Genomic DNA, 43,382 nt, shown 5'->3' on the forward strand with positions numbered 1-43,382 from the left:
TATCAGGTCAGCGATTTCGCGGGCCAGGGTTTCGGTCTCGCGGGAAGCGGTGCCGTTGCCGATGGCCATGAGCTCCACGCGGTGCGTGGCGCAGAGAGTGGCCAGTTGCTCCTTGGCGCCGGACCAGTCATTGCGCGGCTGGTGCGGGTAGACGATGGCAGTGTCGAGCACCTTGCCAGTGGAGTCGACAACGGCGCACTTAACACCATTGCGGTATCCCGGGTCCAGGCCGAGAGTGGCGCGCTGGCCAGCCGGTGCGGCCAGCAGCAGGTCACGCAGGTTACGGGCGAAGACATCCACGGCTTCGGCCTCGGCGCGCTCCTTCAGTCGAGTGCGGGCATCGAGGGCAGCGGACACCTCCAACTTGGTGCGCCAACCGAAACGAACGGCCTGGTCAATCCACTTGGAGGTACCGCCGTCGGGAAGCTCAAAGGCCTCACGGATCATGTGCTCGTAGGTCTCATCCTCACCCGCATCGATGTTGAGCGTCAGGATGCCCTCGGCCTCACCGCGCAGCACGGCCAACACGCGGTGGCTAGGCATGGTGTCCAGAGGTTCGTTGTGCTCGAAGTAGTCACGGTACTTCGCACCCGCAGTCTCCTTGCCCTCCACCACGGCAGCGGCGGCGGAACCGGAGGACCACACCTGCTCACGGACAGAGCCAACCAAATCAGCATCGGTAGCGAAGCGATCGACCAAGATGGCACGGGCACCGGTCAGAGCGTCCTTCGCATCCTTACCAGCTGCCTCGCCGTACTTAGTGGCCAGAGTCTCGGGGTCCGCGGCTGGGTCGGCCAGCAGCTCCTCCACCAGCGGTTCGTACCCGGCCTCACGTGCAATATCGGCCTTGGTCTTGCGCTTCTTCTTGTACGGCAGGTAGAGATCCTCCAACCGCGCCTTAGTGTCGCAGGCGAGGATGGCGGCCTTGAGATCGTCGTTAAGCTTTCCCTGCTCTTCAATGGCGGCGAGAATCGTTTGCTTGCGCTCTTCTAGTTCGCGCAGGTAAACGACGCGTTCCTCGATGAAACGCAGCTGTGTGTCATCGAGCCCGCCGGTTACTTCCTTGCGATAGCGGGCGATGAAAGGCACGGTGTTGCCTTCGTCGAGAAGCTTGATAGCGGCGGCGACGGCACTTTCGGCAACGTCCGCACCAGTGGCGGCGAGTTCTCGGGCAATTACTGATGAAATCACCCGGGCAACTTTACTATCGTGGAAGTACCAATTGGCGAACGCCCCACAGAAGGCTCGCAGTAAACACCGGAAAAGGAGCCCCATGAAGCAGAAACTCTGTGCCGAATACCTGCGCATTTCCGATGAGGAGGCAGCGCGGTTAGTTGAGGTCGCAGCACCTGCGGCGACCAGCGACGGCGGCACGGCGGGGCTTGTTACCGACGGCGCGGAGAAGATTATCCTGCAGCACTTCGTCGACGTTCCGGACGAAGATGCCCTGGACATCGACACGGACTGGGAGTCCCTGCTGCGCACGTTGACCGGCAATCCCATCGACGGCCAGGCACTCGGCGACCCGCTGGCGGAGGCCATCCTCGGCGCCGACCGCGTCTGCCGCAAGCCGCTGTCTGCAGTCATCCGCGCCGATCGCGTCGGCGACGTGCACCAGACGCTGGCAAGCATCGATCTTGCCGCCCGCATCACGGACAATGGTTCGCTTATCGACGAAGCCACTGCGACACAGCGGTACCGCGAACTCGTGGCCTTCTACGAGGAGACTAAGGCAGCGCGTAGCGCCGTGCTCGTGGCCATCTCCTAAGAACTAGCAGCGCAACTGCTAAGCCGATAACTCCGGCGATGAGGCCGCCGATAACATCGGTGAGCCAGTGTGCCCCGACCCACACGCGCGACAGTGCCACAGCGCCGATAAGCGCGATGATGGCCAAGTCGAGCAACTTGCGGGCTGTACGGCGCAATACGGGGATGGCAAGCTGCATCGCGGCCATACCGCTGGAAGTAACCGCTGCCACATGTGCAGAAGGAAACGCCGCATCGTGCAGGTTGACCAGTGAGAACTCCTCACCCGGTCGGTCGCGGCCCAAAAACCACTTCATGGCATAAGTCACCGCAATCGACGAACCGAATGACGCCGGCAGTAGCAACGCCCACGCACGGAAGCGGAACCACAGGAGTGCCGCAGCAACAAGCGTGACCGGCGCGATGTAAATCGGCCGGATAATCTCGCTCAAAGCCAGCATCACACTATCGACGCGGCCATCCCGCGCCCCATGCAGGTCACTGACCCAGCCCGCAAACGACTGATCCACGCTCCCCGCCAGCTGCGTCTGAGTGAACCACGCCAGTGCCCCTAGGACAGCTAACCAACCAATGACGTGCCGAGGTCGCGCAATTCGAACACGTGCCACTAGCAGTTCTCCTCGGTTACTTCCCCAATGACTCCTTGGATTATTTCCCGGTCACGGGCGCTGAGGTCGACGTCGGCAAGCAAATCCGGACGACGTTCGGCCGTGCGAATGAGTGACTGATCGCGCCGCCAACTGTCCACCAGCGCGTGATTGCCGCTGAGGAGAACGTCCGGCACTGCCAGTCCACGCCACTCGCGCGGCTTGGTGTAGGACGGCCCTTCGAGCAGACCGTCAGAGAACGAGTCCTCCTCGTGGCTCTTGCGATTGCCCAACACACCCGGAATCAACCGCACGACGGACTCCGCAATCACGAGCACCGCCACTTCCCCGCCGATCAGCACATAGTCCCCAATAGAGACCTCACGCACGCGGTAACGATTAGCAGCGTCATCAATAACGCGCTGGTCAATGCCCTCGTAGCGCCCGCACGCGAACACAATGTGCTCCTCGTGTGAGAACTCCTGCGCCATCTGCTGCGTAAACGGCTCGCCCGCCGGGGTCGGGACGATCAGCAGGGGCTTCGCTGAATCTTCTTCGCTTAACGACGGCACTTCCGCTGCAGCATAGGAAGATTCCTCGGCCAAACCCAGTTTCTGATCATGGCGGACATTGTCCAAATGTGGCACCGCGGACGTGAGCGACTGCTCCGCTTTCAGCGTCGCTACCTCGTCGAGGGCGGGGCCCCAGACATCCGGCTTCATAACCATGCCGGGGCCACCGCCGTAGGGCGAGTCATCCACGGCTTGATGTACACCTGGCGCCCAGTCGCGCAGGTTGTGTACGCCGACACTCAAAATGCCCTGCTCAATTGCCTTGCCCAGCAGCGCATGACGCAGTGGCTCGAGGTACTCCGGGAAGATTGTGACTACATCGAGACGTAAGCTCACAGCTCCAACAGTCCTTCCGGCGGCGTGATGGTGACGGTAGTATTCTCAAGGTCAACTTCCGGAACGATGTCCTCTACCAGAGGGATGAGTACCTCCCGGGCCCCGTCGTCAAGCGTGACTTCAAGGAGACGATGAGCGGGCGCGCGGACGATAGAAGTGACCTCGCCTATATCCGTGCCGTTATGGACTACGCGCAGGCCTTCAAGTTCAAAGTCATAAAAGTCCTCGTCTTCGAAGACGGGCTCGGCATAAAACTTCATACCCCGATGACGCTCGGCCTCATTGCGGCCCGGAATCTCCTCGAAGCGAATCAGCAAACGCCCCTGGTGCGGGCGTGCCGTTTTCACAGTCAGCTGTTCCTCACGGCCGGCCTGTACACCCAACAGCGTGGCCCCGACTGCGAAACGCCCTTCCGGGTCATCCGTTGTCGCATCGACGACGACTTCCCCGCGCACACCGTGGGGCTTGATCACTCGGCCAATAAGCACCATGTCAGCTACCGACACGCGCACACTCCCTCTCTTATAAAGGCTCTGTAAAACACCCCGCGTAAAGCAAAAAGGCGCCACCCAACACTTCGTCTTGAAGTATAAGGTAGCGCCCGGATTAGCTAAGCGGCGTACTCAGCGTCCTTATTACTCGGCGTCCTCGGAAGCCTCGGACTCAGCAGCCTCAGCCTCGGCAGCCTTTGCGGCCTCCTCAGCTTCCTTAGCAGCCTTAGCTGCTTCCTTGGCCTCGCGGCGCTTAGCGGTGATGGCCTCAGCGGACGGGCCATTGTTGGCCTCTTCCAGAGCCTTGTTGAACAGCTCGAGCTTGGTCGGCTTCGGCTCAGCAACCTTCAGAGTGCCCTCTGCACCCTCGAGACCCTTGAACTTCTGCCAGTCGCCGGTGACCTTCAGCAGAGCCAGAACCGGCTCGGTCGGCTGTGCACCGACGCCCAGCCAGTACTGAACGCGCTCGGAGTCAATCTTGATGATCGACGGCTCTTCCTTCGGCTGGTAGATGCCCAGGTTCTCAATGACCGCACCGTTGCGACGGGTACGAGCATCAGCAACGACGACGCGGTACTGAGCAGTACGAATCTTACCCAGGCGCTGCAGCTTAATCTTGACTGCCATGAGGAGTTCCTCTTTCTTCTATGTCACTGGACAATACTTATGCATCCGAGCTCACGAGTAATTACTAACGAAGTACCTCGGACCGGTTTTGCCCTTGGGATATTTACACTGCGCGTGACCACCGGGCGGCCGTGGCCGGATCCGATGAATTCGCAGTCGTGCCTCAGTTGAGGATTCTCATTGAGACAACTCGAGGTATGTTACCAGCAGTTTTTGGAAATTAACAAAACTGCGCACTCGAAACGCTGCATACCCACTAAAGCTGAACGTCGTTGACAGTGCGGTAACGTAACATTCTATGAAAACCACCGGCACCCAATATAGGTATGACTTGGACGGACTACGGGGCATTTCGATTGCCCTCGTAGTCCTTTTCCATGTTTACGTCGGCCGCGTTTCCGGTGGTGTGGACGTATTCCTCTTGCTCTCCGGGTTTTTCTTCTTCGGCGCGCAGTACCGCAATGCCATCAATCCCCGGCAGTCCATCAATCCATGGTGGAGCATCTGGCGCACGCTGCGTCGCCTAATCCCGACACTAGTGCTGGTCCTCTTTGCGACAACCCTGTTTGTCATTTACTTCATTCCATCGCTTCGCACGATCGACATTGCCCAGCAACTCCGCGCCAGCCTGCTCTACTACCAAAATTATGAACTGGCACTCCAGGGCTCGGACTACGCAGCCGCAGAGAGCGAAACCTCCCCACTGCAGCACCTGTGGTCAATGTCGGTACAGGGCCAGTTTTATCTCGGCTCCATTTTGCTCATCTCCCTACTCGCCTGGATGACGCGCTCACCCCAGATTGTCGGCGCGGTTACCTCACCGGTGGAGGCGAAGCGCACCGACGCTACCGGCGGTAAACTCCGCCGAATCCTCACTCCGTTGCTGGCAGTTATCACTCTCGGCTCGATTGCCTATGCCTTCTATATGCACTCCGAGAACCAGGGGTGGAACTACTACTCCACTGTCAGCCGCCTCTGGGAACTCTGCCTCGGCGCACTACTCGGACTGATTCTTGTCCGGGGATCCATCCCCATGCCCAAGCCACTTCGAGTGCTGTTAGCCAGCATCGGCCTCGCACTGGTAGTCTCCACCGGTTTCATCTTCGACGGCGCCGCACAGTTCCCAGGCCCTTGGACCCTATGGCCCCTCGGTGGTGCTGCGCTGATTATTATCGCCGGCCCTGAGGCGGGCTGGATCTCCAAGTTCCTGGCCAGCCGCCCAATGCGCGAAGTAGGCCAGAGCGCCTACGCGCTCTACCTGTGGCACTGGCCTCTTCTCATCCTGGCCATAAACTACCTCAACCGCGATACTCCGGGGCTGAAGCTTGGCACCGCAGTGATCGTCGTTTCCTTTATTTTGGCCAAACTCACCAACAAGTATGTCGAGCTGCCGCTGGCTCAATCGACTCGCCGACCGACCCGGACTCAGCCCGTCGTCGGCGATGCAATCCACGCAATGAAGCATCGTCGCCCGGCTCGTCGTCTAGCGGCAGTCGGCACTGTTGTCGTCATTGCGTTGGTCGGCATGTCCAGCCTTGTCAACGTGCAACAGGTGCGCGTCGATCGCGCCTCCGCCACCAGCCTAGATCCAGAGGTCTATCCAGGTGCACTCGCGCTTACCGACGGGTACGAGGTCCCCAAGGCAGCCACAAAGCCGAATACCGATTTCATCACGGACCTTTGGCCGGAACCTGCCCTCGATGGCTGCCTTGCGACAGGCGGTGAGGACGTCGGATACTTCCCGCCGAATCGCCGTTGGCGCGATGAGACCCAGCCGTGTGTCTACGGTGATCCAGATGCTAGTGACTCGATTGTCATCGTCGGCGGCTCGCACATGGAACATTGGTTTGCCCCGATTGATGCCTACGGCAAAAACAACGGGTACCGAGTGGTGGTTCTTCTCCGACAAGGCTGTCCAGCGACCTTAGAACCGATCCACGGAGTCGGCGATATCTGCGTGGCCTGGACTTTCGAGGCTCTGCAGAAAATTGACGAGATTCAGCCAGAGATGGTTTTCACCACTTCAACCAGACCCCTGTTCCAGGCGGACCCACCGCAGCCCGGCGACTACACACCGGATGGTTACGTTTCGTTTTTCGCTGCTCTACAAGAACGCGGAATTGATTTCTTCGCCATCCGCGATAACCCATGGGCGCTACGGGAGGACTTGGACCAATTCTCCCCCAGCGTATGCGAAGAAGCGGAAGAAGACTGCACTATCCACCGCAAAACTGCCCTAAATGCAGAAAATCCCGCTGAGGAGATTCTTGCGAACTTCCCCAACGGGCACAGTCTAGATTTCTCCGACATCTTCTGCGGTCCGACCACCTGCCGTAAAGTTATTGGCAATATCTACGTCTACCGCGACAGCAATCACATCACCGATGAACTAGCGGCCACTTTCAGTCCTGAAATGGACCGCCAGATTCAGAAGGCTCTGCGGGACTAGCTACTTCTAGTCCCCGCTACTTCTTGCCCTGTCCGAAGTCGAGATTGTTGAGGTCAAAGTCCTCCATACCTTCTGGCAGCTGATTACCCATCTGCTTCTGCAGCTTCTGCAGTTCAGCCATGCTAGGCATACCCGGTATGCCCTGCATACCTGGCATTCCAGGCATACCGGGCATTCCGCCACCGCGCATTGCCTTCGGCGGCGTTGGACCACGGTTAGCGCCCTTGCGCTTATTCTTGCCCTTGCCCTTTCGACCACGCTTGGCCTTGCGGTTCGATGGGCGACCACCGCCCATACCAAATCGGCCGGCCATCTGCGCCATCATCTTCCGCGCCTCATTGAAACGCTCGATGAGCTGGTTAACCTCTGAAACGGACACACCGGAACCGTTGGCGATACGACGACGTCGTGAAGCATTCAGAATCTTCGGATTCTCGCGCTCTTCCGGAGTCATACCGCGGATAATCGCCTCGATGCGGTCAAGCTGCTTTTCGTCGACCATCTCGGCGGCCTTGGACATTTCCGCGCCGCCGGGGAGCATCTTGAGGATGTTGCCGATTGGGCCCATCTTGCGGACCATCATCATCTGCTCGAGGAAGTCCTCAAGAGTCAGTTCGCCGGAACCAATCTTCTGGGCGGACTTGGCAGCCTGCTCATGATCGATTTCCTTGGAAGCGACCTCAACCAACGTCTTTAGGTCACCCATCCCCAGGATGCGGCTGGCCATACGGTCTGGGTGGAAGACGTCAAAGTCCTCCAACTTCTCGCCCGTGGAGGCGAACAGAATCGGCTTACCGGTGACCTCACGGATAGACAGTGCAGCGCCACCGCGCGCGTCGCCATCGAGCTTGGTCAGTACAACGCCGGTGAAGTCAACGCCGTCTCGGAAGGCCTTGGCGGTCTCTACCGCGTCCTGACCAATCATGGAGTCGATGACAAACAGAACTTCATGCGGGTTGATGGCATCGCGAATGTCGCGGGCCTGCTTCATCAGAACCTCATCGATACCCAGGCGACCTGCGGTATCGATAATCACCACATCGTGGCGATGCTGGCGAGCATAAGCGAGGCCACGGAACGCGGCGTCAACTGGATTGTCCTCGCTGGTGCCCATTTCATGGGTGGAATCGAGGCTGGTGCCCGGGAACGGTGCGAAGCACGGCACGCCTGCACGCTCAGCGACAATTTCCAGCTGCTGCACCGCGCCCGGACGCTGCAGGTCACAGGCGACGAGGACCGGGGTGTGCCCCTGATCCGTGAGGTACCTGGCCAATTTACCGGCCAAGGTGGTCTTACCAGCGCCCTGCAGACCGGCCAGCATGATAACCGTTGGTGGCTGCTTCGACATATTCAGCCGTCGAGTCTCGCCACCGAGGATGTTAATCAGTTCCTCATTGACGACCTCAATAATCTGGTTTGCCGGGTTGACAGTCTGGCTGCCAATAATTTCGTTAGCGCGTTCCTTGATGCGCTTGATGAAGGTACGGACAACCTCGAGGGAGACATCGGCTTCCAGAAGAGCCAGCCGAATCTCGCGGGCGGTGGCGTTAATATCCGCCTCAGTCAGGCGGCCCTTCCCGCCCAGCCCCCGCAGGGCACCCGTCAAACGATCGGAAAGAGACTCAAACAAGTTTCCAGCTCCCCTTTTGCCTTGTTTTTTCTTAACTGTTCTACCGTACCCGCTGGATACTCCATTTGGCACATATCTACAGCTTCGCCTATCGACAACGATTGCAGCCCACCCACCCTAAATGCCCCGATTCGGGTGTAACCAATAGGAAGTAAGAAATAGCAATAGGATGAAGCTCTTTTGTACTCAAGGACGTTAGATTACTGTTCGTTATTTTAACGTGACAATTAAACGAGCCTCCAGATATGAATGCCCTACTGCATAAAGAACGTTTATCCAACCCAGTTACCACCAGCTAGGTAACAGAAAGATAACGCCAGTGGCTAGCTTTTGCTAAGGCCACCCTTAGTAAGAACCTCCCCCGGAATGGTGTAAGCCAAATAGCAAACCGGCGGCATTGCAGCAGGTCAAAGCACGCCACTGCGCACCTGATGTTATTCCTATAACTACCTCCAATACCGTTCATATATCAACCAGTTTATGGTTAATCATGAACCTAGTTAACCGCAGTTGGCCTGGTTTTATTTTCCGCCGTGCACGATGAGGGATGAACGGCGAAATCATATTCATTGGTCTCTGACCGTTTGACTCCTTGAGAGGTTTTCATGAAGAAGTTCACCACGGCTATCGCCGCCGCTGCCTTCTCCGCCAGCATGATTGCAAGCGCAGGCACCGCTACTGCACAGATTCCGGACTCAATGCCGACCGAGTGCCCCGCCGGCCAGCACTTTGAGAACGTCGGAGGCACTTTCCAGTGCGTCGCAGACCAGCCTGAGCAGGATTCCACTGACGGAATTCCGGCCCCAATGCCGGACAAGTGCCCAGACGGCCAGCACTTTGAGAACGTCGGCGGAACCTTCCAGTGCGTCGCGGACCAGGAAGCTCCTAAGCCCGAAACACCGGGCGACAATGAGTCCCAGCCGGGCGACCCCGGAAACCCAGGCATTTCTGATAAGCAGTGCCCGGAGGGCGAGCACTTCGACATGAGCAAGCCAGTTCCAGGCAACCCGAATGTCTTCGGTGTCTGCGTCAAGGACGAGGCGAAGCCGGACACTGACAAGCCAGGCACGGACAAGCCGGACACCGAGAAGCCAGGCAAGGACGGCAAGGACGGTAAGCCGGGCAAGGACGGCAAGGACGGTAAGGACGGTAAGCCAGGCAAGGACGGTAAGCCGGGCAAGGATAGCAAGGACGGTAAGCCAGGCAAGGACGGCAAGGATGTCAAGGTAAACGTTGACATCAAGATCTCTGCTGAGTGCAAGAACGAAAACAAGTGCACGAAGGAAGAGAAGAAGGCCAAGGAAAAGGCCGAGAAGAAGGCTTCCGAGTCCAAGAAGACGACCTCTTCCGAGAATGTAAAGAAGGTTTCGGACTCCAAGAAGTCTGAGCAGAATACCTCGGAGTCCAAGAAGGCTTCTTCGACTCAGAGCACTGGCCTGGCAGCCACCGGCGTTGACGCCACCACCCTGGGCGGAGCCGCTCTGGTTCTCCTTGTCGGCGGTGTCGCCGCTACCCGCATCACCCGCAAGAACCGCTAAGAAGCTTGGGGTTCTACCCCGGTAACGAAACATAAAATGCTCCTGATGCCTATTTAGCATCGGGAGCATTTTTGTGCGCCATACCTCCGAAAAGTCATAGCTCCTATAGCCCGAAGCATAAAACCTCACAGGCACCGATTTTTTACCGAACCTCTACGCCCCATCCACCTTTCACCACCCGACACAATCAGGTACCACGCTTCGCTAGCGAAGACAGAAAAGCCCCCTACCGAGTCGACAGTGACTGGTTCTATAAACGCCCTACCCACAACGGGTGTACACACTCAGCGTTGTAAATATAAGTTCCCACTTCCCCTTACTGGGGTTTGGACAAGTCAACAATTTCTCTTTACCCCCCCCTTCCCAAACCCATACCACCAAAGACTGTAATTAGTTATTAGAATCAAAAGTGTGAACAGTGTTCCCCCTTAAGTCCTTTGATTGCAGGGCTTTCCTATAGACATTGTGAGGTTTCCAAATGAAGAAGCTCTCTTCGACCATGGTGGCCGCTGCCGCTTCAGCCGGCATGCTCATCGGCGTTGGCGCCGCCACCGCACAGATTCCTGACCCCGCCCCGTCGGAATGCCCCGCCGGTCAACATTTTGAAAATGTTGGCGGTACTTTCCAGTGTGTAGATGACGCTGCAAATCCGGATCCAGGAGGTTCATCGAACGATGGCATTCCACCGGGCGTTGAGGACACCCAGACCTGTCCCGACGGTTCCCCGCGTGACATGAGTAAGATTGACCCGGCAACCGGGGCTTACGGTGCTTGTGGCACTTCAGATGATTCCGGCCCAACTCCGGAGCCTGATGAAGATGCCCCAGAAAATGACGGAATTCCGCCGGGAGTTGATGACACCGCAACGTGCCCCGACGGTTCCCCGCGTGATATGAGCAAGATCGACCCGGCAACCGGAGTCTACGGCTACTGTCCGACCTCCGATGACGAAACTCCGGGCGACGATGAGAACCCAGGCGATGACGCTCCGGGCGACGATGAAAACCCAGGTGACGAACAGCCCGGGGAGGACGAGAATCCTGGGGAGGAAAATCCAGGCGACAAGCCCGACACCCCTAAGAATGACGGTAAGCAAACCGGGACCAAGAACACTGGGCTAGCAGTCACTGGTGTTCAGGCGACTGCCCTCGGCGGTGCCGCTCTTGCACTCTTGGTCGGTGGCGTGGCAGCTACCCGCCTCGCACGCAAGAATTCTAAGGATTCCTAGCACAACTCTCCGCTAGATTCCTAGCACCTCAACATTAAAGGCCCCGGAGCCCCGCGTATCCTCTACAGAAATCTACGCGGTGGCTCCGAGGCCTTTATTTTTGCCGGGGGCAACGGGCGACGCTGTACTCACCAATCGATGGAAAATTCACTCATCGATGTTAGTTACTATTTGCGGCCGCCGAGCAGTGCGTCTACGAAGCTCTCCGGCTCAAACGGCGCCAGGTGGTCAGCACCTTCACCAAGGCCAACCAACTTCACCGGCACACCGAGCTCGTTTTGCACCTGGAATACAATGCCGCCCTTCGCGGTACCGTCCAGCTTGGTCAGGGCAACGCCGGTGATGTCTACTACATCCCGGAACGTACGAGCTTGCAGTAGACCATTTTGGCCAACCGTCGCGTCCAAAACCAGGATGACTTCGTCAACCTGAGCCTTCTTCTCCACCACGCGCTTAATCTTGTCCAGTTGGTCCATCAGACCGACCTTGGTGTGCAGGCGGCCGGCGGTGTCGATGAGCACCACATCAGCGCCGGACTCGATACCGTGAGCAACTGCCTCAAATGCAATAGAAGCAGGATCGGCGCCTTCAGCGCCGCGAACGGTCTCCGCGCCAACGCGTCGCCCCCAGGTCTCCAGCTGGTCGGCTGCAGCAGCACGGAAGGTATCCGCTGCGCCGAGAACAACACGGTGGCCACCGGCGACCAGTACACGAGCCAGCTTGCCCGTCGTCGTGGTCTTACCTGTGCCGTTGACACCGACTACCAGAATCACTGCGGGCTTGCCCTCGTGCGGAAGTGCGCGGATGGAGCGGTCCATCTCAGGCTTGCACTCCTCAATCAACACCTCACGCAGCAGGGCGCGCACTTGCTCTTCCGTGCTCACCTTCTGGCTGGCAATACGCTCGCGCAGCTTATCGACGACACGCTGCGTCGCAGCCGCACCGAGGTCAGCCATAACCAGGATGTCTTCAACCTCTTCCCACGCGTCCTCATCAAGGTCACCCGCGCCCAAGATGCCGAGCACAGACTGGCCAATTGCATTCTGCGACCGTGACAGACGACCGCGCAGGCGGCCCAGACGTCCCTCAGCCGGGTCGATGGAGTCAATCTGCTGTTCTGCTTCTGGCTCTGGCGTCGGCTCCGGCGCAGCTTCCGGCTCCGGCTCTGGCGTCGGTTCTGGTTCGGGAGTCGGCTCCGGCTCCAGCTCCGGTTCAGGAGCAGGAACTACCTCTACCTCAGGCTCTGCTTCGGGCTCTGGTTGTGGTTCCGGCTCGGGCTCTGATTCCTCTTCCCCGGCCGTTGGCAAATCGATTGGGATTTCCCGCATTACGCGGTCATAATCCCCCTCCATTTCGGTGGGGTTATCCGGAATAACCAGTCGACCTTCTGGTTTCAGCAGTGAACCGTCCGGCTGATCGGCAGGTATATCAGCCTGCTTTTCCTCTGGCTCCGGGGCCTGCTTTTCAATCGGCTTTTCCGCCGGTTTCGGCATCGGTTTTTCAACCGGCTGCTTCTCGCGGGTATCAGTCCCACCACCGGCCGGAGCGAAGTTAAAACCACTAGTGGCCTGGTAATTTCCAGACTTCTCCTGCTGGGTGAGTTCCTTAGTATCTTCCTTCGCAAAGGAAATGCGCTGGTTCTTCCTGCGGACATAGCCCACAACAAAGAGCAGCGCGATAATAACGACAATCGCGACGACAAGGAGTATCCACTGAGTTGGAGTCATAACTCTCATTATGCAGTATCAACGACTCTTCCTCACTTACTCCGCGCTTACTCCGCTCCTGTCGACGGAGTTGCGGATGCCGGTGACATTCGCTGCGAGATTACTCGAGTCACACCATCGCCCCGCATGGTCACGCCGTAGAGCACATTCGCAACGTCCATTGTTGGCTTCTGGTGCGTAATGACAATCAGCTGACTGGTCGCGCGGAGTTCCTCGAGCAGCGCAATAAGGCGACGCAGGTTAACGTCGTCAAGCGCGGCTTCCACCTCGTCGAGTACGTAAAAGGGACTCGGGCGCGCGCGGAAAATAGCGACGAGCATTGCCAGCGCCGTCAGCGACTTCTCGCCGCCGGAGAGCAACGACAGCCGCTTAACCTTTTTGCCCGGCGGGCGGGCTTCAACCTCGATACCTGTCGTGAGCAGGTTGTCCGGCTCGGTGAGAACCAGTCGTCCGTCGCCGCCCGGGAAAAGCGTTTGAAAGACTGCGGGGAATTCTGCCTCGACATCGTTCCACGCGTCTGTGAAGAGCTGCAGGATCGTGGCATCGACTTCCTCGACAACATCGGTGAGGTCCTGGCGGGCCTTGAGGACATCATCGAGCTGCGTGGATAGGAAAGAGTAGCGCTCCTCCATCGCCTTATACTCCTCCAGCGCCAACGGGTTGACGCGGCCGAGCACACGCAGATCCTTCTCCGCCTGTTTGAGCTGCTTCGTCACGGCTGCGCGGTCGAAGTTCTCATCAGGAGCAAAGTCCGCGAGCAGGTCATCGACAGACAGCCCCAACTGGTCGACGATGCGCTCTGCAGCCTCGGTCACGCGGACCTGCGCCTGCGCACGGGCGATGTCGCCCTGGTGCGCGGAATCCGTTAGCTGTGCCAGCTCACGTTGCGCCGCATTTGCCTCCGTCCGGGCCGCTGATAGTGCCTGCGACACTGTCTTCTTCTGCGCCTCGGCATCGTCGCGATCGGCCTCTGCCCGCGCCAACGACACGTTGACCTTCGCATGCAAATCCTCAGCCAGCTCCGCGACAACTTCTGCCAATTCGCGCTGGGCAACCTTCGCCATCTGCGCCTGCTCATGGCGGGCCTTCGCTACGCGCTCCGATGCAGCCTGGCGACGGAGCCGCTCGGCCTTGCCTCGTACACTCGACAGTCGCTCCTCTGCCGTACGCAGCGACAGACGCGCCTCTGTTTCCATGGCGCGCACAGCCGTCAGCGCCTCCGAGGCACGGTCACGTTCGCTTGTCGACGGTTCCCCCTCCTCGGGGTCACGGTCAACGCGAGCTAAGCGGTCTGCGACCACCGCCAACTCCTTCTGGAGCTTCGTTACTCGGTCCGCGGCTTCGGCTCCGCGCTGCTCAGCGCGTTCGGCATCATGCACCACGCCGGACAGCTGCGCTGTGGCCCGAGTTCGGGCATCCGTGAGGACCTTCATACGACTCTGGTGTTCACGCAGCGCAGCACGGGCGGCCGCCGCGTCCGTGCGGCGGTCCTCTTCTTCGGCCTGTGCACCGGAGAGCACACCACCGAGGTCACTCAAACGCACCTGTGCTTCTGCTAGTTCTTCGCGAGTCTTAGCAATGTCGGCGGCGATTTCCACACCTGATGCAGTGCCACCAGCACCGCCAGCTACCCAACCAGAGCCACGCAGCACACCATCGCGGTCAACAACGCGCAGTCGAGTATCCTGGGTCACCAGCTCACGGGCGACGTGCTCGTCGTCGCAGGCCACGACGTCAACGAGCAGAGAGGTCAACGAACCCGAAAGCTCCGCGGGCACTGTCACATGATCGAGCAGCCAGGATGCCTGTGCGGGCAGAGTGATGTCCAAGCGCCAAGAGTCGGATGCATCCGCAGAATTGATAACAACGGCACTGCCCTTGCCCGTGGCCACAAGCTCGTCGATAAGCGAATCTCCACTGCCCTCGCTGACCAGTGCTTCGGCGGCCGCGCCGAGGGCGGCAGTGAGCGCTTTTTCCCAGCCAGCGTCGACATCGATGACTTCAGAGAGAACGCCGAGTTCGTGTTTTTCACGTAGCCACGCGGTGCCGTCGTTGGCAGCGGCGGTGCGGGCGGTCTCCAGAGCTTCGATGCGGGCGGACAGACCTGAGACGCTGCGTTCAAGGTCGCGCTCGTCAGCGCGGAGTTCTTTCAACCGTGTAGAGGCCAGCTCTGCTTCTCGGTTGGCCTGTTCATAAGCACTCTGCAGCTCGGGACCTTCGAATTCTGCCTCGGCTAGCTCCTGCGCGGCGTTTTCCACAGCTTCGGTGGCATCGGCACGGCGTTCGTCGGCCTCATTGGTTTGCTCGGCAAGGCGTGCAGCTTCAGCTTCGGCGGCTTCCAATCGGGTGCGCAGAGATTCTTCTGCGGAAATGAGGCGAACCACGCCTTCGCGACGGTCGGCGATTGCGCGAACGGCAGCGAGGTGCTCCGCTTCGGCTTCGCGGAAAGTCTCCTCGGCGTCGAAGAGCGTTTCGCGGATTTCCTCCAGTTTTTCGCGGGCCTCTGCCTCAGCCTCAGCGAGCGTGGCTTCTTCGGTGGCGGCATCGTCGGCACGCTGCTCCAGGAAGTCCGGGTCTGGGCCTACCCACGGAGCGACAGAGTGGTCGGCTGCGCGATCGGCGGCGATGCGGGCCGTCGCTTGGATACGCTCACCGAGTGCGGAGAGACGGAACCAAAGGTCACGGGCAGCATCGGCAGCTGGAGTGATGTCCTCCAGTTCGGCTTCGAGTTCTGCAGTGCGCTCAGCGGCAATCTCGGCTCGCTCCGTGGCGGCCTCCACCTTTTCCTCAATGAGCTTGGCTTGACCAGCAATGTCATTGAGGCTGTCCTGCAAATCCACGAAGTCCGCGGCAGCCAAACGCAACTTGGCATCGCGCAGGTCTGCCTGCACAGTCTGGGCGCGAGAGGCGGCCTCAGCCTGACGCTTCAGCGGTTTGAGCTGACGGGAAAGCTCACCTGTCAGATCCTGCAGACGGTCGAGGTTAGCCTGCATCGACTGGAGTTTGCGCTGCGCTTTCTCCTTGCGGCGGCGGTGCTTGAGCACGCCTGCGGCTTCTTCGATAAACGCACGACGCTCCTCTGGCCGGGACTCCAGAATCTGCGAAAGCCGGCCCTGTCCGACGATGATGTGCATCTCGCGGCCAATGCCGGTGTCGCTGAGGAGCTCTTGGACATCCATGAGGCGGACGCGAGAACCGTTGATTTCGTACTCACTTGCGCCGTCGCGGTACATGCGACGCGTGACAGAGACTTCCTTATATTGAATGGGAAGTGCCCCATCGGAATTGTCGATGGTAAGAGTAACCTCCGCGCGCCCCAAGGGCTTTCGCCCGGAAGTTCCCGCGAAGATGACATCTTCCATTTTGCCGCCACGGAGGGTCTTGGCGGAATGCTCACCCATAACCCACGCGAGGGCATCGACGACATTCGACTTACCAGATCCATTCGGGCCGACAACTGCGCAGATGCCGGGCTCGAATTTCATCGTCGTCGCCGAAGCGAAGGATTTAAAGCCCTTCAGAGTCAGCGATTTCAAATACATGGGGCAATATCTTACCCGTAGTTACGGTTTGGAGCTGAATTACCCCAAGCACGCACCCTGTTACACAAGATTGTTTACACAGCCTTGTTTACACCACTGCCTGCTTAGTTGACGCGTAGGCCGACTCACCGTGCTGAGCGACGTCGATACCAGAATGCTCCTGCTCGCCGTGGATACGCCAACCGACGGTTGCCTTCAGGACTCGGGCAATGATGTACGTCAGCACGCTTGAGAACACCGCTGCGACGACAGCAATAATGACCTGGATGGCAAACAACTTCAGGCCGTCGATGCCACCGCCGGTAAGCAGTCCGCGATCATTAGCCAGCAGGCCAACACCAATCGTTCCCCACATAGCTGCAACCAGATGCAGACCAACCACATCCAGGGTGTCATCGAAGTTGAATTTGTACTTTAAGCCCACTCCCCAGCAACCCAGCGCACCGCCGATATAGCCCAGAATGATTGAGGTCACTGGGTTCATATCTCCTGCGGCCGGAGTAATAGTCACAAGCCCTGCGATGACACCCGAAGCGGCGCCCAGCGAGGTGGGATGTCCATCACGAATACGCTCGAGTGAAATCCAGCCGAGCATCCCCACGCACGCTGCCACCGTCGTATTCAGCCATGCCAGACCAGCGACACCGTCGGCCGCAAATGCCGAACCGCCGTTGAAGCCGAACCAGCCGAACCACAGCAGTGCAGCACCCAGCATGACGAGTGGCAGATTGTGCGGGCGATGCTGGCTGCCATCGATGGACTTGCGCTTACCGACGATAATCGCCAGCACCAAAGCGGCAGTACCAGCAGCAATGTGCACAACCGTACCGCCAGCGAAGTCAATTGGAGCGATCAATGCTTCACCGTCAGCGGTACCGAACAGCTTTGCCGACAGCCCCTCTGCCGAGTGGCTCAGCAGGCCACCGCCCCAGACCATGAAGGCCATTGGGAAGTACACCAGCGTCGTCCAGAAGCCGACGAAAATCAACCAGGTGGAGAACTTCACGCGTTCGGCCAGCGCCCCAGAGATCAGCGCTACAGAAATCGAGCAGAACGTGAGCTGGAACCCAATGTCGATGATGTTTGGGTAACCGTTCGCACTCGCAATGTAGTTGCCGTCGCCATCCGTGATTGAGTTACGCAGACCGAAGAACTCGAATGGGTTGGCAAAAACACCACCGATCGACTGCGATCCGTAGGACATCGACCAGCCCCACAGCACGTAAATGGCACCGACAACGCCGACAGCACCAAAGCTCATCATCATCATCATGTTGAGCACCGACTTCTGTCGCGACATGCCGCCATAGAACAGCGCGAGCGCCGGTGTCATCAGCAAAACCAACGAAGCCGAAATCAGCATCCACGCTGAGTTTCCAGACTGTGCAATTACTTCTTCAGGCGTCATATGTGCCTCCCCTGCCTGTCAGTAGGTAGTTATTAACTTAATCCACTCGCCTTTCGTATTTACGTATTCTTTTTCCCGGTTGCGTAGGTTTTTAGCGCTCTGAGACCTCTACAACGCACCAATCGACTACCTCAAGACACGAAAAATCCCCCGCCAACTGCGCAAAAACAATGACATAGAGCGAGGGATAGAACGTATTCGAATTTTTCGGATTCCTACACCGACATGGGGGGGAGGAAGGCAGTTGGCACCCGCTTAACGACGGTCAAACGTGCTCAATGCACCCTTCGGTTCCTGCCATAACGGCACCACTGCCGTCACATCGCCCGGAGTATTCGGCCCCTCAAGCCAAGCGAGCAAACTCTCACAGTCTGCCCGTGGCCCTTCAGCAACAACTAACACCCGACCATCCGGGTAGTTCTGGGCGTAACCAACCAACCCCAACTCCAGAGCCGTCGCGCGGGTGTACCAGCGAAAACCAACACCTTGAACACGACCGTGTACCCACGCGGTGAGGCGGACGTCGTTAAGCAACATCGGACTCACGCACTGTCATCGGGTCGGAACCGTCCCAGCACTCAATCTTGTCGTGGCCGCGGACGTTAGGCAGATCATCGCGGTGGAATACCGGATTAAGCCCCTTGGACTTCTGCTCGGAGTAATTCTTTAGTAGGGCGACAGCTACGCCGCCCAGCGGCAGAATGGCGATGATATTGATGGTGGCCATGAGTGCGGAGAAAGTATCTGCAAGCGACCAGACGAGTGGCACGGAACCGACAGCTCCGCCAATCACGCACAGGATGACCAGGACACGCACGGTGTTCAGGACAGCCTTGCTCTTTGACAGGAACGGGATATTCGCCTCGGCGTAGTAGTAGTTACCCACCAGCGAGGAGAACGCGAGGAAGAAGATGATAACCGTGACCGCGTGGATGGCCCACGTACCCACCTGCGCCGACAGCGCAGCCTGAGTTAACGCGGTGCCCTCCGCATCGCCGCCGAAGGTCGGATCGGACAACAGGATGATAACTGCGGTGATAGTACAGACGACCCAGGTGTCGAAGTAGACGCCCATCGTCTGGATGAGGCCCTGTTTGACCGGGTGCGACACCGACGCCGTAGCCGCCGCATTTGGTGTGGAACCCATACCGGCCTCGTTGGAGAACAGACCACGGCGAATACCCTGCATCATGGCGGTACCGACAGCGGCACCAGCGATCTCACGGATACCGAAGGCGTGCTCGAAGATGAGCTTGATCATGCCCGGCACTTCAGTGATATTGAGAGCCAGCACAATCAGACCGAGGATGATGTAGGCCACGGCCATGATCGGTACGACAATTTGCGTCACCGCCGAAATGCGCTGCACACCACCGAAGATGATGACGCCGGCCAAGATTGCCAGCACAATGCCGACGCAGAATTTAAAGATCGGCGTTCCCTGACCAGTCGACTCAGCCACAGCCGCCGTGATTGAGTTGGACTGCACCGCATTGAACACAAAACCGTAGGTCACCGTGATAGCGATGACGAAGAGCGACGCCATCCAGCGCCAGTTCTCTCCCAGCCCCTTGGTGATGTAGTACGCGGGCCCTCCTCGGTAAGAGTCCTTATCCCGCACCTTGTACAGCTGCGCCAGCGTCGACTCCACGAAGCTGGTAGCACCGCCAATCGCAGCGAGCAGCCACATCCAAAACACGGCACCTGGCCCACCCGTAGTGATTGCCACCGCCACACCTGCGACGTTACCGGTACCGACACGCGAGGCAGCAGAGATTGTGAAGGCCTTAAAGGCCGAGATGCCCTTGACCCCCTCGGAGATGTCAGACGGCTTTTCGGTAATTGCCTTGAACATCTCCGGGATGTACCGGAGCTGCACCACAATGGTCCGCCAGCAGAAGTACAGGCCTGCACCGCTGAGTAGCAGAATCATGAACAGCCAGTACTTGTCATTCCAGGCGTTGACCCAATCGGTCGCTTGTTCCATGAAGCTCATAAGGAAATTCTAGCGCTGACAGGTGGGACACAGATAACTCGATCTATTCCCAAATGGCAGACGGACAATTGCGCGCCCACACCTCGAGCACGGCTCCCCCGCTTGGCCATAGGCGTTCAAGCTCCGCTCGAAATAGCCACTTTCGCCGTTGACATGCACATATAACGCATCGAAGCTCGTGCCACCCGCCGCTAGCGCCCGCTGAAGTACCGCTTGCCCCTCGCGCAAAAGTTTCGCTAAACGACGGACCGAAAGGTCACACGCCGGCACGCGCCCATCGACCTTCGCTGCCCAAAGCATTTCGTCGGCATAGATGTTACCGATACCCGACACAATGTTCTGGTTGAGCAATACGGCCTTAATCGGCGAACGCGACTTCATCATGCGGTGTGCAAGTGCAACCACATCGACAGTTGGCTCCAATAGATCGGGCGCGATCTTGGCTGCGGGTTCCGGAACAAAGCGACCGTGGGATTCGACCATTTCACAGGCCCAGACCCAACCAAAGGTGCGCTGATCGTTGAAGTTGATAAGGTGCCGAGCGCCGTCCGGCAGGGCTATGTCAAATGCGGCCCTGGTGTGGCGTCCGGGCAGCGTATCGGGCGTGTACGGAGCTTCCACACGCAATTGGCCGCTCATACCCAGGTGGATGGCAATTGCGGAGTCGTCGTCAAGCGTGAGCCACATGAACTTGCCGCGGCGATCCGTAGCGATAACCGTGCGCCCGCGCGTGCGACCGATAAACTCTGCGGCACCACCGGGTTGGCGCCGCACGGCACGAGCGTTGTAGACGAAAGTGTCCTCGATGCGGCCACCGACGACGTAAGCGTCGAGACCGCGGCGTACGGACTCGACTTCAGGAAGCTCGGGCATTATGCCAGTGCAGTATGCGCCTGATGCGCGGCGTGCATCTCGGCTTCCTTCTTCGTGGCGCCGGTACCGCTGCCCTTAACCACGCCGTCAACCAGCACGTCAACGTAGAAAGTTAGGTCATGGTCGGGGCCGGTGGTGCGCACGGTGTACTCAGCAGCCGGTAGTTGCTTGGCTGCCAGGCGCTCCTGCAACAGCGTCTTCCAGTCACGACCGCGAGACTCCGTCGGGGCATCGTCAATCATCTGGTTAAACAGGCGAAGAACGGTCTCGCGGGCAACCTCAAAGCCATGCTGCAGGTAAATGGCACCCAGCAGCGCCTCGGTGGTGTCAGCGAGAATTGAGTGCTTATCCGCACCACCGGTGGCCTTCTCACCGCGACCGAGGAGAATGTGCTCCCCCAATCCGATACTGCGGGCCAGGTCAGCCAGCGCGTACATGTTCACGACACCTGCGCGCATCTTGGAAATATCCTGCTCAGCGCGGTCCGGGAAGCGACGGTAGAGTTCTTCAGCAACGCACATGCCCAGCACGGCGTCGCCCAGGAACTCTAGCCGCTCGTTATTGGTCAGCATGCCATTTTCATTCGCGAAACTGCGGTGGGTCAAAGCGAGCTTCAGGGACTCCTCTGATAGCTCAACACCGAGTTTTTCCAGCAGCGGGGCGTGATCGACGGCCTCGAAAGCCGCCTTTCTAGCCGCCTCACCGGTTAGCCGACGCTTGCGGCTCATCCGTTATATCTCCTTTAAAGTCTTCGTCTAAGTCGTCGTCGATTACTTCTCGTCGCCGAGCGAGCCAAACTTTTCCGCCAGGCCAGCCCAACGCGGATCAATGCGCTCCTCTTCACCCGAGATGCCGTCTGGCTCCGGCACTTCTGAGTCCGACTCAGCACAGCTGGAATCGAAATCCAGACAGGTCGGATTGAAGGGCAGATTCAAGCCCGCCTCATCGATGACGGCTTGAGTGATATCCACCGTATTGTCGACGATCTGGCCAACTTCGTCCTCAAGGTCTTCTTCCTCGGCATCGTCGCCTGTGATGAAGTCCTCGTTGTTGGAAAAGACAGCCGAAATGTGGAAGCTGAGCTCCGGATTCAGCGGGGCTAGGCAGCGGACACACTCGCCGGTGGCCTTGGCAGTCACAGTCGCGTCAACCATGACACCACTGCCGAGGTTCGTGACAATGCCGTCAACGACAACCTCCTCGCCAGCGGCGATGCCAATCATCTCGACACCAACGCGGACGGGGCTATCGCCTACCTTGCGGAACTGCTCGGGCATGCCGCCCTGCAGACATGTCGAAACGTCCAGAACAAATGGGGATGAGTCAGTCATGATAGACCTCAGTCTACCCCGAAGATGCGCTAACGCTCGTACCGGCGGCGTTCCTGCCCCTCGGAGAAGGAAGACGGCGCGCTCTGTGCCCCTGCACCACCGCCGACGGCACCGGCCCCCGAACGCAGTACCGAGCGATTGCGACCGACATTACGCAGGGTCTCCTGGAGAGTCTGTTCAAACTCGGCGAGCTTGGAATCAACGTAGCGGTCACACTCTTCACGGAGGCGAGAGGAATCCGCGTGTGCGTCGGAAAGCAGACGATTCGCCTCGTCGTTGGCTTCGCGGACGACCGTTGACTCAGCGACCAGGCGAGCCTGCTCCTCGCGGCCTTCCGCAACGGAACGCTCGTAGGATTCGTTACCAGCGTGAATCAGGCGATCGGACTCGGCAGAAGCACGATCCACAATGCTGTCGTACTCGTGCTGAGCATCCTCGCGGAGGCGACGGGCGTCGTCCTCAGCGGCCGCGACGGTGCCAGCTGCGTGGGCATTGGCATCCTCGACGGTGTGGTTAGCGCGGGCCTCGGCCTCGTCGACAATGCGATGGGCTTCTTCATCCGCAGTCGAAATGGTGTTGTTCGCCCGGGCTTCAGCATCGTTGATAATCTCATCCCGCTGGTCCAAGACATCCTGCGCGTCATCGAGCTCAGCCGGGAAAGCATCCCTCAGCTCATCGAGCAACTCGAGAACACGCTGACGCGGAACCATACAATTGGCCGACAGTGGCACGCCGTGTGCCTCTTCTAGGATCTGGACCAGTTCATCAAGAGATTCGAAGACGCGAAACATGACTTACATGCTACTTCAGTCGGCGCTGCAGGGCGTGCAAGACAGGCTCAGGAACTAGCCCTTCCACCGAACCGCCGTAGCGAACAACTTCCTTCATCAGTGTCGACGACACATGACCGTACTTCGGATCAGCTTCCACAAAGAGAGTCTCAATGCCCGTCATGCGCCGATTCATCTGCGCCATGGGAGCCTCGTACTCGTAGTCCGCCGCCGAGCGCAGCCCCTTGACCAGGCAGGAGATGCCCTGCGCGGAGGTGTAGTCAACCAACAGCTTCGACCAGGAGTCCACCTGCACATTGTCCAAGTGCTGCGTGCACTGCCGAATGAGGTCCATGCGCTCTTCGACATTGAACATGCCCTGCTTATTCGGGTTGTGGGTAACCAGCACGGTCACCTGATCGAATTGGCGCGCGGCACGCTCAATCACATCGAGGTGACCAGAGGTCATGGGATCGTAGGAACCGGGGCAGCATGCGTGAGTCATAGAGGTCAAACCACCTTTGGCCGTCGTAAAGCGTAAAGAAGAACGTTAAGCGTTGTAGATAGCGGTGTCGAAGCGCGCCAAACCGTGAATGCGACGCTTCAGCTTCTGCTGGAGCTGTTCGTAGCCCTCGGGCCACTGCGTCTCCTCGTCATCGCGGTGACGCTCCACAGTCACGACCGCGCCCGGCGCGAGGAAGCTACGCAGCGCCTCGAGCATCTCTGTAACGGCCTCCCCCACCAACTCATAGGGCGGATCCGCGATGACGCGGTCAAAAGGCTCGCCCGGCGCGCCCGCAAGGTACGACGACACTTTCATCGGAGACAGGGCCACATCGGGATGCCCCACGGTGCGAATGTTCTTTTCAATAGCGGCAATGGCGTTCGGATCGTTTTCCACCAACACGACGGAACGCGCGCCGCGAGAAGCCGCTTCCAAACCGAGCGCACCCGAGCCAGCAAACAGGTCGAGAACGCGAGTTCCCTCTAGCCCAAAGCGTGTGGACCAGGAGGAAAAGATGGCTTCCTTCGCGCGGTCACTAGTTGGCCGAGTGGTCTCTCCCTTAGGCGCGACTAGCCTACGACCGCGTGCCTCACCTGCAATAATGCGGGTCATCTACTTCCCTTCGTGCGATGTGTTCTCGTTGCCGTTGTGCTGTGCCGTGGCGCTGTGAGTTGCTGGCGTGATTCTTGCCAGCAGCTGACCGCCTTCGACATCCACAAATTGATCTGCCGCCACCTCCGCGACCGTGCCCGGGCAGGGCGCTAAAACCGGCGCTTCTAGCTTGACGGCCTCCACGACCGCAATAACCTGACCGGTCGTCACCGAGTCTTTCTCGGCGACCTCCCAGCGGACTACTCCTGCAAAAGGTGCACAGACATCTACCATGCCCAACAGTCTACTTTGGTCTTACTAGGAGCGGTCCAAGTAGTTCGACTGCTCTTCATCGATATCGGAGATAAGCTCTCCCACAAGCCTCTCATCAACATCGAGAAGAGCCATGGCATCATGTCGGGTGCGCTCGATGATTTCGCCGTCGGTGGTGAGGTCCACCAGGCCGAGGCCGGTTGCCAGTCCCGATTGGTCATCGCCGAGCAGATCGCCGAAACTACGCGTGGCCAGGTCCAGCTCCGCCAGTTGAATGCCGTCGGTGGTGGCGGCAATGCGGTCCAGCCGGGTGCGCTCCGGTGTCTGCGAATGCGTGTGTGTACATAGGAAGCACAGGCCACCACGGTCACCACGGCCGACACGACCGCGCAGCTGGTGAATCTGCGAGATACCGTAGCTCTCGGCGCGGCGAATCATCATGATCGTGGCCTCTGGTACATCCACGCCGACTTCGATAACTGTGGTGGACACCAGCACATCCAGCTGTCCTGTGGCAAAGGCCTGCATCACGCGGTCTTTGTCCTCCGGTGCCATATTGCCGTGCAACTGACTGATACGTACACCGGGCAGTTTTTTCCTCGCTCGGTCGAACACCGCCTCCACGGACTCGTCGAGGAACTGTTCCTCATCGCGGGTAATGCGGGGACAGACAATGAAGGCGCGGTTGCCCTTGGCCACTTCTTCCCCAATGCGCTCCCAGGTTCGTGCCTCCCAGCGGGGTTTCTCCAGCGTCGGTACGACAAAGGATTGGATTTCCTGACGTCCCCGTGGCAATTCCGTCAACTGCGAAACTGCGAGGTCGCCAAAAATGGTCATCGCTACCGTGCGCGGAATCGGGGTTGCCGACATCACCAACAGATGCGGTGTCATTCCACCCCGTCCCCTGCTTCGCAGCTGATCGCGCTGGCGCACACCAAAGCGGTGCTGCTCATCGACGACCACCAGCCCGAGATCGAAGAACTCCACGCCCTCACTGAGCAGGGCATGCGTGCCGACGACAATGTCAGCCTCCCCGTTGACTGCCTCCAACAGGGTTGCCCGGCGCTCCTTCGTCGACATCGATCCCGTCAACAGTCGTACAGTCACTGCTACTCCGGCTTGCTCCAGCATCGCTGTCAGCGATCGGTAGTGCTGTTGGGCCAGGACTTCCGTCGGCGCCAGCATCGCGCACTGCCTGCTGGAATCGACTGCTTGCAGCATTCCCAGTAGGGCCACCACGGTCTTACCCGAGCCGACTTCACCTGCTAGCAGGCGGTTCATCGGGTTAGACCTCGCTATATCCTGCGCGATATCGGCTGCGACCGCGACCTGACCGTCGGTAAGCGAAAACGGCAACCCCCGGCGTAGCTCGTCGCGAAGTCCCCCGGCGACTTCCATGCAGGCCGGAGCGGTGAGACTCGCTTGAGTACGCTTGCGTGCACCAACGGCGAGCTGGAGCTCAAGCGCTTCGTCGTACTTCAGTCGGGCAAGCGCGATGTCGGGGCCCGCGATGGAGGGAAAGTGTGCGCCACGCAGTGCGGAGTCGAAATCGGTAAGTCCCTCCGGCGTGGCGGGCAATGGGTCTGGCTGCAGCGGTAACCATTCGAGGATGCGCTGCATGTACAGAGCCAGGTGAATACCCGCTACTCCTTTACGGCCACGGTAAATGGGCAGATAGGGGCGCGTGAGCAGCCGCTGCATCTCCGCAATCCCCTTGGCTGTCTTCGTCAGTGTGGCCAGCTTGCCAGTGGCTGCGCCTACCGAACCATCGGCTTTAAGCACCATGCAATCAACATTTTTCAGCTGTAGCTCATTGCGGAACTCGCTGAGCGTGCCAACAATGAGTAGACGCACACCGGGGTGCAGCATATTGCGCAGCCATTCGGCACCGAAAATCGCGGCCGGAAGAATGCGCACGCCGTCGCTGACATAGATTTTCAGTGGCTTGCGTCGGTCGGCGAAGGCGGGCGCTGGCGAAATGCTGTGCACCTCCACGACTGTGGTGATGGTGTCGCCAATGTCGGAAAATGACACATCTAAGCTCTTACCCTGCGCCACGTAGCGCTTCGGGAAATTCGTCAGCGCATCCGAGACGGTCTCCATACCAAAAGCCGTATGCAGCTTCTTTGCAGTCTTTGGCCCCACCACGATATTCAGGGGCGTGCGCGCATAATCCGAGCCGAGCCATCCGAGCATCGCGCTACTCGATTCCTACCTGCACCAGCTCATCGATGCCGGTCGCATCATAGGCTACGACCTCCACAGGCTTGTCCAGCCGCGCCCGCACTTGCGCTATGTCCACGCCCTCAGCTCCGCGCCCGAGCAGCAGAGTCACTAGTTCCCCGCCGCCAGCCAACAGGTCTGAGATGGTCTCTGTGAGCGCGTCAGTCAGGGGCTTATCGACGTCCGCAGCGACTACAGCCGTTCGCGTGCCATTGGCAGCCTCTCCCATCGCATACGCAGCAACCGCCAGCGGCAGCTCAGCCGAATGCACGGCCAAGGCAGCAAGGCCAGCCGGAATGGAGACTGTGGACACTACCGCGAGCGTCGGATTAGCCGCGGCAGCAGCGAATTCGATATCCGCCAATTCCTGGTCGCTGACCAGCCCATTTGGCAGCAGGATAACCTCGTCCGCGCCCCTCATGGCAGTCAGTGCCTTGGTGACCACATTGTCAGCGAACTCCTGGTCGGCGATGGCTGCTCGATCTGTGGGAGTGGATGTGGGAGTCGGAGCGGGGGTCGGGCTGATAGCAATCGCCCCAGAGGAGGTGATGAGATCATTCAGCGGACCGTCCGGCACTACCGCAATGAGGATGCGAGTGGACTCAGGTGTTGTCTCCGGCTCATCGAGCACCTCGATACGGATGCGTTCCGGACGACCGAAGTCAAGTGCTGCCTCGATAACCGCGCCCGGCTCCACTGTGTGGATGTGCACCATGTACTGCGCGGTCTCCGCATTACCAGCATCACCTGCGATGATGAGCGAATTGCCCAGCGGGTTCAACCGCTCTCGCAGCGCTTCCACCGCCTGGGTATCCGCCAAGGAAATCAGGTACATGACCTCCATCTCAACGGTGGCTACGTGTGGCGCGTCGACATGCAAATCGACCGGTGCGGCTGCGCGGCCGCTGACTTCGTCGGCAAGCGCGTCGAGCAGAATGACCAACCCCGCGCCGCCGGCGTCGACCACGCCCGCCTGCTGCAGTGCCGGGAGCTGGCTGGGGGTTTTCGCCAGCGCATCGCGAGCGGCATCCGCGATCGTGTCGGCGAGCTCCTCAATCGAGTCGCCCTCAAATTCCTCCGCGGCAATCGCGGCGTGCCGCAGGACTGTCAGAATCGTGCCCTCCACCGGATTGGCAATCGCTTGGGAAACATGTTGCACAGCTAGCTTTAGCGAGTGTTGTACCGACTCAACGCCAATGCCACTACCGGAGGCAGCCTCAGCCACCGCGCGAAAAACCTGCGAGAGCACAGTGCCCGAATTACCGCGGGCACCGCGCACTGCACCGGCAGCTAGGGCCGCGGTGACTGCGCGAACATCGGAAGCGTCAGCCTTTTGCGCTTCCTCATAGGCCGAACTCAACGTCGCGAGCATATTCGACCCGGTATCGGAATCCGGTACTGGGAAGACATTGAGACTGTTGATCTCATCGCGGCGGGATTGAAGCGCGTCAATCCCCCGGGCAACCCAGCCGACGATGGCGGCAGAACCAATCTGCAAAGACATGAATTCCTATTCTAGCGTCCAGTCGATAGGGGTAGCTCCCTGACGAATCAGCGACTCATTGGCCCGGCTGAACGGACGCGACCCAAAGAACCCACGGGATGCCGACAGCGGTGACGGGTGCGGCGAACAGATGCAGTCCACGCCGGGGAGCCAACGCTGCAAACTCTGCGCGTCGCGTCCCCACAGAATGGCCACGAGAGGCTGATCACGGGCGACCAATGCTTTGATGGCATGCTCCGTGATTGCCTCCCAGCCCTTACCGCGGTGCGAGGCAGCAGCACCCGGACGTACGGTCAACACACGGTTGAACAGAGCTACGCCCTGCCTACTCCACGGAGTGAGGTCACCGTTGGAGGGAGTCGGGAGCCCCAGGTCGGAGGAATACTCCTTAAAAATATTCGCCAACGACCGCGGTACCGGCTTCACATCCGGCTGGACCGAGAAGCTAAGCCCCATCGCATGCCCCGGGGTCGGGTACGGGTCCTGACCGATAATGAGCACCTTGACCTCATCGAATGGATAAGTAAAGGCGCGCAGCACATCGGTGCCCGCGGGCAGGTAACCGTAGCCGGCCGCGTTCTCCTCGCGCAGGAACTGCCCCATCCGGTGGATGTCATCGGCCACTGGCTCCAGCGCCTTCTGCCACCCTTCTTCGACCGGCAACGGATCCATGTCATGCAGCCTTTCTTCTCAAAACCTCTTCGAACTCTTAAAAGGAAACCCAACCGGCATCGCGGGCAGGAGGTTGGCCGTCGATAAGCACCGAATCGAACTTTTCCTTCGACACCGTGCCGATAGCGCGGAACCCCGTCGGAGGCTCCCCCGGCGTCGAACCGATCAGTGTGTGGTCCTCCCCGCCGGTGAGCACCCACTCCCACGGGTCGATGCCCAGGTATTCACCAGCGGCAATCTGCAACTCATCGGGCGCAATGGCACTGCTGTCAACTTCCAAAGTAACCCTGGAGGCCTGCGCAATAGCGCGGAGATCCACGACCAGTCCATCGGAATTGTCCGTCAGTGAACGCACACCTGTGGCTCGCGCCGTAGCACCCCTGCGATATTCAAATTCGGGCGTACAGTGTGCGGCCACCAGCTGCGCAAACTCGCTTGGAATTTTTGCCGGGCTTCCGCAGTGCTGCAGCAGCGCAAGGCCCGCAGCAGAGTAGCCGATGCGTCCCGACGCAATCACCGTATCCCCCGCGCGTGCTGCTGAGCGCAGCAGCGGCCGCCCAAGCCCACCGAGTTCGCCCATCGCACTGATGGAAATCACCAGAGAATCTCCGCTGACCATGTCACCACCGACGAGTTCCGCCGGACATTGCTTGCCTTCCTGCCACAATCCCTCGGCGATACCGGTGACCACACTCACCGGAGTATGCAACGGTGCTGAGATGGCGAAAAGCATGGCCGTTGGACGCGCACCCATCGATTCGATATCGGCGAAATTCTGTACTGCGGCCTTAGCTCCAACTTGCTGAGGTGTCGACCAGTCCAGGCGGAAGTGGCGCCCTTCCACCAACATGTCGGTGGAAGTGACAAAACGGGCGTTGGGGGTTGTCTGCGTCAAGACGGCGGCATCGTCGCCATTGCGTGCCGACGGGGCGATAGCCCGGATGGCCTCAATGACCCCAAACTCGCCAATATCGCCAATGGTCAATTCAGTCACAGTGTCGAGTCACATTCCTAATAGTCGATGGTTAACCGTTAATAGCGGAACTCGTCTCGGTATTGCCCCCAACCAATTGGAGTTGGTACCGGACAACGTAGAATCAGGCCCATGGTAGACGCACCCCCATCGGGAGAAACAGTTCAGTCCAAGGGTAGCCGGACACGCGCGGGCATCGCACTCGCTATCGCCATTATCGCTATCCTCGGCATTATTTTTGCCGCAAAGATTTACCAGGATAATCAGGCGACAAAGCCAGTCGCGATTTCCAATCCGGAGCTTCCCGCCAATGACTCGCCCGAGTGTGCGGAACTGCTCGACCGACTGCCAGATCGCGCCGCAGGTCTGGTTCGCGCCGACATTGCAGAGCCGGCTCCAGAAGGCGCCGCTGTGTACCGAAACTTGGAACAAGACCGCATCACGCTGCGCTGTGGCGCGAACGTACCTAGCCAGTACAACGAACTGGCTAAGACCGAAGAGGTCAAGGGCATTTCGTGGCTGCGCGTGGTCGACAGTACCGACGAGTCTTTGGCGACTTGGTTCACCGTCGGGCGCGAACCGGTTGTTGCGATTACCGCCGAAGGAAATGCAGAGGCGGAGGATGCCCTGAGTGACCTCGCCGAGGCGCTGCGCCCGGACTCCGAGTACAAGAACAAGCCGGAGCGCGGCGGCGTCCCACTGGTAGAACTGGCAGCTCCGGAAGCTGATAAGCGCTGCAGCGGCTTGGAAGCTGCCCTCCCCCGCGATCTCGGCAACCGTCACCGTCTGAGCGCAGCGGAAATGCCGGCTGACATGCCGAAGGACATGGTCATTTGGGGCGGTACCCCAGCCGATCCGGTGGTGCTGCGCTGTGGTGTCGACGAGCCGGCTGGCTACAGCACCACCACGCAGCAGCTAACACAGGTTGGTGACATTGTCTGGTTCAACGAACCAACGCTGTCCTCCGGTACCTCCGCCACCTGGTACGCCATGGGGCGTGAACGCTTCGTCGCCGTTGAAATGCCAATGTCGGAGGCCAGCTCTCTGATGCCGGTGCTCTCCTCGGTCATCGCTGACAACCTGGAGAACATCTCGCCGAGCGAAGAGAAGTAAGAACCAGCTTTTATCGACGAGCTACCAGCGCGCGCTCAATCAGGGCGCTGAGCAGCTCCTCGTAGGCAACACCTGAGGCCGCAAACATCTGCGGGTACATCGAAATCGGGGTGAAACCCGGCATGGTGTTGACCTCATTGATAATCGGGCCATTATCCGTGACAAAGAAGTCCACGCGAGTCAGACCATCAGAGCCCAGTGCCCTGAACGCCCGACGAGCATCCTTCTCCAGCGCCTTCAAAACATCCTCTGGCAGCTCAGCCGGAATCTGCGCCGAAACGATGTCATCCAAGTACTTGGTCTCAAAACCGTAGAAGCCCTCGTCGGAGTCCTCCGTGCCACGCAGCAAGGACGGAACCGATACCTGCAGGCTGCCGTCAGCGCGCTGCAACACGCCAATCTCCACCTCGGCACCGTCTACACCGGCCTCTACGATGACCTTCCAGTCATGCTCTCGGGCCAGCTCTACCGCCGCATCCAGATTCGCCCAATCATCGACGCGGGAGATACCAATCGACGATCCGCCACGGGCAGGTTTGACGAACACCGGCAGGCCAAGGGTCTCCTTGTCCTCGTCGGAAAGCGACTCGCCAACGTGCAAAACGACCTGCTTGCCGATAGGAAGCCCCGCTGCCTGCAGGAGATTCTTCGTGCGTTCCTTATCCATACCCGCCGCGGAAGCGAGCACGCCCGGGCCGACGTAAGCAATGCCGGAAAGCTCAAAGAGCCCCTGGATTGTGCCATCCTCGCCGTGCGGACCGTGGAGAACAGGGAAGATGACGTCGACAGTGTCGAAAACCTCGCCGGCGCGATCACCGGTGACATAGCGGAACTCACCGCGGCGTGACGGCGAGGTGCTCAGCGCAACTTCCTCGCCTGGGATGACCTCCGGCATCGTACGCCCCTGCGTGCGCAGCGTGTCCGTCTCACGCGTGCCGACGGTCCAGACACCATCCTTGGTAATACCAATGGGAACCACTCGGAAGCGGTTCTCATCCAGGTGATCCATAATTGCGCCAGCTGAGACACAGGAGACACTGTGTTCAGGGCTTGCGCCGCCGTAGATAACGGCGACGGAAATGCGATCTGCAGACGAGCTATTCGACGAAGTCATGGTGACTAAGTTTAGCCCCGCCCCTGCATTATTGGTTATTCCGACTTGCGGCTGCGCCCCATCAGCTTACGAATTGTCTCATCGACCTTCGCGCCTTCGTGGCAGACAGCGTAAACGGCCTCAGTAATTGGCATTTCCACGCCATTGCGGCGAGCGAGGTCACGGACCGAGATTGAAGAAATCACACCCTCAGCCACCTGACCGCGCGTAGCGTGCTGCGCCTGCTCCATCGTGTCACCGCGACCGAGACGGTCACCGAAGGTGCGGTTACGCGACAGCGGCGAGGAACAAGTGGCCACCAAGTCACCGAGGCCCGCCAATCCCGCGAAAGTCTTATCTTCTGCGCCGACGGCATTACCCAGACGAGTGATTTCCGCCAAGCCACGGGTGATAATGGTTGCCAGCGTGTTCTCACCCAATCCTTGACCAGCGGCCATACCGCAGGCCAACGCAATGACGTTCTTGCAGGCACCGCCGATTTCGCAGCCGATCACATCGGTGTTGGTGTACGGGCGGAAGTAATTAGTGGCAACTGCCGCCTGAATCATCTTGGCATTGTTCTCATCAGCGCAAGCAATGACCGTTGCCGCTGGCTGCTCCATCGCAACCTCGCGGGCGAGGTTCGGGCCGGACAGCACCGCAATACGCTCTGCTGGCAGGTCTGTGACCTCCGCAATGACCTCACTCATGCGCAGATGTGTCTCGCGCTCCACACCCTTGGCCAGGCTGAGCAGAATCGTCTCCGGCCCGATGAAGTCCTTCCAGACCTTGAGGTTGTCACGCAGAGTCTGCGAGGGCACGCCCAGCACCACCACATCCGCGCCCTTCAGCGCGGCCTCTGCATCCGAGGTGGCTTCGATGTTGCGCGGCAGCCCCAGACCAGGCAGGTAGTCGTGGTTTTCGCGGCTGATCTGAATACGCTGTGCCTGCTCCGCACGTCGCGACCACAGCCGTACAGGATTGCCCGCATCAGCAAAAACCTTGGCGAGCGTCGTGCCCCACGAGCCCGCACCCATCACTGAAACTTGCACCATCGCCGCGACCTTCCTCCGTTAGCCTCTAATCTCCAACAAGTCTAGCGAGACGTTCTCACACTGCGATACTAAACTAGGTCGGCGACAAAGGATTGAAAGGGAATTCACGATGATGCACGAAGAGGACAAGGACCTCAAGGGCGATACCTCCGTGACCGGTCGCCTGCGCCAGATTCCGACGAAGCCAGGTCAGGATGTCACCAAGCCGACCTTCGCGGCCGGCGCGGTTCTATGGCGCGGCGATGTCCATAACCCTGAAATCTGCGTGATTCACCGTCCTTCCTACGACGACTGGTCGCTGCCGAAAGGCAAGCTCGACGCCGGCGAGAACCTCATTGCCACCGCCGTCCGCGAAATCTGGGAAGAGACCGGCTACCGCGTCCGTCTGGGCAAGCTCGTCGGCAACGTCTCTTACCCTGTCGCCGGACGAACGAAGCTGGTCTGGTACTGGACCGCTGAGGTTCTAGACGGCGAATTCGAACAGAACTCCGAGGTCAACGAGCTTCGTTGGGTCTCCTGGGACGAAGCCGAGGAGCTGCTGTCCTACGACCTCGACCGCGACGTGCTGGTCAAGGCCCGCAAGCGCATGAACAAGGAACCGGACACCCGTCTCATTCTGGTTCGCCATGGGCGTGCGCACCGTCGCACCAACTGGAACGGCAATGATGCACTGCGGCCACTGGATAAGAAGGGACGTCGTCAAGCGGAACTGCTCGTCTCTGCCCTGGAAGGCTTCCGCCCCGAGCGGATCTACTCCGCCGAGCCCGTGCGTTGCCAGGACACCGTCGCGCCACTCGCCGCAGAGCTGGGAATGCAGGTCACAGTCGACGAACGGCTTGGCGACGAGCACTGGATTGCCAACCAGGTTGAGTCCAAGAAGGCATTCGAAGACATTGTCGCGCTAGGCGGAGTCAGCGTCATCTGCTCTCAGGGCATCACCATCCCAGACCTGCTTGCCGCCTGGTCCGCTGAGGGCACCTTGCCCTTCGACGAGGAAATCCTGTGCAAGAAGGGCTCTGCCTGGGTGCTGGGCTTCAACGACGGTGTGATGACCACGGCTGATTACTACGCCTCGGCGCTGCCGGTGAAGTAGTTTGTGAGGATTTTGACCTACAGCGTCTTAGGCTTGTGGGCCGGACGACTCTCCTCGTAGGCCACAATGTCCGCTTCGTTGCGCAGGGTCAGGGAGACGTCGTCAAGCCCTTCCATCAGACGCCAGCGGGTGTAGTCGTCGACCTCGAACGGGAAGACCTGCTCACCGGCCTCGACGGTGCGGGTCTCCAGGTTGACGGTGAGCTCCATGCCAGGGTTAGCCTCCAGCAGCTTCCACAGCAGCTCGACATCGGACTGCTGCATCTGTGCGGCGAGCAGCCCCGCCTTGCCGGCATTGCCACGGAAGATATCGGCGAAGCGGGAGGAGATGACGACGCGGAAACCGTAGTCCATCAGGGCCCACACGGCGTGCTCGCGGGAAGAACCGGTACCGAAGTCCGGCCCTGCTACGAGGACGGAGCCCTTTGCGTATTCCGGACGGTTGAGCACGAAGTCGGACTCGTTGTTGCGCCAGTTGCTGAACAGGCCATCCTCGAATCCGGTGCGGGTGACGCGCTTTAGGTAGACAGCCGGGATGATCTGGTCAGTGTCGACGTTGGATCGCTGCAGGGGAACGCCGACGCCGGTGTGAGTATCAAACTTTTCCATAGTGAAAGGTCCTTAGAAGTTCTGCTTGGGTCTGTTGTACAAAGATCGGCAGTGAGAGTCAGTTAGAGATCAGCCGGTGCTGCGAAGTGACCGGCGACGGCAGTGGCTGCGGCGACAGCCGGGCTGACCAGGTGGGTACGACCACCCTTGCCCTGACGGCCCTCGAAGTTGCGGTTGGAGGTCGAAGCGCAACGCTGGCCCGGGGTCAGCTGATCCGGGTTCATGCCCAGGCACATGGAGCAGCCCGGCATACGCCATTCGGCGCCTGCCTCTTCGAAGATCTTGCCCAGTCCCTCTTCCTCAGCCTGCGCACGGACCTTTGCGGAGCCCGGCACGATGAGCATCTGGACGCCGTCGGCAACCTTGCGGTCCTTCAGCACGTCGGCGACGGCGCGCATGTCCTCGATGCGGCCGTTGGTGCAGGAACCTACGAAGACCACGTCGACCTTGACGTCGCGCATCGGGGTGCCCGGCTTCAGATCCATGTACTCCAGTGCGCGTTCGGCCGCGATGCGGTCGGAGTCCTCAGCGATGAACTCCGGATCTGGCACGGTCTCCCCCAGCGGCACGCCCTGGCCAGGGTTAGTACCCCAGGTAACGAATGGAGTCAGCGCGGAACCGTCGATTTCAACGACCTTGTCGAACTTCGCGTCCTCGTCAGTAACCAGGGACTTCCAGTATTCGACTGCCTCGTCCCACTGCTCGCCCTGCGGCGCGTGCGGGCGGTCCTTCAGGTATTCGAAGGTGGTCTCGTCCGGAGCAATCATGCCGGCACGGGCACCGGCTTCGATGGACATGTTGCAAATGGTCATGCGGGCTTCCATCGACAGCTTCTCGATGGCCTCGCCGCGGTACTCAATAACGTGGCCCTGACCACCGCCGGTGCCAATCTTGGCGATAATCGCCAGAATCAAATCCTTGGCGGTAACACCATCCTGCAGTTCGCCGGTGACGTTGACCGCCATGGTCTTGAAAGGCTTCAGCGGCAGGGTCTGGGTAGCCAGAACGTGCTCAACCTCCGAGGTACCGATACCGAAGGCCATAGCACCGAAAGCACCGTGGGTTGCGGTATGCGAGTCACCACAGACGACGGTGGTGCCCGGCTGAGTCAGGCCCAGCTGTGGGCCGACGACGTGCACGATACCCTGTTCGCGGTCGCCCATCGGATGCAGGCGGATACCGAACTCCTCGGCGTTCTTGCGCAGTGTGGCAATCTGGGTACGAGAGGTCGGCTCCTCAATCAGATTGATTTTGCCGCCGGCGACAGTGGTCGGAACGTTGTGGTCCTCGGTTGCGATGGTCAAATCCGGGCGGCGTACCTTGCGCCCTGCCAGACGGAGGCCATCAAAAGCCTGCGGCGAGGTAACCTCGTGGACGAGGTGCAGATCGATATAAATCAGATCTGGTTCGCCGTTGTCGCCTTGCTTGACTACGTGGTCATGCCAGACTTTCTCGGCCAGAGTCTTCGGGCTGGTGTCCGTGGTGCGCATAGTGGGTGAGCCGCCTTCCGGATATATCTCTTTTATCTCAAGGAATGAGATGTTAATATCATGGCATGGGACAGATTAGCACATCCGAGACGCCAGCTCTAAGTGGCATTAAGGTTCTCGACCGTTCGGTACTCATTCTCAAGTCTGTTGCAGAAACTCCACGCACCCTCGCCGAGCTCTGTGACGACACCGGCCTGCCCCGCGCCACCGCCCATCGGCTGGCCACGGCGTTGGAAGTACACCGCCTTGTCACCCGCACTCCGGACGGCCGCTGGACGACGGGCCCCGGCCTCACCGAGATCACGCCTGTCACAACCGACCTGCTTGCCGACGCCGCAGCGCACATCCTGCCGAAGCTAGTAGAGGTAACCGGAGAGTCCGTGCAGCTCTACCGTCTCACCGGCGATACCCGCACCTGTATTGCCTCCATGGAGCCCGCCACCGGACTGCGCAACACCGTGCCAGTTGGCTCTCGCATGCCGCTAACCGCCGGCTCCGCCGCACGTGTTCTCCTGGCCTTTGGCCCGGCCAACCTCGCTGAGCGAATGCTTCCCGACGCCGACTTCAACCAACAGGACCTCGACGACTGCCGACGTCTCGGCTGGTCCGAGTCCATGGGTGAGCGCGACCCCGCACTTGCCTCCGTCTCCGCCCCGGTTTTCGACAGCAACCAGCGCATGATTGCAGTCCTATCCGTCTCCGGCCCCGTGGAGCGCATGACTCCGTCGCCCTACGAATGCTGGGGCGCAAAGGTTCTCGGCGCCGCTGAAGAGATGAGCTCCCGACTGTAATGCCCGCTTACCGTCACCTTGTCCTTCTTCTGTCCATGTTCGCGGCGGTCGGTTCGTCCGTCGTTCACATGGGTGTGCCTTTTCTCATCCCATCCCTACAGGAAAACGGCTTAAGCCTCTCCGCCGCCGGCCTCGTCGCAGCAATGCCGGCGGCCGGTATTGTCTTCACGCTCATCGCCTGGGGCTGGTTTGTCGACCGCTATGGCGAACGCGCAGCTCTGTTCGCCGGCCTGACCTCTACTGCCTTAACGACGGGGCTTGCGGCGCTAGCTTCGTCGTCAAGCCCGGCTCTGCTCGGGGCCACGCTCTTTCTCGCCGGGTGTGCGGCGGCGAGCGTGAATTCGGCATCCGGCCGCGTGGTGTCGGGCTGGTACCCACCGCATCAGCGCGGCACTGCGATGGGCATTCGCCAAATGGCTCAGCCCCTCGGCGCTGCACTATCAGCGGTAACCCTGCACCCTCTCGCGCAGAATTACAGCATCGGAGTCGCACTCGCGATGCCCGCAATCCTGTGCGCCGTGCTGGCGTTGCTTGTACTGATAGGCGTGAAGAATCCCCCTCGCCCTGATGCCTCGAACCCCACCGTCACGGCCAGCCCCTACCGGGACGGCAAGTACCTCGTGCGCATCCACATCGCCTCGGCGCTGCTGTCCTGGCCGCAGTCGATGATGGGTGCCTACATTCTGGTGTGGTTGCTGTCTGTGGGGTACTCCGATGGCACGGCGGGCACAATTGTGATGGTCTCGCAGCTGCTCGGTGCCGGATCGCGAGCACTGATGGGTGTGGTCTCTGACCGAGTGCGATCTCGCATCCGCCCCTACCGCTGGGTCTCGGGTGCGACCTTTGTTTTGGCTGTCGCAATGATGATTGCCAGCTGGGCTGATTGGCGTACGCTTGGAACTTTGCTGGTCTGCGCACTGGCCGTTGCTGTGGTCAGCCCGAATGGACTCGCCTTCACCGCAGTTGCTGAATACGCAGGCCCCTTCTGGTCCGGACGCGCTATGGGTACGCAGAACACGTTCCAGAACATTATCTACGCTGCAACGCCTCCGGTTTCGGGTGCGATTGTGGCCGCTGCGGGCTTCCCCGCGCTGTTTGCCGTCACGGCTCTGTTCCCCGCCGCCGCGCTGGGTATTGCGCCACGAGAAGACCAGAACCGCAACGGGCGGGTGCGGGTCGAGCTTGACTAGCTAGCTCCGCATCCACCAACCAAATCGAGCCACGCACGCTACCCAGTGCACAGCCAATAAACACAGCAGTCCGGCACTAACGGCGTACAGCCACTGCGCGCCGATAGTGCCACCCAGGTTGTGCGTACCAAGACTCAGAGTGCCAACGGGGAAGGTTGCACCCCACCAACCAGGGCTGTATCCCGCCCAACGGATTACGGCGCGGGTGAATCGTCGTAAAGCAATGGCAGCGAGGAAGACACCGACAATGAGCACGGTGGTACCGTAAGCGACAGCGAAGGTTCGGTTGAAAAGCAGCTGGGCAGCGGCCGTGGACTGACCGACCAATCCGAGCGGAATCCAGGCAGTACCGGCGATGGAATCGGGGATACGCATGGTGCCGGAGAACAGCGCGACGTAGCAGCGTACGAAAACCGGCAGAACTGTAATCAGCGCCATACAGAAGAGTATTTGTGCGCAGACCTGATAGAACGTGCCGTAGCCAACGCTCAGCTGCGCGCCGCTTGTCGCCGCCACCATCGGGGCGACCAGTGCAAGGCCCCACTGAAAAGTCGGCTCGCCTTCGAATCCTCGCAGTTGACGAAGACTGACGTAGATTGCCAGCGGCGCGCCAATCCACCAGGACGCCAGCTGCCACACAGAATCGTTAAACAACGAGCTTGCGGCGCTCCCGAGAGACATAATGCCCATCGCGAACATGCCCCACGGCGCCTGCAACTTCGAGTGAAAAGCCGGGTTTCGAAATCGCAACCAACCGACCACTATGAAACCGAGAATGCCAACTGCCACGACGAGAAGCAGTTCCGGAACCACCGGCACGTCATGAATGTGCGCAAGCGTGGCGAAGATGGAGGTGCCCATCAGCGATCCTGCCCACGCAGGCCCGGCGGGCGCAAGCACATCACTGCGAGGAGAGTTGGTCATGCCCATACCGTATTTGTTCTTGCTGCAGTCACCGCTATCACGAAACTCTGTGAGGGGTACCATTGATGCATGTACCCCTCCGCTGTGGCCGAACTCGAAGCACTTTTCACCGTCGCCCGTGCGGGGTCGATCTCGAAGGCCGCGCGTGAGCTCGGCACCAACCAGCAGACCATGTCCGCACGCATCGCACGGGCGGAAAGAGCGCTGGGAATCACAGTCTTCGAACGCTCCCCTTACGGCGTCTCCCCTACAGAAAAAGGGCAAGTGCTTATCGACGCTCTCCCAGACCTCCTCGCCGCCTGCCACAAGTTTTCGGGCATTGCCGCCAGCTTGCGTTCCGACAATGTTCCCCGCCACCTCACCCTTGCGGTGTCCAACACTGTCGCTGAGCTCTACTACCCCGGCTGGGCCGCAGAGTTCCACCGGCAACATCCCGCAGTCAAACTTTCGATGGTGCAGGCAAACTCCCGTGAGGTGCGGCAACTAGTAGCCGACAGTGCGGTGGACTTCGGCCTGGTAGAGGGCGAGGCTGGTCGGCACGACCTCGAAGAACGAATCATCGGCACCGACGAACTGGTCCTCGCCGTGCCGACTGGGCATTTGTGGGCTGAGCGGGCCGAGATATCCGCCGAGGAACTGCGCGCGACGCCACTCGTTATTCGCGAACCGGGTTCCGGTAGCCGACAGGTGGTGGAAGATGCACTGGGCACTCTCACCGAACCCGCCGGAGAATTTGGCTCCCTTTCAGCACAGCGCGCTGGAATGATTGCGCTGGCAGCGCCAACAATCATCGCCCGCGGCGCAATTCGCGATCAGGTAACGCTCGGGCGCATCGTCATCGTCCCCACCGACACCGTTTTTACTCGCAACCTCAGCGTGGTTATGCGTCGTGGCAGTAAAGCTAGTGGGGACATTTCGGAATTTATCCGCATTGCTAGTCCTATACTTAGCAAGCATGAGCAATTCGAATGATGAACTCTTTTCCTCCGACCGCTACGATGCCGGTATCCAAATCCGCCGCGAGGTAATGGGCGACGAATTCGTCGATGCCGCCCTCTCCCGCAATGCTGGCTCCGACGGAGAGACCCTGCAGAAGCACATCACCGCCACAGTCTGGGGTTCTGTCTGGAGCCGCGAAGGGCTGGCCAAGCGCGATCGCTCTCTGCTCAACATTGGAATGCTCGTCGCTCTGCGAGCCACCGAGGAACTGCGCGGCCACATCAAGGGCGCCCTCGCCAACGGTCTGACCCGCACCGAGATCACCGAAGCCATCGTCCACGCTTCCGGTTACTGCGGCGCACCGGCCGCACTGTCCGCGATGAAGGTCGCGCAGGAAGTGCTCGTTGCTGAGCTCGGCCCGCTTGACGACGACGATCAGTAGGCAGCCCATGGGCTCTCAGGCTCTGGTCTCCGCGTTAGTACATCAGTGATGCGGCGCAGCAGCCACGACAGTGGCAGGGCGATGGCAGTGGTGACAATTGCCACTGCCAACATCGAACCCTGGAAGGTCTGATAACCCATCAAGCTCATTACCCAGTCCATGACCAACACGTGAACGAGGAAGAACTCGTAAGAGACTTCTCCCAACCAAATCATGGCTGGATGACGAAGCCACCTTACCTCCGTACCCAGCGCAATCGGAGCCACGAATGCGCCGGCAGACAGACCATACAGCGTGGTCTTCCACAACGCCTGGTCGACATCATCCGGCACCAAGGTTGCTGGCCCCACGTGAGTGGTTGTGGATAGGAAAAACAGGACTAGCGCTATCAGCCAGCTGGCCGCCAAATTGACGCGCCAGCCAACTTTTCGCCCGTAAGCCAGCAGCATTCCGATGGCGAACCAGTCGAAATACGCCATCGGCCACAGCCGTGCCACTACCGGCAGCAGGTTTTCCTGGTGCGATAGCACAGTCCAGACCGGGCCAATGAGGCCAAAACCAATAATGATGGCCAACGTTGGACCAGGCCGTAGCCGACCCTTTGTGATCGTCCAGATGCCAAGCCCCACCAGCGGCAATACCAAGTAGAAGCCGACTTCCACCACCATCGACCACATCTGCGGCAAGCCCGGGTGAATCCAGCCGAATTGGAGCGTCTGGGTAAACGACATCGTGCGCAACCAGCCCTGTAGCCCTCCACCAGATGGTGGTGGGTCGTCTGCGGTGTGAATGAGAAAGGCCGCAGTGACCACAATCCAGTAGGCCGGCAGGACTCTCTTCGCACGGCTGGTGAAATACTTCCGCAAGTCGGTCGGTTCGCGGGGACATCGTCAGGCGAACCGAGCCAGCGCCCTGTGAGCAGAACCGCACTGAGCACGAAGAAGATGGTGACACCGATTTCGAATCGACCGTTGAGGCGCCCCAACCAATCGCCGGTGTAATTGCCTGTCCAAAACGCGGCATGCGTGAGCAGGACGCCGAACGCGCCGATGGCTCGGATGCTGGTCAGCTCCGGAACGTAGGTGGACTTGGCCGAATTCATGCCAATATTTTAGGGATGCTAACTACTTTCCGTGCTTGTTTCGGCAAAAGCTCGGTCTACAAGTCTTGCTACCTCTTCTATATTTTTCGACAGCGTTCAGAATATACTGTGCAAATGCGCGCACCGGCTGCAATCTCAGCGTTGAAGGTCGGACAAGAAGTACTCGTCGCTGGGCTCAGCTCGTTTGATGACAGCAATGCGTAGTGAATCCACGGACTCGTAAATTGACCTTCATATGCACGGTGCTACAGAAAAATCATCCGTGAAATTCACCGTCCGGGAACGCGTCGACCCACGTGCTTTCATCTCTGCCAAGCACATCAATAATCTTTTCAATGAGCCCGGCATTGGCCTTAAGGTCGAGCGCAGGTGGATTTGGCATCAATAAACGGTACTTGGGATTGAACGTGTCGAGATACTTCTCAGCCCACGAAATCCACGGGCTGTCAGGCTCAATTCGCTTCACATATTCGAGATAGGAACACACCGCTTCAAACTTATTTAACTCCTGCGAGCGCTGATACAAAGTGTCGAAATAGAAATCCTTCGCGACAGTCTTCGCAGCGATTGGCTTAGCGAACTCATATTGCTTGGCTCGGAGCGCCCTCTCTCTGCCAGCAATCTCATAATCCGTCTTCTTCCAAAATTCCCGAATTTGATGCCACTTGAAATAGGACTCAATGCCGTCAGCAAACGCTTCTGAGGTCTTCTTCGAATCACGCGCGGACATCCCTCGAAATTCAAGGACAAGTTGACCATTCGGGATTTTTTCCCAGAAGCGTCTCATTTTTTCGCCCTCGTGCCAACGGTTGTGATCATCAATTTCTTCTTGCGTTGGCTCACGTTGCACCCGGTTATATCTCTCGCGGAACTTGAGCTCTTGAAGATCGAAATCAAAGCCGAGCTTGACTGCACGAAGCACTTTCTCTTTAGACCATGAGTTGTACCAAGTCTCTATTTCTATCCGGCCACCGTTCAGTTCAATCTCTGTGAAGAGCACATGCAAAACTCGCTTTACCCGCAATTGCACATCGGAACTAAACTGCCGCTTGTAGTATCCAAACGCTTCGACAGCTTTCTTATTGTATTTAGACACACGTTTGTCACCACGTAAAATCTCCCTCCACCCAACCAGTTTCATTGGCTCGATAGAGATAACAGCGGCCTTGAATCGGGGCTTCTCATGGCTATATACGAAGGTTCTTCCCTCGTAGTCAAAGACCTGGCTGCTTGACAGCCAAGACCTATCACGAGAAAGTTTCGCAGCCGCAGGTAACCAGAAGTCGTCAATTTCAACGATCGAAGCCACGATTGAAAAAACGTCGAGGTCCGACTCTCCAATACCTTGGCGTATTCGAGCTATGTAAGGAGTTAAATCAACTTCAGGCTTGGCGGGTTCCGGCGTTGGTCTTGGGTTTTTCAACGTGGAGGGCACGGGTGACTCTTTTGCATCCGCATTCTTCCGCCGCTTCCTATTAACTACAAGCGGCTCGGTACCGGCGTAAACTCTCTCACCACGTTTTGTAGCTACAGCCTTCCACTTATCACCGTGACCCGAAATCTTGACTAGCTTATGCCCCTCTAACATGCGCGCTGTATTCTTAAACGCCTCATACGGAGGGGCACCGGTGCAGCCGTCCACAATCCATCCAAGGACTTTCTTCTGTCTGCCGGTTAGCTCTTTCGCAGCCATACCTCTATTGTCACGCAAACTAAAAGCGGCGAAAAGATTCTTTCGGCTGCTACCCCTGTAATTGTCTTGAGATTTATGGGGAAGGAAGGACATTTGAGAAGAGAAAATCCCGATTCGCAATCAATCGAATCGGGATTCCTTTTCGCAAGTTTCGTTTTCATGAACCGGTTAGGCCAGAGAAGTGAAACTGCCACTTTGTACCCCGTACGGGATTTGAACCCGTGTTACCGCCGTGA

General features: G+C 59.3%; 39 protein-coding genes. 10 read left to right on the forward strand and 29 right to left on the reverse strand.

The genetic code is table 11. The features are described from left to right. The coding region (locus ADB02_RS02125) for a Tex-like N-terminal domain-containing protein (protein ID WP_049189526.1) at positions 1-1,191 on the reverse strand (1,191 nt) is incomplete at its 3' end. Positions 1,192-1,273: 82 nt separating this feature from the next. On the opposite strand from ADB02_RS02125, the gene ADB02_RS02130 reads away from it, so the two are divergent. Continuing rightward, the gene (locus ADB02_RS02130) at positions 1,274-1,768 is read left to right on the forward strand and encodes a DUF1877 family protein (RefSeq protein WP_049171521.1); all 495 of its coding nucleotides are present in this window, start codon (positions 1,274-1,276) and stop codon (positions 1,766-1,768) included. Here ADB02_RS02130 and ADB02_RS02135 read toward each other — a convergent pair. The 4 genes from ADB02_RS02135 to rpsP all read right to left on the reverse strand — a co-directional run bounded on the left by ADB02_RS02135 (position 1,728) and on the right by rpsP (position 4,380). Continuing rightward, entirely contained in the window at positions 1,728-2,375 is a 648-nt protein-coding gene (locus ADB02_RS02135; RefSeq protein WP_049189527.1) for a phosphatase PAP2 family protein, read from the reverse strand. The genes ADB02_RS02130 and ADB02_RS02135 overlap by 41 nt on opposite strands. After that, entirely contained in the window at positions 2,375-3,262 is an 888-nt protein-coding gene (gene trmD, locus ADB02_RS02140; protein WP_049189528.1) for a tRNA (guanosine(37)-N1)-methyltransferase TrmD, read from the reverse strand. The genes ADB02_RS02135 and trmD overlap by 1 nt, the downstream gene beginning before the upstream one ends. Further along, positions 3,259-3,753 (reverse strand): ribosome maturation factor RimM, encoded by a 495-nt coding sequence (rimM, locus tag ADB02_RS02145; RefSeq protein WP_049189548.1) that lies wholly within the window; start codon positions 3,751-3,753, stop codon positions 3,259-3,261. The genes trmD and rimM overlap by 4 nt, the downstream gene beginning before the upstream one ends. A gap of 144 nt (positions 3,754-3,897) precedes the next feature. Then, the gene (gene rpsP, locus ADB02_RS02150) at positions 3,898-4,380 is read right to left on the reverse strand and encodes a 30S ribosomal protein S16 (protein WP_038628648.1); all 483 of its coding nucleotides are present in this window, start codon (positions 4,378-4,380) and stop codon (positions 3,898-3,900) included. Between the two features lie 298 nt (positions 4,381-4,678). Between rpsP and ADB02_RS02155 the strand changes: the two genes are divergently transcribed. Next, entirely contained in the window at positions 4,679-6,829 is a 2,151-nt protein-coding gene (locus tag ADB02_RS02155) for an acyltransferase family protein (RefSeq protein WP_049189529.1), read from the forward strand. Positions 6,830-6,845: 16 nt separating this feature from the next. Here the strand turns inward: ADB02_RS02155 and ffh are convergent, their stop codons facing one another. Further along, positions 6,846-8,459: a signal recognition particle protein gene (gene ffh / locus ADB02_RS02160; protein WP_049189530.1), complete on the reverse strand. Its 1,614-nt coding sequence runs from the start codon at positions 8,457-8,459 to the stop codon at positions 6,846-6,848. Positions 8,460-9,064: 605 nt separating this feature from the next. On the opposite strand from ffh, the gene ADB02_RS11615 reads away from it, so the two are divergent. Both ADB02_RS11615 and ADB02_RS02170 read left to right on the forward strand, forming a co-directional pair. Continuing rightward, the gene (locus ADB02_RS11615) at positions 9,065-9,997 is read left to right on the forward strand and encodes a hypothetical protein (RefSeq protein ID WP_049189531.1); all 933 of its coding nucleotides are present in this window, start codon (positions 9,065-9,067) and stop codon (positions 9,995-9,997) included. Between the two features lie 478 nt (positions 9,998-10,475). Further along, positions 10,476-11,225 (forward strand): hypothetical protein, encoded by a 750-nt coding sequence (locus tag ADB02_RS02170; RefSeq protein ID WP_048735495.1) that lies wholly within the window; start codon positions 10,476-10,478, stop codon positions 11,223-11,225. Between the two features lie 167 nt (positions 11,226-11,392). On the opposite strand, the gene ftsY is transcribed toward ADB02_RS02170, so the two are convergent. The 16 genes from ftsY to ADB02_RS02250 all read right to left on the reverse strand — a co-directional run bounded on the left by ftsY (position 11,393) and on the right by ADB02_RS02250 (position 29,634). Next, complete coding sequence (gene ftsY, locus ADB02_RS02175; protein ID WP_049171536.1) at positions 11,393-12,952, reverse strand: signal recognition particle-docking protein FtsY; 1,560 nt, start codon at positions 12,950-12,952, stop codon at positions 11,393-11,395. 47 nt (positions 12,953-12,999) lie between these two features. Next, entirely contained in the window at positions 13,000-16,494 is a 3,495-nt protein-coding gene (smc, locus tag ADB02_RS02180) for a chromosome segregation protein SMC (protein WP_049171541.1), read from the reverse strand. 88 nt (positions 16,495-16,582) lie between these two features. Then, positions 16,583-17,902 (reverse strand): ammonium transporter, encoded by a 1,320-nt coding sequence (locus ADB02_RS02185; RefSeq protein WP_049189532.1) that lies wholly within the window; start codon positions 17,900-17,902, stop codon positions 16,583-16,585. A gap of 255 nt (positions 17,903-18,157) precedes the next feature. Beyond that, positions 18,158-18,439, reverse strand: a complete 282-nt coding sequence (locus ADB02_RS02190) for an acylphosphatase (RefSeq protein ID WP_049171546.1) — start codon at positions 18,437-18,439, stop codon at positions 18,158-18,160. Continuing rightward, positions 18,429-19,889, reverse strand: a complete 1,461-nt coding sequence (locus ADB02_RS02195) for an alanine/glycine:cation symporter family protein (protein ID WP_049171612.1) — start codon at positions 19,887-19,889, stop codon at positions 18,429-18,431. Before ADB02_RS02195 ends, ADB02_RS02190 begins: the two co-directional genes overlap by 11 nt. Positions 19,890-19,907: 18 nt before the next feature. Continuing rightward, positions 19,908-20,771 carry a bifunctional DNA-formamidopyrimidine glycosylase/DNA-(apurinic or apyrimidinic site) lyase gene (gene mutM, locus ADB02_RS02200; RefSeq protein ID WP_049189533.1) on the reverse strand — a complete coding sequence of 288 codons (864 nt, stop codon included), beginning with the start codon at positions 20,769-20,771 and terminating at the stop codon, positions 19,908-19,910. After that, complete coding sequence (gene rnc, locus ADB02_RS02205) at positions 20,771-21,499, reverse strand: ribonuclease III (RefSeq protein ID WP_049189534.1); 729 nt, start codon at positions 21,497-21,499, stop codon at positions 20,771-20,773. Before rnc ends, mutM begins: the two co-directional genes overlap by 1 nt. Positions 21,500-21,541: 42 nt before the next feature. After that, positions 21,542-22,102: a YceD family protein gene (locus ADB02_RS02210; protein WP_048735478.1), complete on the reverse strand. Its 561-nt coding sequence runs from the start codon at positions 22,100-22,102 to the stop codon at positions 21,542-21,544. 29 nt (positions 22,103-22,131) lie between these two features. Further along, a complete protein-coding gene (locus ADB02_RS02215; RefSeq protein ID WP_049171555.1) occupies positions 22,132-22,893 on the reverse strand; it encodes a DivIVA domain-containing protein in 762 nt (253 codons plus the stop codon). A 10-nt stretch (positions 22,894-22,903) separates the two neighbouring features. Next, positions 22,904-23,377, reverse strand: coding sequence for a pantetheine-phosphate adenylyltransferase (coaD, locus tag ADB02_RS02220; protein WP_049189535.1), 474 nt, complete (start codon positions 23,375-23,377; stop codon positions 22,904-22,906). A 45-nt stretch (positions 23,378-23,422) separates the two neighbouring features. Next, positions 23,423-23,989 carry a 16S rRNA (guanine(966)-N(2))-methyltransferase RsmD gene (gene rsmD / locus ADB02_RS02225; RefSeq protein ID WP_049189536.1) on the reverse strand — a complete coding sequence of 189 codons (567 nt, stop codon included), beginning with the start codon at positions 23,987-23,989 and terminating at the stop codon, positions 23,423-23,425. After that, a complete protein-coding gene (locus ADB02_RS02230) occupies positions 23,990-24,262 on the reverse strand; it encodes an acetyl-CoA carboxylase biotin carboxyl carrier protein subunit (protein ID WP_049171558.1) in 273 nt (90 codons plus the stop codon). It abuts the gene before it with no gap. 24 nt (positions 24,263-24,286) lie between these two features. Continuing rightward, a complete protein-coding gene (locus ADB02_RS02235) occupies positions 24,287-26,437 on the reverse strand; it encodes an ATP-dependent DNA helicase RecG (protein ID WP_049171560.1) in 2,151 nt (716 codons plus the stop codon). A gap of 4 nt (positions 26,438-26,441) precedes the next feature. Then, a complete protein-coding gene (locus ADB02_RS02240; protein ID WP_049189537.1) occupies positions 26,442-27,968 on the reverse strand; it encodes a DAK2 domain-containing protein in 1,527 nt (508 codons plus the stop codon). 6 nt (positions 27,969-27,974) lie between these two features. After that, positions 27,975-28,640, reverse strand: coding sequence for a uracil-DNA glycosylase (locus ADB02_RS02245; protein WP_048735462.1), 666 nt, complete (start codon positions 28,638-28,640; stop codon positions 27,975-27,977). A gap of 37 nt (positions 28,641-28,677) precedes the next feature. Beyond that, positions 28,678-29,634 (reverse strand): thiamine-phosphate kinase, encoded by a 957-nt coding sequence (locus tag ADB02_RS02250; RefSeq protein ID WP_049189538.1) that lies wholly within the window; start codon positions 29,632-29,634, stop codon positions 28,678-28,680. Between the two features lie 111 nt (positions 29,635-29,745). Here ADB02_RS02250 and ADB02_RS02255 point away from each other — a divergent pair, with 111 nt between their 5' ends. After that, positions 29,746-30,726, forward strand: coding sequence for a DUF3515 domain-containing protein (locus ADB02_RS02255; protein WP_049189539.1), 981 nt, complete (start codon positions 29,746-29,748; stop codon positions 30,724-30,726). Between the two features lie 10 nt (positions 30,727-30,736). On the opposite strand, the gene ADB02_RS02260 is transcribed toward ADB02_RS02255, so the two are convergent. Then, positions 30,737-31,840, reverse strand: a complete 1,104-nt coding sequence (locus ADB02_RS02260) for a D-alanine--D-alanine ligase family protein (protein WP_038628611.1) — start codon at positions 31,838-31,840, stop codon at positions 30,737-30,739. A 35-nt stretch (positions 31,841-31,875) separates the two neighbouring features. Beyond that, on the reverse strand, positions 31,876-32,874 hold the full coding sequence (locus tag ADB02_RS02265; protein ID WP_049189540.1) for an NAD(P)H-dependent glycerol-3-phosphate dehydrogenase: 999 nt from the start codon (positions 32,872-32,874) through the stop codon (positions 31,876-31,878). A gap of 112 nt (positions 32,875-32,986) precedes the next feature. Here ADB02_RS02265 and ADB02_RS02270 point away from each other — a divergent pair, with 112 nt between their 5' ends. Next, complete coding sequence (locus ADB02_RS02270) at positions 32,987-33,967, forward strand: NUDIX hydrolase (protein ID WP_172954645.1); 981 nt, start codon at positions 32,987-32,989, stop codon at positions 33,965-33,967. A gap of 17 nt (positions 33,968-33,984) precedes the next feature. Here the strand turns inward: ADB02_RS02270 and leuD are convergent, their stop codons facing one another. Beyond that, positions 33,985-34,575, reverse strand: a complete 591-nt coding sequence (gene leuD, locus ADB02_RS02275) for a 3-isopropylmalate dehydratase small subunit (protein WP_049189541.1) — start codon at positions 34,573-34,575, stop codon at positions 33,985-33,987. A gap of 62 nt (positions 34,576-34,637) precedes the next feature. Continuing rightward, a complete protein-coding gene (gene leuC, locus ADB02_RS02280) occupies positions 34,638-36,065 on the reverse strand; it encodes a 3-isopropylmalate dehydratase large subunit (RefSeq protein WP_049189542.1) in 1,428 nt (475 codons plus the stop codon). Between the two features lie 65 nt (positions 36,066-36,130). On the opposite strand from leuC, the gene ADB02_RS02285 reads away from it, so the two are divergent. Both ADB02_RS02285 and ADB02_RS02290 read left to right on the forward strand, forming a co-directional pair. Further along, positions 36,131-36,856, forward strand: coding sequence for an IclR family transcriptional regulator (locus ADB02_RS02285; protein WP_049171587.1), 726 nt, complete (start codon positions 36,131-36,133; stop codon positions 36,854-36,856). Continuing rightward, positions 36,856-38,046, forward strand: a complete 1,191-nt coding sequence (locus tag ADB02_RS02290) for an MFS transporter (RefSeq protein WP_049189543.1) — start codon at positions 36,856-36,858, stop codon at positions 38,044-38,046. The genes ADB02_RS02285 and ADB02_RS02290 overlap by 1 nt, the downstream gene beginning before the upstream one ends. Here the strand turns inward: ADB02_RS02290 and ADB02_RS02295 are convergent, their stop codons facing one another. After that, the gene (locus tag ADB02_RS02295) at positions 38,047-38,970 is read right to left on the reverse strand and encodes a TDT family transporter (protein ID WP_065421704.1); all 924 of its coding nucleotides are present in this window, start codon (positions 38,968-38,970) and stop codon (positions 38,047-38,049) included. A 69-nt stretch (positions 38,971-39,039) separates the two neighbouring features. Between ADB02_RS02295 and ADB02_RS02300 the strand changes: the two genes are divergently transcribed. Together ADB02_RS02300 and ADB02_RS02305 are read left to right on the forward strand one after the other, a co-directional pair. Then, positions 39,040-39,942 (forward strand): LysR family transcriptional regulator, encoded by a 903-nt coding sequence (locus tag ADB02_RS02300; RefSeq protein ID WP_048735417.1) that lies wholly within the window; start codon positions 39,040-39,042, stop codon positions 39,940-39,942. Beyond that, entirely contained in the window at positions 39,926-40,351 is a 426-nt protein-coding gene (locus ADB02_RS02305) for a carboxymuconolactone decarboxylase family protein (protein ID WP_048735414.1), read from the forward strand. Before ADB02_RS02300 ends, ADB02_RS02305 begins: the two co-directional genes overlap by 17 nt. On the opposite strand, the gene ADB02_RS02310 is transcribed toward ADB02_RS02305, so the two are convergent. Together ADB02_RS02310 and ADB02_RS02320 are read right to left on the reverse strand one after the other, a co-directional pair. Beyond that, positions 40,345-41,217 (reverse strand): acyltransferase family protein, encoded by an 873-nt coding sequence (locus ADB02_RS02310; protein ID WP_241482380.1) that lies wholly within the window; start codon positions 41,215-41,217, stop codon positions 40,345-40,347. The genes ADB02_RS02305 and ADB02_RS02310 overlap by 7 nt on opposite strands. A gap of 492 nt (positions 41,218-41,709) precedes the next feature. Beyond that, on the reverse strand, positions 41,710-43,146 hold the full coding sequence (locus ADB02_RS02320; RefSeq protein WP_049189547.1) for a hypothetical protein: 1,437 nt from the start codon (positions 43,144-43,146) through the stop codon (positions 41,710-41,712). Positions 43,147-43,382: the final 236 nt, after the last annotated feature.

Source organism: Corynebacterium sp. 212_CJEI, assembly GCF_001055915.1.
In the GTDB taxonomy this organism is placed as follows: domain Bacteria; phylum Actinomycetota; class Actinomycetes; order Mycobacteriales; family Mycobacteriaceae; genus Corynebacterium; species Corynebacterium jeikeium_D.

Bases quoted from the DNA above. Each gene is read 5' to 3' on its own strand.
- ADB02_RS02270 (WP_172954645.1), top strand. From the start codon at position 32,987: ATGCACGAAGAGGACAAGGACCTCAAGGGCGATACCTCCGTGACCGGT.
- ADB02_RS02215 (WP_049171555.1), bottom strand. From the start codon at position 22,893: ATGTTTCGCGTCTTCGAATCTCTTGATGAACTGGTCCAGATCCTAGAA.
- rpsP (WP_038628648.1), bottom strand. From the start codon at position 4,380: ATGGCAGTCAAGATTAAGCTGCAGCGCCTGGGTAAGATTCGTACTGCT.
- ADB02_RS02195 (WP_049171612.1), bottom strand. From the start codon at position 19,889: ATGGAACAAGCGACCGATTGGGTCAACGCCTGGAATGACAAGTACTGG.
- ADB02_RS02260 (WP_038628611.1), bottom strand. From the start codon at position 31,840: ATGACTTCGTCGAATAGCTCGTCTGCAGATCGCATTTCCGTCGCCGTT.
- ADB02_RS02300 (WP_048735417.1), top strand. From the start codon at position 39,040: ATGTACCCCTCCGCTGTGGCCGAACTCGAAGCACTTTTCACCGTCGCC.
- ADB02_RS02235 (WP_049171560.1), bottom strand. From the start codon at position 26,437: ATGCTCGGATGGCTCGGCTCGGATTATGCGCGCACGCCCCTGAATATC.
- coaD (WP_049189535.1), bottom strand. From the start codon at position 23,377: ATGACTCACGCATGCTGCCCCGGTTCCTACGATCCCATGACCTCTGGT.
- ADB02_RS02265 (WP_049189540.1), bottom strand. From the start codon at position 32,874: ATGGTGCAAGTTTCAGTGATGGGTGCGGGCTCGTGGGGCACGACGCTC.
- ADB02_RS02285 (WP_049171587.1), top strand. From the start codon at position 36,131: ATGGGACAGATTAGCACATCCGAGACGCCAGCTCTAAGTGGCATTAAG.
- ADB02_RS02240 (WP_049189537.1), bottom strand. From the start codon at position 27,968: ATGTCTTTGCAGATTGGTTCTGCCGCCATCGTCGGCTGGGTTGCCCGG.
- ADB02_RS02185 (WP_049189532.1), bottom strand. From the start codon at position 17,902: ATGACGCCTGAAGAAGTAATTGCACAGTCTGGAAACTCAGCGTGGATG.
- ADB02_RS02290 (WP_049189543.1), top strand. From the start codon at position 36,856: ATGCCCGCTTACCGTCACCTTGTCCTTCTTCTGTCCATGTTCGCGGCG.
- rimM (WP_049189548.1), bottom strand. From the start codon at position 3,753: ATGGTGCTTATTGGCCGAGTGATCAAGCCCCACGGTGTGCGCGGGGAA.
- rsmD (WP_049189536.1), bottom strand. From the start codon at position 23,989: ATGACCCGCATTATTGCAGGTGAGGCACGCGGTCGTAGGCTAGTCGCG.
- ADB02_RS02320 (WP_049189547.1), bottom strand. From the start codon at position 43,146: ATGGCTGCGAAAGAGCTAACCGGCAGACAGAAGAAAGTCCTTGGATGG.
- ADB02_RS02255 (WP_049189539.1), top strand. From the start codon at position 29,746: ATGGTAGACGCACCCCCATCGGGAGAAACAGTTCAGTCCAAGGGTAGC.
- ADB02_RS02130 (WP_049171521.1), top strand. From the start codon at position 1,274: ATGAAGCAGAAACTCTGTGCCGAATACCTGCGCATTTCCGATGAGGAG.
- ADB02_RS02190 (WP_049171546.1), bottom strand. From the start codon at position 18,439: ATGTTGCTTAACGACGTCCGCCTCACCGCGTGGGTACACGGTCGTGTT.
- ADB02_RS02245 (WP_048735462.1), bottom strand. From the start codon at position 28,640: ATGGATCCGTTGCCGGTCGAAGAAGGGTGGCAGAAGGCGCTGGAGCCA.
- ADB02_RS02305 (WP_048735414.1), top strand. From the start codon at position 39,926: ATGAGCAATTCGAATGATGAACTCTTTTCCTCCGACCGCTACGATGCC.
- leuD (WP_049189541.1), bottom strand. From the start codon at position 34,575: ATGGAAAAGTTTGATACTCACACCGGCGTCGGCGTTCCCCTGCAGCGA.
- ADB02_RS11615 (WP_049189531.1), top strand. From the start codon at position 9,065: ATGAAGAAGTTCACCACGGCTATCGCCGCCGCTGCCTTCTCCGCCAGC.
- mutM (WP_049189533.1), bottom strand. From the start codon at position 20,771: ATGCCCGAGCTTCCTGAAGTCGAGTCCGTACGCCGCGGTCTCGACGCT.
- ADB02_RS02155 (WP_049189529.1), top strand. From the start codon at position 4,679: ATGAAAACCACCGGCACCCAATATAGGTATGACTTGGACGGACTACGG.
- ADB02_RS02170 (WP_048735495.1), top strand. From the start codon at position 10,476: ATGAAGAAGCTCTCTTCGACCATGGTGGCCGCTGCCGCTTCAGCCGGC.
- ADB02_RS02210 (WP_048735478.1), bottom strand. From the start codon at position 22,102: ATGACTGACTCATCCCCATTTGTTCTGGACGTTTCGACATGTCTGCAG.
- smc (WP_049171541.1), bottom strand. From the start codon at position 16,494: ATGTATTTGAAATCGCTGACTCTGAAGGGCTTTAAATCCTTCGCTTCG.
- rnc (WP_049189534.1), bottom strand. From the start codon at position 21,499: ATGAGCCGCAAGCGTCGGCTAACCGGTGAGGCGGCTAGAAAGGCGGCT.
- ftsY (WP_049171536.1), bottom strand. From the start codon at position 12,952: ATGACTCCAACTCAGTGGATACTCCTTGTCGTCGCGATTGTCGTTATT.
- ADB02_RS02295 (WP_065421704.1), bottom strand. From the start codon at position 38,970: ATGACCAACTCTCCTCGCAGTGATGTGCTTGCGCCCGCCGGGCCTGCG.
- leuC (WP_049189542.1), bottom strand. From the start codon at position 36,065: ATGCGCACCACGGACACCAGCCCGAAGACTCTGGCCGAGAAAGTCTGG.
- ADB02_RS02230 (WP_049171558.1), bottom strand. From the start codon at position 24,262: ATGGTAGATGTCTGTGCACCTTTTGCAGGAGTAGTCCGCTGGGAGGTC.